Origin of the sequence: Roseobacter sinensis, assembly GCF_025755255.1 — a bacterium.
Lineage (GTDB): Bacteria > Pseudomonadota > Alphaproteobacteria > Rhodobacterales > Rhodobacteraceae > Roseobacter > Roseobacter sinensis.
The window spans coordinates 1-57,671 of record NZ_JALIEB010000018.1; the positions used below are offsets into that span (position 1 = coordinate 1).

The window sequence follows — 57,671 nt, forward strand, 5'->3', positions numbered from 1 at the left end:
AAGGCCTTTCGTTCGACACTCTGCTGGCGGACAAGGCCTTCGACAGCAATTGGATTGTCGAAGAGAGGAACGCGCGCGGCACGACCATCTGCATATCCCAGAGACCGCAGCGCAAGGAGCCGCTCGCCATTGACGAGGTGATGTACAAGTCGCGGCATCTGGTTGAGAATTTCTTTTGTGATCTGGAAGACTTCCGGCGCATCGCATTACGCACAGACAAAACGGACCTCAGCTTCGAGGCTATCGTAAACGCCTGCGCAGCCCTCCTGAACTCAAAGTGAACCTCAACAGACCCTAGTCCGCGACCTCAGTCCTTTGTCTTGACGCGACGGTGGTGTTGAAGCGCTCGACGTGGTGCATCAGCTTGTCACTGCGAACGGCGAAGAAGTGCGCGCATTCAAACCGCATCACCGGTCCCGAGCCCCGATCGACCGTAAGTTATTGCACCTGACCCTCTACTTGGTGCCTGACAGCAGCCCTAATCGGCAGCTATATTGACCTCACGGCCAGTACAAAGTCGAAAAGGCTTGGCGCCTTCGGCCATTAGGGTCGCGGACTGCGGACGGATCGTCTCCGGAGCGGGTGTTTTGCGACGTACAACAAACCCATTTTGTGCCTTCACGCCACCGGATGGACACGCTGTCTGTGGTGCTTCTCTCCCAAAAGACCGAAACTATGTAACGGTATACAATCGCGCACAAAATTGCGCAGCGGCGGGTCAGACGGGCCGCTGCGTTTTCGTCAGGCCCTTAGCCTTTCATAAAGGTCTTTTGTGCATGTTCGCGACGCGCAATACAGAGCAAGGAGGCGCGATCAATGGACAAGAGCGAGACAGGATCGAAGAAGAAGGTCATCAAGCGGTGGCGTATGCCCGATTCGATCTACCTCAAATGTCTGATCGCCCTTGCGGTGTCCACGGCTTTGACCATTGGCCTCGTGACCTACAAGTCCATCAAGGCGACCGAAACCATCGCGGCGGGTTCGATCCTGAAACTTGGCGGCGAGGTCGTTTCGCAATTGGGCGAGCGCGCGGCACCCGCCCTTCGGTTCCGGAAAACAGAAGACATCGACGCCGTCTTGCGCGCCACCCTTGATGGACTCGAAGGCAGCGTGTCTGGCGCTCTGGTACTCGCCGCAGATGGCGAAGTCGTCGCTGAACAAATGCTTGAGGGGTTCAGCAGCGCGGATCTGCGCCAGACGGCCGAACGCGCCTTGCAGGAGGGCGTATTGCTTCAGAACCCGGAACGTCTGATTGTAGCTGCGCCAGTCAAATTTGGTCAGAATGCCGAGATCATCGGTGTGATTGCGCTCGATTGGCGCACGGATGTGCTTGGTGCTTTGGTGATCGAGCAGAAAAAGACATCTGTCCTGCTCGCAGCGGGCGTCGGTCTGTTGATGTTGCTCATTGTCGGCTTCATGATCAAGCGGATGGTGGCCCGTCCCCTTCTCGCCATTGCCGGTTCGATGCGAGAGGTTGCGGATGGCAACTACCAGGTAGAGATCCCGAAGTATCGGCGCGGCAATGAGATCGGTATCGTCGCGCGTGCGCTTGAGCAGTTTCGGGATCAGCTGCATGGATCTGAGCAGGCCCGCAAAGACGCGGCCATGAAAAGCACTGCACTCGATGCAGGGTCGGCGGCCATCATGATCGCCGATCAGGATTTCAACATTGTCTATGCCTCGCGTGCTGTGCTCAATCTGCTGCGTGAACACTCCGATGTGATTTCGTCCCGCATTTCGGGTTTCGATCCCGACGCAATCGTCGGCCAATCCATCGACATATTCCATAAGCGCGCAGAGATGCAGCGCCGGATGCTGGAAGCACTTGGTCCCGAAGGGCACAATGCGAACCTCGAAATGGACGACATCACGCTCGAGCTCAAGATTTCGAGGATTGATGGCGAAGACGGCGAACGGATTGGCTATGTGGTCGAGTGGGCCGATGTGAGTCAGCAGCGTCTGAATTCTGCTGTGCTGAAATCGCTTGACAGCAACCAGGCGCGCGCTGAGTTCGGTCACGATGGCGGTCTTGTCGACGCCAATGCGGCCTTCCGCACCTTGGCAGGTCTCAGCGACGAGACCGAGACCTGCAACTTCGCCGATGTGGTCTTTGTTGGTAACATGCCAGCGGACCCGAAGGAGCCGATGTTCAGCGAGTTTGAAATCCGCACAAAGGCGGGGACGTCCTCTTATGCTCTGGGTGGGCTTAGCCCTGTTTTCTACAGCAATGGTGACCTGAAACGCACCGTCTTGATCGCCGCTGACGTGACAGAGGAGCGGCGCCAGAAAGCCGCGGCGACGGAAGAACGCGAGCGGCTCCAGATGGAACAGGACGCGATGATCGATGCGCTGAGCGGCGCCCTTTCGGTCCTTGCCGAGGGAGATCTTGCAGTGCGGATCACCACCGCCTTCGCGGGTGCGAACGACAAGATCCGCCAAGACTTCAATGTGGCTGTCGAGCGACTGGAAGAGGCGATTACCTCCGTGATATCGAGCGCGACAACGATGCGCTCCGAAGTCGAGGGTGTCGCCAGTGCAGCGGCCGAACTCAGCAAGCGGACCGAAAGCCAGGCGGCCACGCTTGAAGAGACGGCGGCGGCGATTTCTGAGATCAGCGCTTCGGTCACGAGCTCTGCTGAAGGTGCGCGGGATGCACATTCGGTCGTGGGTGCGGCGCAAGACAATGCGCAGACGTCGGGAGGTGTTGTCCGAGACGCCGTATCCGCAATGGGCAAGATCGCCAGCAGTTCGTCCGAGATTACATCGATTGTGAAGGTCATCGATGACATTGCTTTCCAGACGAATCTTCTGGCTCTCAACGCGGGCGTCGAAGCGGCACGCGCGGGCGATGCCGGTCGTGGTTTCGCGGTGGTTGCGTCCGAAGTGCGCGCACTTGCCCAGCGGTCTTCTGACGCGGCGAATGAGATCAGCTCGTTGATTGCGACGTCGTCGGAGAATGTGGACCTGGGCGTGAAACTCGTTGGGGATGCCGGGGATGCGCTTGAGCAGATCATCGCCTCGATCTCGGATATCTCCGGCTATGTGTCGCAGATTGCGGGTGCCTCGGAAGAACAGTCGCACAGCATTGCAGAGATCAACTCGGCCATGAGCCAGTTGGACCAGGTCACGCAGGAAAATGCAGCGATGTTCGAAGAAACGACAGCGGCCAGCCAAAGCCTGTCTCAGATCGCAAACGAGTTGACTGACCGCGTACAGAGATTCTCGTCAAAAAAGAGCGAGAGTGGACCGGTCCAGGCCGGACAAATGCTTCAAGCGGACACGCGGTCCATCGCCTAGGGGAGATCGCGACGCCAGCGCCGATCGAGGTGGCTTCACTTAGGCCCAAACGTCTTCGAGTGTTTGCAATGATGTCTACTCCGGCCGCCGAGGATATCGGAGAGTTTACAATCGAATGGGCGCGCCGATGTCACTGGACGCGGGCTCAACAGCGCTCTTCGACCGGTTCTATTGTAGTGGTCGTACATTCTTGACCGTGTTTCCATCGGGATGATTTTCTCCGCAGCCGCAGCCGCAGCCGCAGCCGCAGCCGCAGCCGCAGCCGGTGCGCGCTCGCGCTGTGCGTCGGCTGGTCTCTTGGTGGCGCAGCGTTTCGACGTCGTTCGGCTAAAACTTGAGCCCAATGCAGGCTGGAGATGATCTCGCGGTTGAGCGGTTCATCTCTCATTGTTCGTTGGCGGTCTCGCGATATCCGTTTTCCCAAGGTGACTGCTGCACGACATAGGTTGTCTGTGCGCCGACCGGAGCAATCCAGGCCCGGACAGAATCTGCAGCCAACTCGGGGGCCTTTCGCTAACCGGACAGACGCGGGAACGCCAAGCAGGACTAACAGGTCCGTCGGAACACAATGCATGTCTATCGAGTTCAGCCTGCGCTTCACCCTCGCCGCCGGAAATTCGTGGCTGTGCTCATCTATGATGTTCCGCGTATGGAAGGTCTTGCCATAATGTGTGAGTTAGTGAACATGGCGTCATATTAGTTCGGAAAAACCACTGCGCTCGCAACTAGATGTCCTCTGGCGCCAGTCGCTCAGCGGCGCCCTCATACGCACATAGCGACCGTCGAAGCGGAAGCCCGATGATCACCACATCGACGATCTGTGGATTGCGCTGTTTACCGGTTTTCGAACGAGTTAGGATTTGTCCCATACCGGAGGACTGATTGAACAACGGCCCGAGCTGGTCCAGAGGCAAACCATCACTGTTCTCAATACCTCGGGCCCTGTGTGATCGTCCAAAAACCGGAAGACCAAGACGAGACCTGTTGCCGGCGAGATGCCCAACCTGGAAGAGACACACGGCATGAGAATTGCTATTCGCGCGGCGAAGGTCGCAGATGTTGACAAGATGGTACCGCTTCTCGTCGACGACGGCCGGCTACGGGAGCAACAGAATCCCATCCTGTGGAAACTGGCAGAGGACGCTCCAGCGAAGGTCTCTGCGACACTCACCGCGGCGATGGAACAGGAGAGGCCGGCGGTCCGGCAAAAGTGGTTGCTGGCGGAATGTGAAGGCAGAGTTGTCGGGCTGACACATTCAATCCTGCTGCCGGTGCCGCCGATCTACGCAGGTGTATTCGGACCTCCCGGTCTCATCATGGAGGATTGCGCCCTGCCGCGGGATGCGCCTTCCGGAACCGCAACTGCATTGCTGGAGGCAGCGGAGACTGATCTGCAGCAAGCAGGCGCGCAAATCCTGCTTGCGTCTTCGGTCCCTCTGGGAGCTTGGGAAGATGTCTACATAGGACAGGGCTATGCGCCACTGACACTTTATTATGCAAAGAGCGGCCTGGAGATGACAGAGGCTCAACCCGGGACGCGCCCGGCGACGGATGCCGATGTTCCGGGCATGGTCACCCTGAGCGCAGAGAACCGACAACTCTTGTTCGATCTCGATGCGTTCTGGGCGCCGCACGCAGAGGCCGACGCACGGTTCGGGACCTGGATGAAGAAGAGCCTGACGCTGCCGGATCGTGATATGTTTGTCGCTGACGCCGAGCAGGGGGTAGCTGGCTATGTCATCTCTCAACCGGCCACGCCGCTGCATTTCCCGGCACCGCATGACATTTCCTGCATCGGTGTGATCGACGACTTTTATCATGCCGGTTTTTCAGACCGGACCGCCTTGGACGCGCACGGGATTGGTGCGCGGGCTCTTTTGACCCGAGCGGAAGCGGCGTTGCGGACCCGGGGCAACGCTGCCGCCATGGTCGTCTGCCCTGCCGCATGGTCCTCGAAGATCGCCCTTCTCGAAGATGCGGGATATCGCACCGCGATCACCTGGTTCAAGAAGCGGTAGGCGCTCAGCCAAGAGAGCACGCTTATCTCCGACCAAAGCCCGTCGCTGTCGTGGCCCGAGTAAAAAAGGCCCCGCCGAAACGGGGCCTTTCAATCACAAGACAAGACATCTACTGCGGAATTTCGCCAGTGATCCCCTCGACATAGAAGTTCATGCCGGCCAGAGTGCCATCGTCCGCCACTTCGCCATCAGCGAGCCAATCGCTGCCATCCTGCTTTTTTAGCGGGCCGGTAAACGGATGATACGATCCGTCGGCAATGGCGGCTTTCATGGCCAGCGCCTCTTCCTTCACGTCCGCCGGCACTGCGTCCGAGATCTCGCCGATGGCGACCATCCCCGGACCGATACCATCCCAGGTATCCATGCTCTCCCATGTTCCGTCTATCACGGCCTGCGTGCGGGCGATGTAGTAGGGCGCCCAGTCATCGATGATCGAGGAAACCCGTGGGAAAGGTGCATATTGCGCCATGTCGGAGGCCTGACCAAAGGTCATGACGTTACCCGCTTCCTGCGCCGCGGCCTGCGGAGCGGTGGAATCGGTATGTTGCAGCACCACATCCGCACCCTGTTCGATCAGCGCCTTGGCGGCGTCCGCCTCCTTGGCGGGGTCAAACCAGGTGTAGACCCAGATGATCTTGAACTCGACATCGGGGTTCACTTTGGCCGCGTGAATGTAGGCCGAGTTGATGCCCCGGATCACTTCGGGGATCGGATAAGAGGCGATATAGCCGATGATGTTCGACTCGGTCATCTTACCCGCGATATGGCCCTGGATCGCGCGGCCCTCGTAGAAGCGCGCCGAATAGGTCGAGACATTTTCGGCCCGCTTGTAGCCGGTTGCGTGTTCGAACTTCACGTTCGGAAACTTCTGCGCCACATTGATCGTGGCATCCATGTAGCCGAAGGAGGTGGTGAAGATCAGATCCGCACCGTCGAGCGCCATCTGCGTCATCACACGCTCCGCGTCCGGGCCCTCCGCCACGTTCTCGACATAGACGGTTTCGACCTTGTCGCCCAAGGCCTCCTCGACAGCGAGCCGGCCCTTGTTATGCTCGTAGGTCCAGCCGCCGTCTCCGATCGGGCCGACGTAGACAAAGCCGACTTTGGTTTTCTCATGGCCATCGGCAACTGCGCCCGTGGCCAGGCCAAGTGCCACCGCGGCGCCAGCCAGAAAGGTTGTGAGTTTCATATTCAGGTCTTCCCCATGTTGAACCGCCTCTTTTGCCGAGGCGTTGGTTTGCCCCTAGTTCGAGGCGTGGAATGTCCGGCCGAGCGAGCCGGGCGCAGCGCTTCTGTCCGCAGACAGGATCACCAGCACCACGATGGTGATAATGTAAGGCGACATTGCCAGATATTCGACGGGAATCGCAACGCCCGCCCCCTGAAGATTCAGCTGTAACTGAGTGATCCCGCCGAAAAGATAAGCACCCAGCAGCACCCGCCACGGCTTCCAACTTGCGAAGACCACAAGTGCAAGGGCGATCCATCCGACCCCGGCGGTCATGCCCTCGGTCCACTGCGGAACGCGGATCAGGCTGATATAGGCGCCGCCCATGCCCGCAAGCGCGCCGCCGAACATGATCGCCAGCGTGCGGATGCGGACCACCTTGTAACCGAGCGCATGCGCTGCGTCGTGGTTCTCGCCAACCGCCCGCAGGATCAGCCCCAGGCGGGTCAGTTTCAATGTGGCCCAGACCGCGGCGACCAGCAGCACACCGATGTAGAGGACCGGATCGTGCGAAAAGAGGATTGGCCCCAGCACCGGGATGTCCGCCAGCAGTCCGAAATCCACGTCGCCCATACGCGGGGGCTTCACGCCGACATAGCTCTGGCCCAGCAGCGCCGACAGCCCCAAACCGAAGAGTGTCAGCGCCAGTCCGGATGCGACCTGATTGGCCAGGGCGACCTGTGTGAGCAGAGCAAAGAGCAGGCTGAGCGCGGCCCCGCCAACGGCGGCCGCCACAAAGCCGATCATCGGTGAGCCGGTCTCCACCGCGATGGCAAAGCCGCAGATCGCGCCGACGATCATCATGCCTTCGACCCCGAGATTCAGTACGCCCGAACGTTCGACCACAAGCTCTCCGGTGGCAGCCAGCAGGATTGGCGTTGCAGCACTCATCAGCGCTGCGATCAGCAGGATGGGGTTGATCGCGCCGAGGTCCATCAGGCCGTCTCCACCCGGCCGATCCGCAGCCGGTAGTTGGTGAAAAGATCGAGCGCCAGCAGGAAGAAAAGCAACATGCCCTGAAAGACCTGGATCGCGGCGGCGGGCAGGCCCAACTGGCTCTGCGCGATGTCCCCGCCGATGTAGGTCAGCGCCATCAGAAGCCCCGCCAAAACGATCCCGACCGGATGCAGGCGGCCGAGAAAGGCGACGATAATGGCGGTGAACCCGTATCCGACGTTAAAATCAATGCTGACCTGCCCCGCGGGCCCCGCCACCTCGAAGAGCCCGGCAAGGCCCGCCAGAAGACCGGATGTGCCAAGGCAGAAGAGAATGAGGCGGCTGGGATTTACCCCGGCGAACCGTGCGGCCCTTGGAGCATCGCCGGTCACCCGCACCGCAAACCCCAGCCGGTGGCGCGCCAGCAGAACATAGGCAAAGATCACAGCGATCAGCGCCGCGACGACACCCCAATGCATGCCGCTGCCCGCTATGAGCTCCGCATTATGTGCGCTTTGATACTGCTGGAGGTTGCGGCTGCCCGGGAAGCCGAACCCTTCGGGATTCTTCAGCAGCCCCAGCGACATGGATGCCAGAAATTGCTCGGCCACATAGACGAGCATGAGCGAGACGAGGATTTCATTGGTGCCGAATCGCACCTTCAGCAGCGCGGGGATCATCGCCCAGAGCCAGCCGCCGAAGGCGCCCGCCAGCACCATGCCAGGGAAGATGAGCGCGCTCTCGGCCGGGTAGAAGGCAAGCCCAAAGCCCGCACCGCACAGCGCCCCCATGATGTACTGTCCCTCGGCCCCGATGTTCCAGATACCTGCCTTGAACCCAAGGCTCAGCCCGATCGCGATGAGCACCAGCGGCGCCCCCTTGATGAGCAGCTGCGGACGATAGAAAAAGGCGAACTCGCCAAAGAGCGGCTCCCAGAAGATCGTGAGGATCGACTGCACCGGATCCTTGCCGAGTGCTGCAAAGAGAATCCCTCCAAAGACAAAGGTGGCCAGCACTGCGAGCACGGGCGTCAGATACGCGAAGGCCCTGCTTGGCTGCGGCCTTTTCTCAAGTCGGATCAATGCGGCGCGCCTCGTTTCTTCTGGCCAAAAATATCCTCGCCGAAGGCAAGAGACCGTTTTGCGCAACTGGTTCAAACATGCGCAACCTCCATGCCGTGCGCGCCGCCCATCATCAACCCGATCTGTTCCACGCTCAGCCCTTTCGTGGGCTGCGGCGCCGACAACCGCCCCTCGTTCAGTGCGGCAAAGCGGTCGGCGATCTCCATCAGTTCGTCCAGGTCTTGGCTGATCACGATCACCGCAGCGCCACCCGTGGCCAGATCGAGAAGGGCCTGCCGGATGGCCGCCGCCGCCGAAGCATCCACGCCCCAGGTCGGCTGGTTCACCACCAGGACCTCGGGCCGCTGCAAGACTTCGCGCCCGATCACGAACTTCTGCAAATTTCCGCCCGACAGCGACCGCGCGGCATTTGCCGGCCCTGGCGTGCGCACATCGAAGGCGGAGATAATCCGCTCGGCGAAACCGCGAGCCGCGGGCCAGTTCAGAAACCCACCCCGGTCCAGCCGTTCGCGCACCGCTCCGGTCAGCATCGCATTCTCGGTGAGCGACATATCCGGGGCTGCGGCATGGCCCAAGCGCTCCTCGGGTGCTGCGAGCAAGCCCTGTTTCCGCCGCGCGTTGGGGCCCAGCGTGGCGATGTCTGCTCCCTGAAACTGGACCATGCCAACCGGCGCCGGTGTCTCACCGGAGAGGGCGGCCAGCAGTTCATCCTGACCGTTCCCCGCGACCCCACCGATCCCGAGGATCTCGCCCCGCCGCAACTCAAGCGAAATCTCCCGCAGCGGCATGCCGAAAGCCGAAGGTGAAGGCAGCGACAATTTGTTAAGCGCCAGAACGATTTCACCCGGCTCCACGCCCGCGCGGGTTGGCGTGGCCAAAACCTTGCCAACCATCATTTCCGCCATGTCCCGTGCCGTGGTGTCACGCGGCACACATGTCCCGACAACTCTTCCAAGGCGTAGGATTGTGGCCGTGTCACAAAGCGCGCGGATTTCCTCGAGCTTGTGGGAAATGTAAAGAATGGCCGTGCCGTCCGCGCTCAACTTGCGCAGGGTTTCAAAGAGGATCTGAACCTCCTGCGGCGTGAGAACCGAGGTCGGCTCATCCATGATCAGCAGTTTCGGATCCTGCAGCAAGCAGCGAATGATTTCGACGCGCTGTCGTTCACCGGCGGAGAGGTCACCCACGACACGGTTCGGTGCGAGCGGCAGACCGTAGGTGTCGGAGACTTGCCGGATCTGCTCTGACAGGTCCCGCAGTTTCGGCGCATTCTCCATGCCCAGTGCGATATTCTCGGCGACCGTCAATGCGTCGAACAGCGAGAAATGCTGGAATACCATACCGACGCCGGCGGCCCTGGCGGCACGCGGCTCTGCCGGAGCAAAGGGCGCCCCGTGCATCTGCATCTCGCCCTGGTCCGGCTTTACGAGGCCGTAGATCATCTTGACCAAGGTCGACTTTCCCGCCCCGTTTTCGCCCAAAAGCGCATGCACCTCGCCCGCTGCAATCTGCAACGACACATCGTCATTGGCGATCACGCCCGGGTAGGCCTTGGTCAGACCCGACAAGGACAAGAGCGGCGTCATGCCGGCGCCTTCGCTTGCGCGAGAAGCGCGTGCACCGTGCCTTCGGCGATCGCGTCGGGGTGTTTGCCGAGGCTCTTGTCCCCGATGGGGCAGGTGATCGACGCAGGATCGAGCCCGGCCTGGCGCAGGCGCTTTTGAAACCGCGCCCATTTCGTGTCAGACCCGATCAGCCCGCAGGAGGCAAACCCGCGTCCGAGCAATGCGGCACAGAGCGCGAGGTCGATGTCATGCGAGTAGGTGAAGATCAGATGATGCGCGTCAGTGGGTGCGCGCGCGGCAAGCCGTGCCATGTCGACTGTGGGGATGACGGTGATGTCGGTATCGACATCAGTCGGGAAGCGATCCTCAGCGCTGTCGATCCATGTCAGATCAAATGCGCCGCGCGGACAAGCCCGGACGACAGCGCGGCCGACATGCCCCGCCCCCCAAAGCCAGAGATTTGGCGCGGCCCCTTCGCGCGGACGTGTGAGTGTCTCTCTTCCTTCCGCAATCCGGTCCAGCGGTTTTGGCGTGCGGGTGAACCGAAGCGTCACCGAGCCGCCACAGCATTGCCCAAGCCCCGGGCCGAGCGGCAGAGTCCGTGTCTCGTCAGGCCCAGCGGTGGACAGAAGGGTCCGTGCACGCGCGATCGCCTTATACTCCAAGGCACCGCCGCCGATGGTGCCGCTGATCGCGGTCGGTGTCACCTTCATCGCGGTCCCGGCATCGCGTGGGGCAGAGCCTTTCGTGGCGACGATTTCGACGTAGAGCGCGGTCATTGCCGTGCCCTTTCGATGGCCGCAAGCACAGCCTCCGCCGTCGCGGGCGTCTGCAGATCGGCATAAGTGGCTCCGCAGGCCTGCACCGCATTGCAAAGCGCGGAATAGGCCGAGATCCCCAGCATCAGGGGCGGCTCGCCCACCGCCTTCGAGCGATAGATCGTCTCTTCCCGGTTTTCGCCGGTCCAGAGGGCGACGTTGAACACATCGGGCCGGTCGGAACAGGCCGGGATCTTGTAGGTCGAGGGCGCGTGGGTGCGCAGCCGGCCCGCGTCGTCCCACACCAGTTCCTCGGTCGTCAGCCAGCCTGCGCCCTGTACGTAGCCGCCTTCGATCTGGCCAATGTCGAGGCTGGGGTTCAGAGAGGCACCGGCATCGTGCAGGATATCGGCGCGCAGAATCCTATTCTCCCCAGTCAAGGTGTCGACGACCACCTCCGTCACCGCAGCGCCATAGGCGAAATAGAAGAACGGCCGGCCGTGTCCCTTGATCCGGTCCCATTCCAGCTTGGGCGTCTTGTAGAAACCGGTTGAGGACAGGCCGACGCGCGAATGATAGGCCATCTGAGCGACCTCGGCGAAGCTGTATGTTGCCCCCGCAACCGCAACCTCACCATCGCGAAACACCACATCCTGAGCAGAAGACTGGTGCTTCCCGGCGAGCATGTCCGACATGCGGTAGCGTATGGTGTCGCAGGCAATCTTCACGGCCATGCCGTTCAGATCACTGCCGGAGGATGCGGCCGTGGCTGAAGTGTTGGGGACCTTGCCTGTGTCCGTCGCCGTGATCTTCACCTGCCCGATATCCACGCCGAAGCGATCTGCTGCAACCTGGGCAACCTTCTGGAACAGGCCTTGGCCCATCTCGGTTCCGCCATGGTTCAAGTGGATCGAGCCATCCTGATAGACATGCACCAGCGCGCCCGCCTGGTTCAGGTGGGTGAGTGTGAAGGATATGCCGAATTTTACGGGCGTGAGCGCGATCCCTTTCTTCAAGATCGGGTTATCCGTGTTCCAGCGCGCCACCGCATCGCGGCGCTGATCGTATGCGCTGGACGCCACAAGCGCTTCGATCAACTCGGGCAGGATGAAATCCTCCACCGGCTGACCATAGGGTGTCACGTTGCGTTTCTTCTGGCCGGAAGTATCCCCGCCGGAGGCATAAAAGTTTCTGCGACGAACGGCCGAAGGATCATCGCCGAGATGGGTCGCAATATGATCCATCACGCGCTCAATCCCCAACATGCCCTGCGGGCCGCCAAAACCGCGAAAGGCCGTCGCGCTCTGCGTGTTTGTCTTCAGCCGGTGGCTGGTGATCCGCACGTTGGGCAGGAAGTAGGCGTTGTCGGCATGCAGCATGGCGCGGTCGGCCACCGGAAGCGACAGATCCTGTGACCATCCGCAGCGGACGTAGTGTGTGAAGTCGATGCCCAGAACGCGGCCGTCGTCGTCGAAGCCAACCGTGTAATCGATCCGGAAGTCGTGACGCTTGCCAGTGATCATCATGTCGTCATCGCGGTCATAGCGCATCCGGCATGGCCGTCCGGTGGCCCGCGCGACGACGGCGCAAGCCACCGCAAGCGCATTGCCCTGGCTTTCCTTGCCGCCGAAACCGCCACCCATGCGCCGGGTCTCGACCCGGACGCTGTGCATGGGCACGCCAAGCGCGTCGGCGACCTTGTGCTGGATCTCCGTGGGATGTTGTGTGGAACTCATGATCATCATGTCTCCACCCTCTTGCGGCAGAGCGAGCGCCGCCTGCCCCTCGAGATAGAAGTGCTCCTGACCCCCGACATGAAGCTGACCGTTGAGCCGATGCGGGGCCGCTGCAATCGCGGCCTCGGCATCGCCGCGGGCATAGATCCGCGGCCCCTCTTCGAAGCGGCTGTTCTTAGCGAGCGCCGCGTCCATGCTGAGGATGGGGTGGTGCGCAGAGATGTCGACCTGACCAAGGCGCGCGGCACGCCGTGCCGCCAGATGCGAGGTCGCCGCGACCACAAAGAGCGGCTGGCCGATGTAGTGCACCCGATCCGTCGCCAAAAGCGGTTCATCATGGATCGACGGAGAGACATCGTTCGCGAATGGCAGATCGTCCGCTGTCATGACAAGGGCGACACCCGGCGCGGTGCGGACTTCGGACAGATCCATACGCTCAAGTATGCCAGCGGCTACACCCGATGTGCCGAACGCGAGATGCAGCGCATCTTTGGGCGCCGGGATGTCATCGACGTAACGGGCGGCGCCCGTGACGTGCAACTCGGCTGCATCGTGCGGGAGCGGCTTGGCGACACTCATGCAGTGATCTCCAGCGCGTTCACGGCGTTGCCCTGATCCGCGTACCAGTACCGAAGGAGCATGTTTTGGGCAGTCTGCAGCCGATAGGCCGCGCTGGCCCGCATGTCAGACAGCGGCTCAAAATCCTCGGCCAGAGCGGGCAGAGCGGCGCGGATTGTGGCCTCGGACCAGGGTCGCCCGATCAAGGCGGCCTCTGTCTGTCTCGCACGCTTCGGTGTGCCCGCCATGCCGCCGTAGGCCAGTCGCGCCTCCGTGACACGGTGGTCGTTTAAGGTGATCGAGAAACACCCGCAGACCGCCGAGATATCCTGATCGAACCGTTTCGACAGCTTGTGGCACTGCAAGCGATCCTGTTGGGCCGGTATCGTGATCGCTTCGACGAATTCGCCCGGCGCGCGGTCTTGCTTGCGGTAGTCGAGAAAGAAGTCCTCCAGGGCGATCTCGCGCCGGGTCTCACCTTGGCGCAGGTGCAGGGTGGCCCCAAGCGCGATCAGGGCGGGCGGCCCGTCGCCGATCGGCGACCCATTGGCGATGTTGCCGCCGATGGTGGCTGCGTTGCGCACCTGCACCGAGCCGTAGCGCCGGATCAGCGCAGCGAAGGAGGGGTAGAGGGGCGCGACCGCGCGCTCCAGCTCTGTCAGCGTGGTGGTCGCGCCGATCCGGAGCGTGCCGTCCGTCTGGGTGACACCCCTCAGATCGGCGCATTGGTTGAGGAATGCTATGGGCCCGAGATCGCGCAGGTCTTTCGTCACCCAGAGGCCAACATCGGTGGCACCCGCGATCAGTGTTGCGTGGGGATGCGTCATGTACCAGTCCGCCAGGGCATCCGTGGTTGTGGGTTGCACGGTCAGAGGGGGCTGCCCGCCCCCGCCGCCCTTGGCGGCTCCCCCGGGGATACTTTCAGCCAGAAGAAGCGGCTTGTCTCGCATGTGATCGGGCACCGGCTTGGCGGCCGCGGCGTCGGCGGCCCGGACAATTGGTGCGTAGCCCGTGCAGCGGCACAGATTGCCGGCCAATTGCACATCGTGATCGGTCGCACCGTTCAGATGGGCGGTCGCCATCGAGACAACGAAGCCCGGCGTGCAGAATCCGCATTGGCTGCCGTGGTGGTCGATCATGGCCTGCTGGACGGGGTGCAATGTACCGTCCGGCGCGGCGATCCCTTCCACCGTGCGCACGGCCTTGCCGTTGAGTTGTGGCAAGAAGAGAATGCAGGCGTTGAGCGCATGGGCCCCGCTGTCGTCGGTGACCATCACCGTGCAGGCACCGCAGTCGCCTTCGTTGCATCCCTCCTTGGTCCCGGTCAGGCCGCGGTCTTCCCGCAGCCAGTCGAGCAGGGTGACGGTGGGGGCCACATCGTGCAGCGCCACTGTTTCTCCGTTGAGGCGAAACGAAATATCCATGCCGTCAGATCCGCCGCGGTACCAAAAAAGCCCCAGATGCCCTGCGTTCGATGCGGCGTAGAACGCCGGGCGAGCGTTAGCCGACCTGAAGCTAAGCGTGGCCTGATGGGGTTTGCAAGGGAAAAGGCAGGCGGATGCTTCCAGGTGCACAGGCGGCGCTGAAAAAATGGTGCCCGGCTGTGTTGGCGCTGGCAGCCGCGCATGCGCTCTACTAGGGTTGGCGCATGACGACCACGCCCCGATTCATTCACCTGCGCAGCCATTCCGAATACTCACTTCTGGAGGGCGCGCTGCGGCTGAAGACGCTTCCGGGTCTGTGTCGGGCGGCGGGCATGCCGGCGCTGGCGCTGACCGATACCAACAACATGTTCGCCGCACTCGAGTTCTCGGTCTCGATGTCGGGCGCGGGCGTTCAGCCCATTCTCGGCTGTCAGGTCGATCTCGCCTATGCAGAGACACGGCCCGGCGACCGGCCAAAGCCGCCGGCTGCGCTGGTTCTGCTGGCACAGAGCGAGGCCGGGTATGAGAACCTGATGAAGCTTAACACCTGCCTTTATGTGGATAAGGGCGGGGAGGCTCCGCAGGTCAGCCTCGCTCAGCTTGAGGCGCGGTCGTCCGATGTGATTTGCCTGACGGGTGGACCGGAGGGGCCGGTCGGCAAGCTGTTGCAGACCGGTCAACGCCCAGCGGCGGAGGCCGTAATGCGCCGCCTGCACGACATCTTTGCAGACCGGCTCTATGTGGAGCTGCAGCGGCACCCGGGCGAGAGCGGCCTGCCCGAGGCGGAGCGGCTGACCGAGCGCGGCTTTGTCGAGATGGCCTATGAGATGGATCTGCCGCTGGTTGCGACCAATGACGTCTATTTCCCCGACGCCGAGATGTATGAGGCGCATGACGCTCTGATCTGCATCGCGGAAGGCGCCTATGTGGATCAGCAGGAGGCCCGCCGCCGCCTGACCGCCCAGCATTACTTCAAGTCACCGGCCGAGATGGTCACGCTCTTTGCCGATCTGCCCGAGGCCGTGGAGAATACGGTCGAGATCGCAAGGCGCTGCGCCTTCCAGGCCTATCGCCGCGATCCGATCCTGCCGAGATTCGCGGACGATGAGGTGGAGGAGCTGCGCAAGCAGGCCCATGCCGGGCTGAAAGATCGGCTCGCGGTGATCCCGCATGCCGCCCCCGTCGAAGAGTACGAGGAACGGCTCGAATTCGAGTTGGGCATCATCGAAGGCATGGGCTTTCCGGGCTACTTCCTGATCGTGGCTGACTTCATCAAATGGGCCAAGGAGCACGACATCCCGGTCGGGCCTGGGCGCGGCTCGGGTGCGGGGTCTCTGGTGGCTTACGCACTCACGATCACCGACCTCGATCCGCTGCGCTATCAACTGCTGTTCGAACGTTTTCTGAACCCCGAACGTGTGTCCATGCCCGACTTTGACATCGACTTCTGCATGGATCGGCGCGAGGAGGTCATCCGCTACGTGCAGGAGAAATACGGGCGCGACAAGGTGGGGCAGATCATCACCTTTGGTGCGCTGCTCTCCAAGGCCGCTGTGCGTGACATCGGGCGGGTCTTGCAGATGCCATACGGGCAGGTGGACCGGCTTTCAAAGATGATACCGGTCGAGGGCGTGAAGCCGGTGAGCATCGAAAAGGCGCTCGCCGACGAGCCGCGCCTGCGCGAAGAGGCGCGCAATGAGGAGGTGGTTGACCGGTTGCTCACCTACGGCCAACAGGTGGAAGGGCTGCTGCGGAACGCCTCCACCCACGCAGCGGGTGTGGTGATCGGTGACCGGCCGCTCGATGCGCTGGTGCCGCTCTATCAGGACCCGCGCTCCGACATGCCCGCGACCCAGTTCAACATGAAGTGGGTGGAACAGGCCGGGCTGGTGAAGTTCGACTTCCTCGGCCTGAAGACCCTTACCGTGATCCAGAATGCGGTGGAACAGATCCTCGCATCGGGGCGCCATCTCCATGTCGCGGCAGACGGCACCGAACTCTACACGCCAGCCGAAGGTATGGAGGACGACATCGGCGGCATCCCCCTCGATGACGAGGCCAGCTACAAGCTCTACGCTGCGGGCAAGACGGTGGCCGTGTTCCAGGTGGAAAGCTCGGGCATGATCGACGCGCTTAAGCGTATGAAGCCCACTTGTATCGAAGACATCGTGGCGCTCGTGGCGCTCTATCGACCGGGTCCGATGGAAAACATCCCCACCTATTGCGAGGTGAAGAACGGGCTGCGCAAACGCGAAAACCTGCATCCGACCATCGACCATATCCTAGACGAGACGCAAGGAATCATCGTCTATCAGGAACAGGTGATGCAGATCGCGCAGGAAATGGCGGGGTATTCGCTTGGCGGCGCCGACCTGCTGCGCCGCGCCATGGGCAAGAAGATCCAGGAGGCGATGGACGCCGAGCGCCCGAAGTTCCTTGAAGGGGCTGCCAAGAACGGCGTCGACAAGGACAAGGCGATGGAGGTCTGGAACCTCCTCGACAAATTCGCCAACTATGGCTTCAACAAGTCTCACGCGGCGGCTTACGCGGTGGTCAGCTACCAGACCGCCTGGCTCAAGGCGAACCATCCGGTGGAGTTCATGGCCGGTGTCATGAACTGCGACATCCACCTGACCGACAAGCTGGCCGTCTATTTTGAAGAGGTCCGCAAACGGCTGGAGCTTCCTTACGTGCCGCCCTGCGTCAACCGGTCGGACGCCAGTTTCAAGGTGGTCGACGGCGCGCTCGTCTACGCGCTGGGAGCGCTCAAAAACGTCGGGCTCGAGGCGATGAAGCTCATCACCGACGGGCGCGCGGGCAAACCCTTTGCAACGCTGTTCGACCTCGCCCGCCGGGTGGACCTCAAGCGCGTCGGCAAGCGCCCGCTGGAGATGTTGGCCCGTGCCGGCGCCTTCGATCAGCTTGATCCCAACCGGCGCCGGGTCTTCGATGCGCTGGATTCGCTTGTCGCCTATTCCGCCGCGATCCATGAACAAAAGGCGTCCAACCAGGTCTCGCTCTTTGGTGAGGCGGGTGAGGATCTGCCGGAACCGCGCCTGCATCCGGTGCAGGACTGGCTGCCTGCCGAGCGGCTGGCCGAGGAATTCACGGCCATCGGTTTCTACCTCTCCGGCCACCCGCTGGATGACTACATGGGGCCGCTCAGACGCAAGATGGCGACGGATCGCGGTGCGCCGTTTCTCACCCTCGATGAGCTGACCGAGAAGATCGGCACATCCGGCGCCATGAACGCGCGGCTGGTGGGCATAGTGGCCGGCCGGCAGGAGCGCAAGTCGGCGCGCGGCAACCGCTTTGCGTTCGTCCAGATGTCCGATCCCACCGGAGCCTACGAGGTGACGGTCTTTTCCGACACGCTCGAGGCGGCGCGCGATCATCTGGAAACGGGCTCCAAGGTCATCGTCACTGTCGAAGCCACGCTCGAGGCGGACCAGCTCAAACTGCTGGGCCGGTCGATCATGAGCGCCGAGACGCTGGCAGAAAATGCCGGTGGCATGGGGCTCAAGGTTTTTGTCGAGGCGGCCGAGGCCATCCCGGCCGTTGCAACGGTGCTGCGCGATGCGGCAGGCGCCGTGAAGACGGGGGGGCGCGGCCCGGTGGCGCTTTGCCTGATGGACCCGGACCTGCCGGGCGAGGTCGAGGTCGATCTGGGTGCTGATTTCGTGGTCAACCCCCAGATCAAGGGCGCGATCAAATCTCTCAATGGCGTGCTCGAGGTGCAGGATCTCTAGCGCAGCCCTCTTCACCCGTCCCCAAATACTCCCGCCGGAGGCGAACGCGGCCCCCCAATCACAGGCGACACATCTCAGTAGTGCGGCGGACGCTCGTCCCCCAAAACCACGCCGCCCGAGCCTTGCGCGTCTCGCTCGCCTTCGCGCTGCATGAGCATGAAGACCCGGCGGTTCAGCGTGGCGATCTCCGCCTCCTGCCGCGCCACCACGTCTGAGAGCTCCTCGACGGTGCGGGTCAGATGCGCAATCTGTTCTTCCAGCTTTTCCATGCCCTGCGCGTATCACGGAGGCTCCCCGCAATAAAGACCGCGCCTTGCCCCCCATGGCCCCTTGGGCTAGACCGCGCGCGAAACCGGCATGGCTTGAGGTGCATCATGGCCAAACCCAAAAAGACCCCGCGGCCCCGGGCGGAAACGCCCAAGGGCTTTCGTGACTATTTCGGCGCCGAGGTCACCCAGCGCGCCGAAATGCTGCGCAAGATCGCCGAGGTCTATCATCGCTATGGGTTCGATGCGCTGGAAAGCTCCGGGGTCGAAACAGTAGAAGCCTTGGGCAAATTCCTCCCCGACGTCGACCGCCCGAACGAAGGCGTCTTCGCCTGGCAGGAGGACGCCGAGGGCGAGAAGCCCGGCGATTGGCTGGCCCTGCGCTATGACCTGACGGCGCCTTTGGCGCGCGTCTACGCACAACACCAGAACGACCTGCCCAAACCCTACCGCCGCTATGCGATGGGCCCCGTCTGGCGCAACGAAAAACCCGGACCGGGGCGGTTCCGTCAGTTCTATCAATGTGATGCAGATACGGTCGGCGCCCCCTCGGTCGCCGCCGACGCCGAAATCTGCGCCATGCTCGCCGACTGCCTTGAAGAGGTCGGCATCCCGCGCGGCGACTACGTGATCCGCGTGAACAACCGCAAGGTTTTGAACGGCGTCCTCGAAGTTGCGGGCCTCGCGGGTGACGACAAGGAACGCGAGCGTGGCATCGTCTTGCGCGCCATCGACAAGCTGGACCGCTTGGGCCCTGAGGGCGTCCGGGCCCTGCTCGGTGAGGGGCGCAAGGATGAAAGCGGCGATTTCACCGAGGGAGCGGGGCTGAGCGATGAACAAGCATACAAAGTTATTCAGTTCTTTGATTTTGAAGCACAACGAGAACGTCGACTGGAAGCTGTTGCGAACCTAGAGAAGCACGTCAGCGACCTGCCCCCAAAAGCTTCCCAGGCGCTACTTGCAGGAGACTATTCCGACCAGAGCATTCCATTAGAGTGGCGGGCGCGTCTGAACGATTTTTCGCTCATCATTCTGAGAGGTTTGGTTGAAGGATCGAAGCAGGGTAACGACGGTGTTCGGGAGCTTGAGATCATTGTTAGTCTCCTAGGTGCTGCTGGCTACGGCCCAGACCGTATTGTGATCGACCCCTCCGTGGTGCGCGGCCTTGGCTACTACACTGGCCCGGTCTATGAAGCCGAGCTGACCTTCGACATTCAGGACGAGAAAGGCCGGACGCGCAATTTCGGCTCGGTCGCGGGCGGCGGGCGCTATGACGATCTGGTCAAGCGCTTCACCGGGCAGGAGGTCCCGGCCACGGGCGTCTCCATCGGTGTGGACCGGCTGCTCGCGGCGCTGCAGGCCAAGGGGCGGATGACCTCGACCGAGGCAGGCCCCGTGGTCGTCACCGTGATGGACCGCGACCGCATGGCGGACTACCAGGCGATGGTTGCCGAGTTGCGGCACGCGGGCCTCCGGGCGGAGGTATATCTCGGCAACCCGAAGAACTTCGGCAACCAGCTCAAGTATGCCGACAAGCGCGGCAGCCCGGTCGCGGTGATCGAAGGCGGCGACGAGAAAGAGCGCGGCGTTGTGCAGATCAAGGACCTGATCCTAGGCGCCCAGATTGCCGAGACCGCCACCCATGACGAATGGAAAGACCGCCCCAGCCAGTTCGAAGTGCCGCGCGAGCAACTGATCACCAAGATCCGCGAGATCCTCCGCCAGCACGGCCTGCCGGACCGCGACGCGCAGGCATGATCACCCGCGCTGACACGCTGGCGCGCGCGGCCACGCTGCGCGCGACCTTCGAGGCGGCGGGGGCCGTGCCTGTGGAGACGCCCATTCTGCAACCGGCGGACACCCTGCTCGACCTCTACGGCGAGGACATCCGAGCGCGGGCCTATATCACCTCGGATGCGCTGCGCGGCGAGCAGATGCTGCGGCCGGATTTCACCGTTCCCGTGGTGGAAATGCACATGTCCCATGGCGCTGAACCTGCGCGCTACACCTATTCCGGCGAGGTCTTCCGGCGGCAGGAGCATGACCCCGACCGCGCCAATGAGTACATCCAGGTGGGCTATGAGGTCTTTGACCGGGCCAACCCGGCTGCGGCGGATGCGGAGGTCTTCACGCTCTTTGCGCAGGCCGTCGCCCCCCTCAACCTGCGTGCGGCAACAGGTGATATCGGCGTGCTCATGGCCGCCGTGCGCGGGCTGCGCACCACCGATGCGCGCAAAGCGGCGCTGCTGCGCCACATCTGGCGCCCGCGGCGGTTCCGGGCGCTTCTGGAGCGCTATGCGGGCCGTCTCCCCGTCGCGGCGCAGCGGGCGCGGCTGCTCGAGGGGGCGTTGAGCGACGACGCCCCGCTGATCGGCAAGCGCAGCCAGGCGGAAATCGACGCGCGCGTGGCGTTGTTGCGCGCCGACGCGGCCGAGCCGCCACTCAACGGCGCCGAAGTGGACCTGCTGGATGCGCTGTTGAACGTGCGTGAGACCATGCCCTACGCCCTGGCGCAGCTGCGCGACATCGCGGTCGATCTGCCGTCGATCGCGGCTGCGGTGGATGGTCTGGCGGCGCGGGCCGAGGCCCTGGCGGCAAGCGATGTGGATGTGGACGGCTTGCCTTTCGAGGCGAGCTTCGGGCGCACGTCGATGGAATACTACGATGGGTTCGTCTTCGGCTTCTTCAGTGCGCAGCGGGCGGATCTGCCGGCGATTGCAACAGGGGGGCGCTATGACGCTCTGACCCGCAGGCTCGGCAATGGCGCTGAAATTCCCGCGGTGGGCGGCGTACTGCGCCCGGGCCTGATGCTCGAGTTGGAGGCACAGGCATGAGCGTGAAGCTGGGCGTGCCGTCCAAGGGTCGGCTGATGGAAAAGACCTTCGACTGGTTCCGTGCGCGGGGCGTGACGCTGACCCGCACGGGGGCAGACCGCGAATACGCCGGTGCTGTGGAGGGGGTCACGGGTGTATCCCTTGTGCTGCTCTCGGCAGCGGAGGTGCCGCGCGAGTTGGCGGCAGGGCGGTTGCATTTCGGTGTGACCGGCGCCGACCTCGTACAGGAAAAGCTGCCCCTCTGGGAGCAGCAGCTGGAGCCGCTGGCCGAACTGGGCTTCGGCCATGCCGATCTGGTCCTCGCGGTGCCGAAAGCCTGGGTCGATGTGGATACGCTGGACGATCTCGATGCGGTGGCGACGGCATTCCGGGCTGCGCATGGGATGCGGCTCCGGATTGCGACCAAATATCATCGGTTGGTACGCGAACATCTGCGTCATGCCGGTGTGGCAGACTATGCACTTGTCGACAGCCAGGGTGCGACCGAGGGCACGGTGGCCAATGAAACGGCCGAGATGATCGCCGATATCACCTCCAGCGGCGAGACTTTGCGGGCCAATCACCTCAAGGTGCTGGATGACGCGCCGATTCTGCGCTCGCAGGCCACGCTCTGGCGCAGCCGGGTGGCAGATCTCTCCGATGAGGAGCGCGGTATCGCGGCAGCGCTGATGTCGCATCTGGGCTCCGAGTAGCTCAGAGCACCCCGATTTCGGCCAGCGCGCGGTTCAGCTCAACCGGCAGGGTCTCTTCGCTTTCGCGCCCTTTCGGCAGGTCGGGTGGGGCGTCCTTGACGGGTAGGTAGCGCCAGCCTTGGAAGGGCCGCCTGAGGCTGCTCTGGGTCCGGATCACCTCCGGGTCCAGCACGATGGCGCAGCGGCGGATGCCGTCCCGCCCGATCACCTCGTCCAGCCGCAGGATGCGCTGGCGGCACTGCAGCACACCTTTCACCACCCAATAGATGGAGCCGCCGTTGAGGATCTCGGCCTCGCGTTTCGGCCACATGCGCGTGATGTGGCGGGGCAGCCCGTCTGGGCCTCGCGCGCGCCTGCTGGCCTGCCAGGCGATCAGGCTGTCGACGCTTTCGGAGCCCACGGAGAGCTTGATCAGATTCACTTGATTCTGCTTAGTCATAGCGTATATTGTAGCTCTCCTTTCTGGAGCCTCAATAGATAGTGTTTTCTCCACAGTCTTCTGTGGATAACTCAGCAGGAGACGCAGTTCGTGTCAGCATTTGCAGCCCCCATCGCCGAACAGATCTGGGATATGAAATATCGGTTCAAGGACGCTGATGGCACCCCGCGCGATGTGACGGTCGAGGACACGTGGCGGCGGATCGCGAAGGATCTGGCGAAGGTGGAGAAGGATCCGGCGGCCTGGGAAGAGCGCTTCTATGCCGCGCTGGAGGATTTCAAATATCTGCCCGCCGGGCGGATCACGGCCGGGGCGGGCACGGCGCGGCAGGTCACGCTCTTCAACTGTTTTGTCATGGGCACCGTGCCCGACAGCATGGGCGGCATTTTCGATATGCTGAAAGAGGCCGCGCTGACCATGCAGCAGGGCGGCGGGATCGGCTATGATTTCTCGACGATCCGGCCGAAGGGTGCGGATGTGAAAGGGGTGGCCGCCGATGCCTCCGGGCCGCTCAGCTTCATGGATGTCTGGGACGCCATGTGCCGGACGATCATGTCGGCGGGCTCGCGGCGCGGGGCGATGATGGCGACGATGCGCTGCGATCATCCGGATATCGAGGAGTTCATCGCCGCCAAATCCGACCCCGCGCGCCTGCGCATGTTCAACATGTCCGTACTCGTGACCGACCCCTTCATGGAGGCGGTGAAGGCGGATGGGTCCTGGGATCTGGTGTTTGGCGATGAGGTCTATCGGACCGTGCAGGCGCGCGATCTGTGGAACCGGATCATGCGGGCGACTTATGATTACGCCGAACCGGGTGTGATCTTCATCGACCGCATCAATGAAGCAAACAACCTGAATTACTGCGAGACCATCGCGGCCACGAACCCCTGCGGCGAGCAGCCCTTGCCCCCCTATGGCGCCTGCCTGTTGGGCTCGATCAACCTCGCACGGTTGGTCAGTGACCCGTTCGAGGCCGCGGCAGCGCTGGACGAGGCGGCACTCGACGATCTGGTGGCTGTGGCCGTGCGGATGATGGACAATGTGGTCGATGCCTCGAAGTTCCCGCTGGAGGCGCAGGCGCGCGAGGCGCAGGCCAAGCGGCGGATCGGGCTCGGCGTCACCGGGCTGGCGGATGCGCTCCTGATGGTCGGGCTGCGCTATGGCTCGGACGAGGCGGCGCGGCAGACCGAGCGCTGGTTGCACCGAATCGCCCGCGCCGCTTACCTCGCGTCGGTGCAATTGGCGAAGGAGAAGGGCGCCTTCCCGCTGTTTGATGCAGAAGGGTATCTTGCCTCCGGGACCATGCAGGGGATGGACGATGATGTGCGCGCGGCGGTGCGGGAACACGGCATCCGCAACGCGCTGCTGACCTCGATCGCGCCCACGGGGACGATCAGCCTTTATGCCGGCAATGTCTCCTCGGGGATCGAGCCCGTCTTCGCCTATGCCTATACCCGCAAGGTGTTGCAGAAGGATGGCTCGCGGACAGAGGAAGAGGTGGTCGACTATGCGGTGCAGCTCTGGCGCGAGAAATTCGGCGACCGGGACCTACCCGACTACTTCGTGAATGCCCAGACGTTGAGCCCCGCAGATCACGTCAAGATGCAGGCGGCGGCGCAGAAATGGGTGGACAGTTCGATCTCCAAGACGATCAACTGCCCCGAAGACATCAGCTTTGACGCCTTCAAGGATGTCTACATGCAGGCCTGGGATTCGGGCTGCAAGGGCTGCACCACGTACCGGCCCAATGCGGTCACCGGGTCGGTGCTGAGCGTGGCCGAGGACAAGCCGGCGGAGACTGCGCCGGAGGTCATCACGACCGATGCGGCCGAGCCGCAGCAGCCCCATGGCGATGTGATCTACATGTCCGAACCGCTGGACCGGCCGAACGAGCTCGAAGGCAATACCTACAAGGTGAAGTGGCCCGACAGCGAGCATGCGCTCTACATCACGATCAATGATATCGTGCTGAACGGGCATCGGCGGCCCTTCGAGGTCTTTATCAATTCCAAGAATATGGAGCATTTCGCCTGGACCGTGGCGCTGACCCGGATGATTTCCGCGGTGTTCCGGCGCGGAGGAGACGTCTCCTTTGTGGTGGAGGAGCTCAAGGCGGTCTTCGACCCCAGAGGTGGCGCCTGGATGCGGGGCAAGTACATCCCTTCCATTCTCGCGGCCATTGGCGGGGTGATCGAGCAGCATATGATTGCCACGGGCTTCATTGCCGGTGAAGGGATGGGGCTCAAATCCGACCCGCAAGCGCAGGTGGTCGGCCTAGAGGGGGCCAGAGGGCAGGCGTGCACCAGCTGCGGTCAGTACGATATGCGCATGGTCGAAGGCTGCATGACCTGCGGCAGTTGCGGTTATTCGAAGTGCGGCTGATCCTGCGCGACCCTGCAACCTGATGCCCGACTGGCCGGCAGAAACTGTTGACCCTTTAGCCTCTCAGGTCGGCAATTCTGGGCGCGTGCGGGTCGGTCGTCAGCCTTGCCCTGCTTGGCGGATGCCATCAGTCCGATCGATGTAAGGTGCTGCCCAGCCCTCGGCCTCTCAAGCCCTGATCATGCGAATGATCACCTCGATGTGGCTGTCTCTCAACTCCTCGACGGGAAAATGCTCGTCCAGGTCGTCGAAGCTTGCGAACATCTCGCGCGAGAGCGAGAGGGTGACCATCGGGCCGAAGACGATGTGAAAGAGCTGCTTGCGGTCAACGGCCCGGAAATCTCCGGATGCGATCCCGGCCTCGATAATCTGCCACAACAAGGCCTGCTGGGGTGCGATATACTCGCTGTGAAAGGATCTTGCGACCGATGGGAACGCGCGTGAGACCTCGGCAATGAGCGGAGACATGCGCCCGACGGGCGACGAAATTGTGGTCTCGTAGAGCGCGATCAGGGCACGTTTCAGCTTGTCATGCGGAGCTGCCGTCTCATCGGCGACGATGCTTTGCAAGGCCCGCAGCGCGACGCCGTAACCGTCTGTCACGCAGGCGATGAAAAGGTCCTCCTTGCCCGAGAAATGATAGTAGAGGCTGGCCTTGGTCATCTGGCAGGCCTTTGCAATCGCGCTCATTGACGTGCCGGCGAACCCATGCTCGAGGAAGAGCTCGGTGCAGGTGCTGATGATTTTCGCGCGGCTGCTGCCCGTGGAGATTTCTTCGCGTGTGGTCATTGACCTCTCGATCCTTGCCTCTATCTCACCTACCGAACGGTCGGTAACAATGATAGGGATGCCCGGTGATGAGACAAGCTTGGTCCAAAATCTTTCTGATTGCCATGGCGATTGCAGTGGCTCTGCCCACGTCGGCGCAGCAGGGCGCGGGCGAGGCCGAAGATGCGCAGGCCCTCTACGTCCAGACCATCGTGGTCCCTTCGCGACCGCAGACCGTCGTTCGGCAATTCTTCGGTGAGGTGGCAGCACGTGAAACCGTCGATCTCTCGTTCGAGGTTGCGGGGTATCTGTCGTTCCTCGAAGCGCGGGAAGGCACGGAGGTTGCAAAGGGTACGCTGCTTGCGGAACTGGATCTGGCACCGTTCGAACGCGCGGTTGAGCGCGCAGAGCTATCCCTGGCGCAGGCCGAACGTGACTTGCAGCGGGCGCAGACCCTGGCGGCGCGAAACGTCAACTCTGACGTGCAGGCCGAGAATGCCGAGACGGCCCGCGACCTCGCCGATGTCGCGCTGCAGGAAGCGCGCGAGGCGCTGGCAGACGCGCAGATCCACGCACCGTTCGACGCACTTGTGGCGGATCGGATCGGCACCGCTTTCACCACCGTCGAGCCCGGACAGCGGATTTTGCGGCTGCACAACATGTCCGAAACTCGGGTCGAGTTCGACTTGCCCGAACGGCTGCTCGCCACAATAGACGATCCCGCGAAGGTGCGCTTCGAAGGGCGTCTGGCCGGCCGGGATGAGCCGATCCCCCTTGTGTTTCGCGAATTCCGCGTCGAAACGGGTCAGGTCGGACAGAGCTACACCATGTCTCTGGCCGCAACTCCCTCAGCGGGGCTGTCGCTCCTGCCGGGCCGCACCCTCGTCGTCCGCGCGACCCTGAAGCAGCCGCCCGACGGCATTCCTTTACCGGCGACGGCCATTGTTACCCGGTCAGATGGCACCCATGCCGTCATCGCCGTCGTGCCGACCGATGCGGGGCTCCGCGCGCGGAGCATCCCGGTCGATGTGGAGTCCGCGAACGGGACGGAGTTCATTGTGAAAGACCTCGCACCGGGCACCGAAATCGTGGCCGTCGGCGCCCATCTGATCCAGGATGGCCAACCCCTGAAACGCTATGCCGGTCTGACGGTGGAAGGGTCGTAAGCCATGCAGATCGCGCGTCTCTCCATTGAACGGCCGATCTACACCTGGCTGCTCATCCTCTTTTGCCTCTTCGGCGGAGCCGCCGGGTATCTTAGCGTCGGCAAGCTGGAAGACCCGGTCTTCACCCTCAAGTCGGCGTTGATCGTCACGCCCTATCCCGGCGCGACCGCGGCGGAGGTGGCGATTGAGGTCTCGGAGATTCTCGAGGCGGAGATCCAACAGATGGACGAGGTGGACTTCATCACCTCGAACAATACGCCGGGCCTGTCGGTGATCGAGGTCACCATCAAGGACATCTATGACGGCACCGAGTTGCCGCAGGTCTGGGACGATATGCGCGACAGGGTGGCTGATGCCAGCGGCAACCTGCCCTCCGGCGCGTTGGCGCCGCAAGTGAATGACAGCTTCGGCGACGTCTACGGGTTGCTCTACGCGGTTAGCGCGCCCGGTTATGACGACGCAACCATCTGGGATATTGCCACTTTTCTCCGGCGCGAAGTGTTGACGGTCGATGGTGTGGCCAATGCCGAGGTGCTCGGCCTGCCCGAGGAAGCCATCTTTGTCGAACCCTCAAGCGAAACTCTGACAGCGCTCGGTGTGCCACCGGATGTGATTGTCGGGGCGGTCTCGTCGGCGGATCGGATCGTGGCAACCGGCACAGCCGACAATGCGCGCCAGGACGTACAGATCACGGCGCCCGCGCCGGACGACAGCCTGCGCGAGATCAGCGCGCTGACCTTCGGGTTTCAGGGGGACGTGCTCAATCTGACCGATGTGGCCGAGGTCACCCGGTCCCGTGTCGATGCACCGCGTCAGATCATCCGGCACAACGGGGTCGAGGCGTTCACCATCGGTGTGGCAGGCCTGACCTCAGAAAACATCGTGACCGTCGGTCAGCGTGTCGAAGAGCGGCTGGCAGAGATCACACCGCTGCTGCCTGTCGGTGTGACCCTTGCACCAATCTACGAGCAGCACCGCGTCGTCGATGAAGCGAGTTTGTCCTTCCTCACCAGCCTCGCCATGTCTGTCGGCGTCGTCATTGGTGTGCTTGCGCTCTTCATGGGCTGGCGCGCCGCTGTGGTGGTGGGCGGTTCGCTGCTGCTGACCGTCAGTTTCACCTTCTTCTTCATGTACCTCTTCGACATCAAGGTCGAACGCATCAGCCTCGGTGCGCTGATCATCGCCATGGGCATGCTGGTGGACAACGCCATCGTCGTCGCCGAAGGGATGCAGGTGCAGATGCGCCGCGGACGCAAGGCCGTCGAGGCTGCGGCCGAGGTGGCGCGACGCACGCAGATCCCGCTGCTCGGGGCTACGATCATCGGGATCATGGCCTTTGCGGGTATCGGTCTCAGCCCGGACAGCTCGGGCGAGTTTCTCTTCTCGCTTTTTGCGGTCATTGGAATTTCCCTCCTGCTGTCGTGGCTGCTGGCCGTCACGGCCACACCGCTGCTCGCCAGCTATTTGTTTCGGACCGAGACGGACCAAGCCAGCCGCGATCCGTATGACACCCTCTTCTTTCGTGGCTATGGCGCGGTCGTGCGCGGCGCCCTGCGGCTGCGATGGCTGGTGATCGTCGGGCTCATCGGTGCGACGGTTGCGGGTGTCGGCGCCATGGGGCTGGTCAAGCAACAGTTCTTCCCGCCCGCAACGACACCGCTCGTCTATCTCAACTACAAGGCGGCACAAGGTACGTCGATCCGCGCGGCCAGCGCCGATCTTGCCGTGCTGGAAGACTGGCTCATGAAACAGCCGTCGGTTGAAGCGGTCACGGCCACCGTCGGGGCGAGCATGACGCGGTACTTGCTCACCTACACGCCGGAAGATCCGGCACCGTCCTATGGTCAGTTGATCATTCGCGTGGGGGATCACGCGGATATCCCGGCGCTCCGCGATGCGTTGACCGCCTTTGCCAGCGCGACGGTGCCCTGGGCCGAGACCCGCGTTCAGCAGATCATCTACGGTCCTCCGGTGGGTGCCGATGTGGAGGTGCGTCTTTCCGGGCCCGACCCGGCTCAGCTGCGCGCGCTGGCCGCCGAGGCGCAGAGGATCTTCGAGACCGAAACTGACCTTCTGGTGACCGAACGGACGGACTGGCGCGAGCCGGAGCTGACCGTGCAGCCGGTCTTTGCGACGGACCGCGCGCAGGCGCTGGGGATAGACAAGGCCGATGTGGCGCAGGCAATCGCGCTGGCGACAGACGGGCTGCGGGTCGGGACCTTCCGCGAGAACGACAGGCAGGTGCCGATCATCATCCGCACCCCGCGGGCCGAGCAGGCTGGCGTGGAGTATCTGCTGGATCAGCCGATTTATGCGCCGACCCCGGGCACCTACACCCATCTGGGCCAGGTCGTCGACGGGTTTGACGTGATCGCGCGCGACACGTTGATCCAACGCCGTGACCGGGCCCCCACGATCAGTGTTCAAGCCTTCACCGTGCCCGATGTGCTGCCGCCGCAGGCCTTTGCCGACGTGCGCAGTGCCATCGAGGCGCTGCCGCTGCCGCCCGGATATCGCATGGAATGGGGCGGGGAGTTCGAGAGCGCAAGCACGGCGCAGGCCAGTCTCGGACGCCAGATGCCACTGGCCTTCGGAACGATGCTGCTGATCACCATCCTGCTCTTCGGCAGGCTGCGTCAGACCGCGGTGATCTGGACCGTCGTGCCCATGGCCGTGACGGGCGTGGGGCTTGGGTTACTGCTGACGGGTCTGCCCTTCAGCTTCACCGCGCTGCTGGGCCTGCTCAGCCTCTCGGGCATGCTGATCAAGAACGCGATCGTTCTGGTCGAGGAGATCGACGCACAAAAGCAGGAGGAAGGCCTGCCGCAGTCCCAGGCCATTGTAACGGCCTCGGTCAGCCGTCTGCGTCCCGTGGTCCTTGCGGCGGCGACAACAATTCTTGGCATGGTACCCCTGCTCGGTGATGCGTTCTTTGCCTCGATGGCGGTGTCGATCATGGCGGGCCTTGGATTTGCGTCGATCCTCACGTTGATTGGCGTTCCCGCGCTGTATCATACCTATCTGCGCAAGGAGCGCCGGGCCGAACATCCGTCGACTTCGACGGCTGGGCCTGCCGATACGGCGCCCCGGTCCAAGAAGTCCGACCTGCGCGTCGCGGCCGAGTAGGTCTCAGGCGATCCGCGCCGCGGTGTGATCAGAGATCGCGGTAGCAGATGAGCTCGATCCCGAGTTGCTCGACGGTTGCGCGCAACTCGGGGTGTGTCAGTGTCTCCAGACAGGTCAACCGATCCGCCTGCACATCTTCATACCCCGGATGCCCGACGTCCGTCATTTCGGTGCTTTCTGCCGCCGGGTGGTCGATGAAGATATAGGTTCCCGGCGTCAGCTTGCGCAGCGTCTCGATGAAGGCGGCAACGCGGCTGGCGGTGACGCGCGGTTGCGCCGGATAGCCTGCGATGCGCGGCAGACCGTAACCAAAGGCATCATCGGCAAGGCCGAACTTGGTACAGAGCGCTGCGATGATCTCGCCAAGCCTCGGGTCGAGATCGCGCAGATGCCGGATCATATGGCTACTGACATGCGAGGCCTGCGGGAACATCGTGACGCCTTGCGCGATCTGCGCATGCAGCTCGCCCACCAACTCATCGATATCCCATGCGTTCTCGGCAAGGCTGCGTCGGGTGTCACCCGCCCGCAGAGTCAGCAGCGGCTGGAAGTGGCCCGTCTCGTCGACGAGCGTCGGTGCAGGGGTGAGGGGCCGCCATTTCACTGCATCCCACTCGCTTGTCAGCGTCAGGTGCAGCCCGATGTCGATCTGCGGATGCGCGCGGAAGAGCTTGGCCGCATGGGTAATCCAAGGGCAGGGCATCATCACCTCGACGCTGCGCGCGATACCGTCGGTGCACGCCCGCAGGCAGCCGAGGTTCGAGGCCCAGGTCGAGCCTGCGTCATCGGCTCGTACGAGCAACCGGATGTCTTGGCCCATGTCAGGCGCCCCCTCATCTCACCCGCCAGACAAAGCACATCGGCGCCGCGCTGTCAGGCGCAAGGGCTGCCATGGATGGTCGCAGGGGCAAGCGCCGATCCGCGCATCGACCATGCGCATCGGCATGTTTCGGCGAATGGCAGGGCGAGTGAGTTGCCGAAGGTCGCGCGGGCGGTACCCTTGGCAGCGCCCAGTATTTTCTGGGCGCCCTGGGGATTTGGTTGATCATGGCACGCTCTGACATCGACCTGCGCGCGTTGGATCATCTGGTCGAGATTGCGCGGTATCACGGGGTGCAGATCGACCGGCAGCGGCTGATCCATGACTATTCGATCTCCGAGGCAGCGCTGAGCGAGATGCGGTTTCTGCGGATCGCGCAGGACCTGAAGCTGGATGTGGCGGCGAAGCGGCTGAGCTGGCAGAAGTTGCGCGGGCTGGGCCATGCCTATCCGGCGTTGCTGGCGCTGAAATCCGGCGAGACCTTTCTGGCCTCGGGCTTCGAGGTGGACCCGGAGACCGGGCAGGAGGCGCTGCTGGTGGTGCGTAAAGACGCGGCCACGAACCAGTATCTGCACGAGCCGGTGCTGCTGAGCGACCTCAAGGACGGGTGGAGCGGGACGGTGTACCTCTTTCGGCCGGCGCGGGCGGACCCGGACGAAGACGGCACATTTAACCTCGGCTGGTTCGTGCGCGAGGCGGCGCGGCAGAAGAGGATCTTTGCCGAGATCATCGTGATCGCCCTGATGATCCATGTGACCGCCCTGGCGGTGCCGCTGTTCTTTCAGATCACGGTGGACAAGGTGCTGGTGCACGAGAGCTTCCAGACGTTGAACGTGCTGGCCGTAGCGGTGGTGATCATCCTGCTGTTTCAGGGGGTGTTCAACTTCCTGCGCGACTATCTGCTCGCCTTTGCGACGTCCAAGATCGACATGCGCACGGCCACGCGGACCTTCGGGCATCTGGTGCGGCTGCCGCTGTCGTTCTTTCACAGGGCGACGGCGGGGGTGCTGACGAAACACATGCAGCAGACCGACGAAATCCGCCAGTTCCTGACCGGTAACGTTCTGGAAACACTGCTCGATTCCACGGCGCTCTTGGTGTTCCTGCCGCTGCTGTTTCTCTATTCCTGGCAGCTAGGGCTGGTGGTGCTGGGCTTTTCGGTGCTGATTGCGCTGGTGATCGCGGGCATGCTGCGCCCGCTCTACAGCGCGCTGACGCGGCTCTATGCGGCCGAGGGTGAGCGGCAGTCGCTGCTGGTCGAGAGCATTCACGGCATTTCCACCATCAAGAGCCTGGCGCTGGAGCCGCGGCGCAACCGGGTGTGGGACACCAGCTCGGCCCAGTCGGTGCGCACCCATTTCCGCGTCAACAAGCTCGGCACGATTGCCGAGAGCACGGTGGAGACGCTGGAGCAGCTGATGGCGGTCGCGGTGCTGTTTCTGGGCGCGCATATGGTGTTTCAGGGTGAGTTGACCGTGGGCAAGCTGATCGCCTTCAACATGCTCTCGGGCTATGTGAGCCAGCCGCTGATCAAGATCGTGCGGATGATCCACGAGTATCAGCGCGCGCGGCTGGCGGTGAAAATGCTGGGCACCATCATGAACGCGCGTCCCGAGACCGGCAGCCAGTCGCAGGCGGCGACACCGCAGATCACCGGCGAGATCCGCTTCGAGGACGTGCGATTCTTCTATGACGGCGCGGAGCGCCCGGCGCTGACGGATGTGTCGTTCCGGATCCGCGAGGGCGAGGTGATCGGGATCGTCGGTGAGAGCGGCTCGGGCAAGTCGACGCTGGCGCGGCTGGTGCAGGGGCTCTATGCGCCGAATGACGGGCGGATCGTGCTCAACGGCACGGATATCCGGGAAATTGATCTGGCACATCTGCGGCAATCGGTGGGGATCGTGCTACAGGAGAACTTCCTGTTCCGCGGCTCGGTGCGCGAGAACATAGCCCTGACCCATGCCTCGGCCTCTCTGGAGGATGTGAAGCGCGCGGCCCGACTGGCGGGCGCCGCAGGCTTTGTCGAGGAGATGCCCGCGGGCTATGACACGATGCTGGAGGAGAACGCCACGAACCTCTCGGGCGGGCAGCGTCAGCGGCTGGCGATTGCGCGGGCGCTGTTGCGCGATCCGCGGCTCCTGATCTTCGACGAGGCGACCTCGGCGCTCGACGTGGAATCGGAGACGATCATCCAAGACAACCTCGCTCAGATCGCCGATGGGCGCACCATGCTGATCATCGCGCACCGGCTGTCGACGCTGCACATGGCGGAGCGGATCATGGTCATGAACAAGGGGCGGATCGAGGCTTTTGCCTCGCGCGAAGCACTGCTGGACACGGGCGGTCCGGACTTCTCGCCCACGTTCCAGCGTATGTGCGACATCCAGATGCGCAACGCGATGGGGGTGGTGGATGCGTGACGGCTTCGGATATCGCCGCACGGCGGAGCTGGCCCGGCAAGAGGGCCGCCCGCGTGAGGCTGTGGACCGCCGCGCGCTCGACTTCCAGCCCGATGCGGTGGAGGTCGAGCTGCGCCGGGTGCCGATGGCAGCGCGGGTGGCGCTTTATGCGATCCTATCGATGATCGCGGCGGCGCTGCTCTGGGCCTGGTGGGCGGAGATTGACCGGACAGTCACGGCGCGCGGCAAGCTGGTGAGCCAGTCGCGCACCATCGTGAAGCAGCCCTACCGCCCGTCCGTGATCCGGACGCTGGATGTGCGGGCGGGCGACGTGGTGCAGAAAGGCGATATCATCGCCTCGCTCGACCCCACGCTGACGGAAGCCGATCAGGGGCAGTTGCAGGCACGGGCGGCTTTGCTGAGCGCGGAGCTGGCACGGCTGGAGGCGGAAAGTGCGGGAGAAAGGTTTGCGCCGGAGGTAGCGGGGCGCGACGCGGTGGCGCAGCAGGCGGCGCTCTTTCAGACGCGTGAGCTGGAGAAGGCGGCGGCGCTCGAGGGGTTTGCAGCGCGGCTGAAGACACTCGACTCGCAGGCGGCGGTGGCGGCGGCGCAGGAGGCGCAGATCGTCGCCTCCCTGACGCTTGCAGAGACCAAGCTGGAGACGGCCGCACGGCTGGTGGCGCGCAATGCGGGCTCGCAGATCACCCAGCAGGAGGCGGAGACGGAGGTCGAGAAGCTGCGCGCGCAGCAGCGCGAGAAGATCGTGGAAGCGGAGGGCTATCGCCGCCAGCAGCGCGTCGTGGAGAACGAGCGGCTGCAGTACCTCTCGTCCCGCGCAACGGAGATCGAAGACCGGCGGCTCGAGGTGAAAAACGATCTTGAGCAGCTGCAATTCGAGATTCGGAAGGCCAACCGCGTGGCCGAATTCGATGCGTTTTACGCAGAAACCGACGGGGTGATCATGGATGTGACCCAGAAATCCGTGGGCTCGGTGGTGGAAACGGCGGAGGTGCTGTTCACGCTGGTGCCCACGGACGAGGGGCTCGATATCGAGCTGGAGCTGAGCGCGGAGGACATCGGCTGGGTGCATCTGGGCCAGGCGGTGCGCGCCAAGCTCGACCCCTTTCCGTTTCAGCGCCACGGCACGCTGCGCGGCGAGCTGACCTCCATCAGCCCCGATGCCTTCCAGCGCGAGATGAACGGGCGCACGGAGGTCTATTACCGGGTGCGCGTGGCCATCACCGAGAACCAGCTGCGCAACCTGCCTGACGGGTTCCGGCTGGTGCCGGGCATCACAACGACGGCAGAGATCCGCATCGGGGACCGCACGGTGCTGTCCTACCTGACGGACCCGTTTCACCGCGCGCTGGATGAGAGCCTGAGGGAGCCGAACTGATGCGGCGCATACGGCCCAATCTGATCACGGGTGGTGCGCCTGCCGTACTTCAGGAGGCCGTTGCGGCGCGGGAAGCGAACCTTCTTGGCCGGCACGGGTCCGCTCATGCCGAAGACGCCTACATCGCCACCGCCCAACCCGGCGATCTGGTGGTACCGACGGAGGCTTTGTCCGAGCAGACGCGGGCCGCTCTGGCAGCGGAGCAGGGCGACGAGCCGGTGGTTGGCCTGGGTGGCGAGCTCGAGCTGGGCGCGCAGGGCTTTGCCGATGGTCTGGGGGTGGCTGAACCCGGAGATATGGCCGCTTTGCTTGCGCTCTGCCGGGCGATGCATGGCGAGACCGCGTACCGCGACATCCCCTTTTCAGAAGATGCAATGCAGACGCATATCGCGATGTATCTCGGCGCCCCGGCGACCCATCGCGTCTTTGTGCACAAGCGGAAGGGCCAGCTGCAAGGCGCGCTCTTTGGCCACGTGAGCCCTTACTTCTTCTCTGACGCCCGCATCGCCAATGACGATCTCTTCTACGTCTATCCAGCAGAGCGCAGCCTGAGCCTTGCGCGCAAGCTGATCCGGGCCTTCGAGGTCTGGGTAATGACCTGCAATGTGCATGAGATTTGCCTCTCCGTTTCCACTGGCCTGAGCGGAGATCGGGCAGAAAAACTGCTGAACAGGCAAGGTTTCGCTCGCGTTGGTGCGATCTTCAAAAAGCGACCCGTGGCATAAACCGAGAGTGCTAGACCGGAGTGGGGAATATTTAATGTGGAGTGAATGTGTGATGATGACAGCGCGTGACGCAACGGGGTTTCCGATCCATGTGAAGTTTGGCGAACGTATCCTGCGGGGCGGCAAGCTGTCGCCGCAGTTGCGCGCCGCCTTGGCCGCCGATCTGGAGCGTGATCTGGCGGAAATCACCGTGGGCAGCCCGCTGGCGCTGCGCAATCCGTCCTCGGGTCTCGACGCCTTCTGCGGGAGCGGCTCACGATCAAGTTCCTCGCCCTCCTCCTCCTCCTCGTCCTCGGGCAGCCTGTCGCGGGCTGCAGCCTCGCGCTACACGTCCTCGATGTCGACGACCCCGTCGACCACCAGCTCGGCCAGCACCGGGAGCCTGTCTCGCGCGCAGGCGTCGCGCTATACGTCCTCGATGTCGACCAGCCCGTCGTCGACACCCACACGGACCTCCTCTTCGAGCCCGAGCAGCCTGTCGCGATCCACGGCATCTCGCTATACATCCGCGGGTGCGACAACCACGACGAGCAGCCCATCGACCAGGTCCAGCCCCAGCAGCCTGTCGCGGTCGTCGGCGTCCCGATATACCTCGTCGATGGCGACCAGCCCGTCCTCGACCACCACAAGCCGCTCCAGCACGACACGCTCGTCACCGTCGACCTCGACGCGCACCACCAGTGCTTCGCGCAGCCGGTCCCACTCGTCGGGCGGGGACGACTCCTATCGATCGACACCGGCCAGCCTGACCCGATCTACCGCGTCGCGCTACACCTCGTCGATGCGCACCACCCCGAGCAGGTCGGACCGCGACAGCAGGCCAAGCCGCCCGACATCGCGGCCCACACCCGCGGCGCAGACGACAACGACACCCGCGAGCAGTCCGACGCCCTCGTCCAGCACGGTGACGCGTGCAAACGCCTCACGGTTCACATCCTCCCGGCAAACGACACCGGATCGCGCAAGCACACCATCCTCCAGCCGCCAGACACCGGTCACCCGCTCGACGGCATCGCGCTATACATCGGCGCTGAGCCCCTCGGGAACCGGATCGTCTTCGAGGACGCCGTCAGCGGTGACGCGGACCAATGCCTCGCGGTTCACCTCGTCCTTGCAAACAAGCCCGACGCAAAGCCGCGCGAGCTACCCGTCACGCGCGGCACCGTCTGAAAACTATGCGGCCCGCTATGCCGCGGACCAGCAGCGCCGGCAGGCGGCCAATCGCGCAGGTCTGGAGCTGGCCTATGAGATGACAGGGCAGCCAGGGCCGACGGTGAACGCGGCGAATGTGGCCGGCTACATGGCGTCCTACGCAGGGGCGGGGCTGACGGCGCAAGGCGTGCGCAACTACATGCAGAACCGCAGCACGCCGACCGTCGTGCGCAACAACCGCTACGGCACGGCATTTCAGAACCGCGGCTTGAGCGGCCCCTTTCCGCAGCGCAAATTCACCACCAACTACAGCAACAGCCTGCCGCGCGGGGCGACGGGGGCCACGGGCTTCTTCCCGGATCGCTTCTCCCCGACAGCCACAAACCCGAATATGCTGGACCTGTTCGACCGCAAGGCGGTGGCGAACGTCACGATGACCCCGCAGCTGCGCAACTATGCAAGCTCCTTGCAGGGCGGCGCCACGATGGTGCGAACCGGGCAGCCGTTCGGGGTTAATTCGGTAACCTTTGAGTTGGGGCGTCCGCGCTTGGGCAACACCACGGTGGTGCAGCCGCCCGCGACTCAGCAAGGGTTCAACTTCGTCGACAGCCGCGGGCGTCCGTTGAGCCCGGCGACATCCGGGCCGAACGCGGGCTCGATTGTTGTCAACCATGGGCCAAACTGGTCGGCAGTTGGCAATCAGGCACTGCGTTGGGGCGGGCGTGCTCTTGTCGTGGCGGACCCGCTGGTGCATGGCGTCGTGGCAGGCACCAACACGCCGGCCTCAGCCCCATGGCATGAGCGTTGGACCGCGGGCATCACCGCCGCTGCGCAGCGTGCGGACAACGTGGTGGTGGCGGGCGGCTCAGGCGTTGCGGCCGGAACTTTGACAGTGGGCACGGGCCCCGGTGCCTTTGCCATCGGTGCCGGCACGGCGGTGGCCGCCGGCACCGCCTATGAGGACACGGCGGTGGACCGCTGGGTGGACCGCCAGGTAGCCCGGGCCGAGCCTGTGATTGGCGCGACGCTCCGTGGTGTAGACACCGGCGCGCGGTATGTCGGGCGCACGGCCACGCAGGCTGCGGACTACGTTGCAAACTCCTACGTCGGGCAACGCGCGTCAGATGCTGCGTCCGCGGTGTCGTCGGGGTGGAACTCTCTGACCTCCTCGGTTGGCAACCTCTTCAGCCGGCCCGCGCAGCCCGCCGAGGTCTGGTCGGGATCGCGCAGCCCTTTGCGCAGCGGCTCGCTGACAGCGCCGACACCACTTGCGACGCCGAGCGAAACCCGGACGTCCTCCAGCGGCGGGCTGCGCGGGTTGCTGGGACTTTAGCGGCGATCTCATGGGCACGGGGCTCACAACGACGTCGGGGAGCACGGCCCATGAGCGTTGAGGCCCCCGAATACTACCTGATCGATTTCGACTGGGACCCTCACCTGCAGTGGTCCCTGAGCCCTGAGGCAGCGGAGGCCGTCCTTGACACGTGGGTCGCGCAGATGCCGGAGCGTGCCGGCAAGCTGATGCATTTTCTTGGCACGGAGGGTTTTATCCGCTCGCCTGAGCGATTCGATGCGGATGAATTGGACAATCTGGAAAGCTTCATCATCAATCACTGCGATCTCTATCAACACCCGAAGGATCAAGAGTATTATCTGACCGATTTCAGTTTCGAGATTTGCAAGGACACGGCAGCGCTGATCGGATCGCTGTGTCAGGACCGGGTGCCGGAGCTGAAGTGGTCGTTGAACCGAGACTGGAACAGCGGGACGATGTACCAGTCCATAGGCATGAGCTCGGTCATCGACGGGGATCACATCCCGCTTCTGCCGCTGGTCTGTGATTTCGGCCGCGAAGCGCTTCGGACCAAACGGAAATTCCTCGGTGCCTTCCGACGGCAGAGGCGTGGGTTTCTGACCAAGATGTTGCTGTTGATCAGCTATGAGCAGGAGGCGCAAGCGTGATGCCGGACGCGCGCACATCGGCAGGCAAGGTGCCCGAATACTACCTGATCGATTTCGACTGGGACGGCTATACGCAATGGACTTTGCGGCCTGATGAAGCTGATGCCCTGCTGGAGACCTGGGTCGCGCAGATTCAGGAGCGTGCGGGTAAGCTGATGCATTTTCTCGGCGCCGAGGGGTTCACCCGCACCCGCGAGCGCTTCGATTCCGATGAATTGGACAATCTGGAGCGATTCATCGTCAACCATTGCGACCTCTATCAGCACCCGAAAGATCAGGAATACTATCTGACGGACTTCAGCTTTGAGATCTGCAAGGATACGGCTGCGCTGATCGGATCGCTCTGTCAGGACAGGGTGCCCGAGCTGAAGTGGTCTTTGAACACGGATCGTAACAGCGGGATGATGTACCAGTCGATTGGAATGCAGTCGGTGATCGATGGGGATCACATTCCGCTTCTGCATCTGGTCTGCGAGTTTGCAGAGGAAGCCTTGCGGAAGCGGCAGAAATTCCTCGGCGCCTTCCGCAAGCAGCGGCGGGGATTTCTGGTAAAGCTGCTGCTGCTGGTCGGCTATGAGCAGGAGGTGCAGGCGTGATGTTCGACCGTTTCGTTCGGTGGATCTTGCGGCCTCTCCCCAGACTCGTCATGGGGACCCTCCTCAGCATCATGTGGGTCGTCAACATCTGGCTGACCGGTCCGGAACTGGACATGATCCTGGTGCTGATCATCATGATCCTGGGGACGATCTATGCGGGCCTGGAGTGGCGCGGGCACCCGGGCATTCCTCCACGCGAGCAAAGAGAAATCTCGCCCTGGCTTTTGGCTTTCATCGGGGGCGCTTTGGGTCTCGCCGCGCTGTTCGCCGTTTTGGGAGGCTAATGCGCCTTCTGACGGGCCAGCACTGCGCTTGCGGAATCGAGATCGAAGCGGCGCAGGATCTCGTTGTAACCGCGCAGCCCGTCTCCTCCACCCTCGAAGGCGAGGCGGTGATCCAATAAGTCGCCGCCACGCATATCGCGCAGGCACATCACATCGGGGCTGAGCTCGGAGACCAGCATGATCATCGGCAAAGGACTGTCCGAGGCGTAATGTACGCCGAACTCCATCCTGATGTTTTCGACCTGGACACCGATGCCGAAGAAGGCGCCGGTCAGCAAGTCGTTGATCCGAAGGGCGAGATCGACGACCCCGCCGATGTCTTCCGGATCGATCAGGTTGAAGGCAAGCAGATGGCTTTCCGAGACCCGTGTGGGCCGTTTGCCGGCGCTGTCGGGACGCACGAAGAACTCCACCAGCGGCGGCATCAGCTGGTGACCTTGGTTGAGCCCGAACTCCGAAACAAGATCGCCCGTCGCGCAGTTGCACGCCCGCAGATCGAAGGGCAGTTGCACCGTTTCGAAGACCGCCTGTGTCGCCGGACCACCACGCCCTGCGAAATGTGTGTTGATACCGTTCTGGCGGAGAAACTGGTGCAGGTGCACGGATATAGCGGTTGCGATCGGCGCTTTGCCCGGCAGCGTCCTGCGTTCGAGCGCTGGGTAGCTGACAACCTGATCTGAGGTTTCTACAACCGGACCATCAGCCTGTGCCGAAAAGACCCGGATGTCATCCAGCTCGATTTGGTCGTCGGGCATAACTGCTTGTCCCCTACCGTCCCTCGTATCTCGAGGGTTAGGGGCCCGGCCCTCACCCGACAAGCCTTGCGCTCGAACGCCCTCGCATACGGCGGATTGCAGCGCAAAGGCGTGTGTGCCCTCGCTGTGCTGAACGTCTCGCATCAAGTTATCCGGCGGCGGGTTTCTCCGCCTCGAACTCGATTGCGGCCTGGGTGTCTCCGGCAATCGCGCGCTCGAAGGCGGAGAGCCGTTTGTAGATCGACATCAGCTCGACGATGGTGGTCCAGGACATCACGAGGAACTGGAAGGAGTTCTCCACCCGCTGGAAGGCCCGAAGGATCTGCTGCATCACGCCAAGGGTCACGCCCGCGCTGATGATCGTGGGCCCAAGCGCGATATAGGGCAGGATCACCCCGGCCTGCAGGTAGGAATACCGCACAACGTTGAAATAGAGATAGTTGAGGTACAGCCGGAAGTAGTTCTTTCGGACATTCGAGAAGAGCTCGGTCAGCGTCGGCGGGCGCGCACGCTCTTCGTTGTCCTCACCCAGCACCAACTCCTTGCGGAAGGCCGCCTCGACCCGCTGGTTGCGGAATTCGAGCCCGGGCAGGCGCCAGCCCGCCAGCCCCAGGAGCGTGGTCCCGACGACCGACCACAGGATGGCGACGAAAACCAGCGCCTGCGGAACCTCACCCACGACCGGCAGTTCGGTCACATAAGAGGATAGTCCCCAGAGGATCGGCAGGAAGGCCAGCAGGGTCATGACCGCATCGATAAAGCGTGATCCCAGCGACTCCATGATCCGTGCAAAGAGCATCGTGTCTTCCTGGATGCGCTGCGAGGCGCCCTCGATATGGCGGATCTTGGGCCACATGGCGACGTAGTAGTCATTCATCGCCGTGCGCCACCGGAAGACGTAGTGCGAGGTGAAGAAGGCCACCACCACGGCAGTGATGATGAAGACCATCGCGATCTTCAGGAAGGTGGCCAGTTGACCGTAGTAGTCGGCCGCGCTCACCGCCTCTGGGTCGGCCAGCGCCTGCTGCACGGTGTCGTAGAAGGTGCCGAACCAGGCGTTGATCATCACGTCCAGTTGCACCTGGAACCAGGTGGCAAAGACGATCAACGCCGACCCCGCAACGGACCATTTGGCCCAGCGGTGATTGGACTGGCGCAGCCAGTAGAGCACGAAAGCGCCATAGGACAGAGCGGTGTACTCATAGAGCCAGACCCGGTTCGGATCCCATCCGAAAAGCCCGGCAATCCCCAACGGGTCCTCCCAGTCGCTGAACTCGATATGCCATAGGGCGATACAGATCATCGACCAGATCACCGCCGTGAGGAGGAACTTCTTGGGGTTCGGGAAGAAGGAGTGAAACATGATGCGATGCTCTATCTGGATGTGGAGGCGCGGGCGGCTTTCGCCATATCGACCAGGCGGGGGCGCAGGTCGTCGGCAGAGGTCAGGGGCGGATCGAACCAGACCCGCGCGACGCTGTCGGAGGAAATCAGGTCGAGACCTTCGAGGTCGATGCAGGCAAGCTGCCATTTGCTGCCGGCCTGCCCGGCGTGCTCCCGCGCGTAGAGCGCGATGGCGTCCGCATGGTCTTCGTTCATATGAGCCACGGCGCCCTGCTCCATGGCGTCGAGCGCGGGATCTGTCGGCGCGCAGAGATCTTCGGGGGTGAGCTGGTAGGCCTTGCCGAAGCCGCCATTGAACGACGCGCCTTCGATCTGAAGCCGCCAGAAGGCGAAGTCACCAAAATCAGCATAGAGCGCGGCTTTCGGGTGCCGAGCCAGGAACCGGGCGCGCAGCAAAGCTCGGCTTTCGTCGGCGATGCGCTGGGCGCGGCCGAAAACGGTGATCCGCGGATGCGCAAGCGGGTCGCCCTTGCCAGGTTCGCCCAGCAGCACCGAGGCGCGCGGGTCGGCTTCGAGCGCGCCGAAATGGCCGGACAGCTGCGAGATCAGAAACAGGGGCTGCCCTGCACTGTCCGTGGCCACCGAGATCCGGCTGGCCATGGGGATGCCGGAGGCCGGGTCGAGTGTCGCAAGTGCTGCGTGCCGCGCGCTGCGCAGGAAGGTCTTGGCGGTGCGCCTGACCGCCGCATCAACCGGCTGAAGCACGTTCTTTTCCGTCACGCGACCTCCGGCAACGACCCTCTGACATCGGGACTGTCGCAGGTCTGCCCGAACTCGTAAAGCGGCGAGGTCGCACGTGATGGTGATTGGGGGCCAATCGAAGGCGAACGCCGGATCGGGCGGCAGAGCTGCGGCCCTCGCGACGCATACTGGTTTCGTTGGGAACCAACAAAGGTTCCGCGTTGCGACCGACATCCGAGCATATGCCACCGGCCGGTTCGTGCCGGGCGCTTGGCTTGGGCCGGTGCCGCGCTGGTTTTGCGGGGCTTGATCTGCTAAGGTCTGAACATTCAAAACGCGATCTGGGTGCTGCGCGCATTCGGAGTTGGGTCTGCTTATTCTTCGCGGACCTTGTCTCTCGACAACCGATCCATTGCAGCCCTCCGCGGTCGCCAAGTCATTTTTCCAAAGGAGTTTTTCCATGAAGCCCATTCTGTCTGCAACAGCTCTTCTTCTTGTATTGACGGCCTGCGCGCCATTGTCCTCGCCCGGCGCCACGACCGAGCGTGCGCTTGCGCGCACCTCGGCGCAGGTCGCGGCCACGGCGACCGATGCAGGTATCGCCACCGATCAGACCGCAACAGTGAGCGCGAGTCGCGCGGACGGCGGTGCGGCGGTGTTCGTGCCCGAGGCCGTGGGCGGCGGTGGGTTCGTCGGTTGGCTCGATCTGCCGCCGGCCCATGCCTGCCGCGGCACTCTGCCGCCGGCAAACTATGCCGTTTCGGCCGAAATCGGCGCCCGAAGCGCTGCGCTCTCGCTGCGCCAGATCGATGGGCCTTCGGGTCTTGCGCCTGTCACTGTGCCTGTCCGCCGGATCAGCAGTGACGCGCCGGTGACGCCGATGGCACGGGTGGCGCTCGGCCCCGACAGCTTTCTGTTGGGCCGGTGGTTCACCTGTTCGGACGGTGTCGGTCATTGCGGCTATGCGCTGACGCTTGATGCGTCGACACCCGGCTGCGGCGGCTGATCAGCGGGAAGGCCGGCCTCACGCCTCCAAGGCGCAGCGGAGGACGTCGTCCACATGCCGGCTGCAGGCGAGCTGCCCGGCCAGTACCGAGGTGACCGGATGCCACTGCGCCGCATCCGCGTCGTCCCGTGCCTGAGCCTCGCCGCGATCATAGGCGCAGAGTACCGCGGCAAGCAGGAAGTGGAACTGCAGCACGCCGTCATGGTCGTGCCGGATCACGTCGATGTTGGTCAGGTAGCGCAGCGGCTGCGCGGTGACGCCGGTTTCCTCCAGAAGCTCGCGCGACGCTGCCGCCAGCGCGGTCTCTCCCGGTTCGACATGGCCGCCCGGAAAACCCCAGAGTCCGGCATCCGGCGGGTTGCGGCGCTGCACGAGAAGCACATGCTCCTCGCGGAGCAGGACGGCGAGGGCGGCAAGTTTGGGCGCAATGGTCATGACGTAGCCTTCTCAGCGGTGCTGGGCCAAAGAGCATCCGATCAGTTCCCCGCATGCAACCTGTTTCTGGCGCGCGCTTGGCGGTATGTCAGGGCACTCCGGCCGAAAAAAGCGGCGTCGAGGCGGCAATCGACCACGCGAGGATGATCCCGGATGCGATGGTAGAGCCGAGCGTCCCGGTCTGCCTCTCGATCCAGCGCGCCATGGTTCCATAGACGGCGATGAACAGAACGAACACAGGCAGCACTGTGAAAAGCAGGCCGATGTCGGCCACGTTCAGCACCATCGCCGCGAGCAGCGTGGCCAGAAAGGGAAGGCGCAGCAGCGTCCGCATCACGCTGTGCCGGCCCTGGACCATGGCCCGGTCGGCGGCGGCGAAGAGCAGCATTGCCGGCAGAAGCGCCAGCATCAGCGCACCGCGTGGACCGCTGGGCCAGAAGGCAGCGGCATAGCGGTCCATGGCCAGACCGAAGACCCCCAGGCCCCAGACAACCAGGACCAGGCCGCCAAGAAGGGCCGGGCCGGACAGGGGGGGCGGACGCCAGCGAAGCGCGGCCAGCGCAACCGCCCCCCAGACGGCAAAGACGGCAAAAAGCGCTGCAAAGCCGCTCAGCCCAAGCATCGGCAAATCGATGAAGGAGGCGAGAGCGGCAAAGGGGGCGGGCAGGGTGGCGGCGAGAATGGCCCGTCGGCGGGTCGGTGGCTCTGGTGCTTGAGGCGCTTTCGGCAGGCTCCGCGCAAGCGGCCAAGTCAGCGCAAAGAGCGCCGCGAGCAGTGCGGCGATCCAGGGGCCGGTAAAGACCGGGCCGCCGGCCCCACCGATCCATCGGGCGGCCTCCTCCATCGTCGTTTTCGACCAAAGAACGCCGACATGGCCCACGACCGGGGCCACGGCGGCGCGCCGTTCGACCGCACCGCGCTGCTGCGTCTGGTTTTCCTCTGCCGCGCCCACCTGCCCCACGACGTCCAGCGCCACCGACCGCAGGCGGTTCTCCTGCGCGCCAGAGATGATCAGCAGCCGCTCGGGCTGCGTGGGCGTGACCGCTTCGGAGTACATCGAGATGGCAACAACGCTGTCCACATCCTGAAGCCGAGCCGCGGCACGGACCACAACGTCGGTCGCCATCGAGTGACCCAGCAGGGCGACCCGGTTCAGCCCCGTCACTGCGCGGGCTTCAGCTACCACATCGAGGGTCTGGAGGACGAGGTCCTCGGTCGTCCCGGTGAGCGAGGTGATGTCCGGCGACAGGAGGCCCGTGTGCCGACCATGCCCGAAAAAGTCGAAGGCCACCACGTTGTGCCCGGACTTCGCCAGCGTGATCGACAGCGCCTCCATCATCTGTCGCGAGCCGGCGAAGCCATGGGCAACGACCACCAGCAGATCGTCGCTCTGCTCGGATTGATAGAGCGTTGCCGGCGTCTCCCCGAGCAGATGCGGGGTGATGTCGAGCCCGGTCCGCGCATGCTCCAGCCGCATGAGCGACAGCACCGCAAGGCTGACGGCGACAAGGGCGACGAGAACGCGAAGGCGGGAGGCGGACATATCGCCTTATATGGGGCGGTGATCGAGCCCGGCGAGCCGGGCGGCGGCGACCTGCCTTGCGCCCATCGGCGCTGCGCCGTGTCAGAGGCGATCGCGACGGACTGCGGCCCCGCAGCAGATTGCAGGGCCGCCTGGCCTCGCGTCAGTCGTTGGCCTCGGGCGGCAGAAAATCGACGTCATGCTCGGCCGAGATCTTCACGACGGCCTCCACATCGGTCATCTCGTGCAGCTCGTCGAAGAGCTCCTTCAGCTTGCCGGCCGGCGACACCCAGAACAGGGCTCGGGCCGGTTTGTCGGACTTGTTGAAATACCCATGCGGCACACCTTTCGGCATCCGCACCAGATCGCCCGCCTTTGCCTTCGACCAGACACCGTCGAGCTTGAGATCGAGCTCGCCCTCCTGCACCAGGATGAATTCATCCTGTGTGGGGTGAATATGCACAGGCACGTGCTGCCCCGGTTCGGAGTTCGTCTCGAAAGCGAAGGTGCTCTCGCACCACGCCTTGATGTAATAGATCTGCCCGAGGATGTTGAGCTCGGTGCCTTCGCCGTTGCGGGTGATCCCGCCGTCAAGTTCTGGCATTTTTGGTGTCCTTCCCTTCGTGTGGTTGCGCTGGCTGCGCCTGATATCATCTCATGTCCGTCGATGGGCGCGCGGGGCCCCGTTACTCTGCCCGATACTGGGGACATGAGGCGAGGAACGCGCCGTAGGCCCGGTAGTCGGGATAGCTGAATTGTTCGGCAAGCGGGTTGGACCGCTTGCGTTTGCGGGCGCCCATGTCGGCGAGCAGCTCATCGAAATGCTTGAAATGGAAAGGGGCCGAGCACAGCCCGCCGTAGACCTGCGCGGCCGGGCGTTCCCTGCGCCGCCAATCCAGCATCATCTCGATGTTCGCCTCCATCTCGGCCGCGCTTGGCTGCCGGGCCAGCTGGCCGTCAGCATAGCGGACCAGCCAGTTTGCGATCATCTCGGCAGAGAGCACCGTGCAAAAGGAGGAGTTGAACCCGACAAACCCCATATCGGGCAGATCCGGGTTCACTGCCAGCCGGTAGGTCCGGTACTGGCCGTCAGGTTCGATCAGCTTGTCCTGGAACTCTTGCGGCAGGTAGGGCACGCCCAGCTTCCAGCCGACGGCGAGGATGGCCACATCCACCTCCAGCCGCGCGCCACCGGTCAGGTGGACGGTCATTCCGTCATAGTGCGCGAAGGTGCCCTGATGGTTCCTGATCGTGCCAGCCTTAAGAGCCTCGAAGAGCCCCGGTGTGACGATGGGAACGGAGCAGGAGACTTCCTTCTCGATTGGGACCTTGGGCACCAGCCCGAACTTCTTCAGACCGAGCTGGGCCTTCAGAAGCGCTTCAAGACCGCGGAAGTTGACCCAGACCAGAGGTTTCAAGAGCGCTGCAATCGCGCGCTGGAGCGCGGTCTTGCCCCAGGCGTTGAACTGCTGCTCCTGGGCGCGCATGTAGAGCAGCCGCTTGAAGTTGATGCCCGCGACGAAATAGGGCACCCGCCAGACCGGCTCCAGATAGACCCAGTCGACCGAGGCTGCGCCGCCGCTGGCCGCGTTCACCGCGATGTCGGTCGCCGATTTCGACCCGCCGAGCACAACGACGCGTTTGCCCTCGATCATCGCGGGGTCGGTGTACTCCGACGAATGCAGGACCCGCCCGCCCGCGGCCTCGAAGCTCTCCTGCCCGGGGTGCGTGATGACGTTCTTGTCTGAAAACTGCCCGGTGGCAACGACAACGAAATCGAACGCCTCGGTCCACTCCCGGCCTTCAGCCTCAAGCGTGAGGGTCCAACCCGGCCTGCGCGGCTGCATCGATTTAACGGTGGTGTTGAGCCGGAAGAGCTGGTGCAGCCCGTGTTTCTCCGCGTAGGACGCAAGATAGGCGTGGACCTGCGGTCCTTTCGGCCATTCGGGGTAGTCATCCGGCATCGGATGGTCGGTGAAGCAGTAAAGGTCCTTGGGCGATTGTGTCTGCACGTCGGGGTAAGAGCGGCTCGGCTCCCAGACACCGCCGAAATCATGGGTGCGCTCGAACCCCGTGACGTGATGCCCGCGTTCGCTGAAGGCCTTGGCCGCGGCGAGGCCCGAGACCCCGCCGCCGATGATTGCGACGGTCTTCCGTTTGACCATCGGGGTCTAAGCCCCGGTCCGAGGCAGCAAGAAGGGCAAAGCCCGGCCCGCGCCGACCGCTCTCAAATTCCTGTTCAAGATCGCCATGGCGCACCCCCCGATTGCATCGCTGCGCTCGACCATGCCGCAGGGTGCCGTTGCGCTCAATCCGGATTGCGAGTCGAAAACATCGCGCTTGAACCACCGTGCGGGTTGACTAAGCTTGGCCTCCATGGGAGCGAACGACGCTTTTTTGCAGTCCTACCGGGTTCTGCGAACACAGGATCTGGACGAGGCCCGCCATGCGGTGGCAGCGCGCTATTGCGATCACAGGCTCGATCTGCAGCGCGGGCGGCAGCTGGATGTCCGTTACAATCATGCGCGCGGAGAACATATCTCGCTCAACCTTCTGGGCTATGGCGGCGATGTGGAGATCGACCCGGGCGCGTTGCAGAGCTTCTACCTTGTGCAGCTGCCGCTGGCGGGTTTTGCGCGGGTTGTCCACCGCTCCGAAGAGATCGACGCCTCCCCCCTGTGCGGCACGATCCTGAACCCGGACCGGCCCACGCAGATGGCATGGGGCGCAGATTGCACCAAGCTGATGCTGCAGATCGACAGCGCGTTTCTGCGCTCGGTGGCGCGGGACAGCCTTGGGGTTCCGCTGCCGGGGCCTGTGCGCTTTGCACCTCGGATCGACATGGCGCGGCCCGGTGGCCGGTTGCTGAAACGCCATGCGATGGCTGTTGCGGCAGCGATCGAGGCCGGGACGCTGTCCCTCTGCCGCAAGAATCTTCAACTGCTCGCCACCGAACGGGAGCTCGTCCAGACCCTTCTGGAGCATCAGCCAAGCAATATCTCGCATTTCCTGGCGGCCTTTCCCCGGTCGGTCGCGCGCCATCAGGTGCGCCGGGCGCAGGCGTTCATCCATGCTCATTTCGCAGAGGACATCCGGCTCGAAGACATCGCGCGTGCGGCGGGGCTGCATCCGCGCAGCTTGCAAATCGGGTTTCGCGACGCGATTGGCGTCTCTCCCACCACCTATCTTCGAAATCTGCGGCTCGATACGGCCCTGTTTCACCTGTCGCGCCGCGCAAACCGGCCGCGGGTGACGGAGGTCGCCCATGACTGCGGCTTCGGCCATTTGGGTCGTTTTGCCCGGGACTTCCGGGCCCGCTTCGGGCAGTCTCCGCGCGACTGGCGCGACAGTTGATGTGTGTCAGGCCGCGACGTCTGCGTCGACGGCCTCCGCAAAGGACTTGAAGAACTTGGCCGCAAGCTTCTTCGCCGTGCTTTGAATGAGCCGGCTGCCCAGCTGTGCCAGTTTTCCGCCGATCACGGCCTTCGCCTCATAGCGCAGCTGCGTCGTCGTCTCATCGAGCGCGGTCAGCGTGACATCCGCCCCGCCCCTGGCGTGGCCCGCCGCGCCGCCATTGCCCTGACCGGTCAGGGAAAACGCATCGGGCGCCCCGGTCTTGTCGAGCACCACGTTGCCGCTGAAGCGGGCCTTGACCGGCCCGACCTTGAGCACGACCTTGGCTTCCAGTTCGGTGTCGGAGTGCTGGATGAGCTCCTCGCACCCCGGAATGCAGCGTTGCAAAACCTCCGGATCGTTCAGCGCGGCATAGACCTGATCCTTGGGGGCCTGGATGATGATGTCGTCGGTGAGTTCCATGGGGTGTCCTTTCAGAAACAGGCGGATTTGGGTATGCGCAAGCCGGGGCGTCAGCCATCCTGCGCGCTCACGTGGTGCCGCCGCAGCTGCACGAGTTCTGCGAGGATCGAGAGCGCGATTTCCTCCGGGGTCACGGCGCCCAGATCGAGCCCGGCCGGGGCCTTGACCGCATCGATGGCTGTGCGCTCTACCCCGGTCTCCTCCAACCGCCGCGCAAGCGTGGCGAACTTTCGTGCGCTGCCGACGAAGGCCACATGCTCGAAAGCTTCGGCCAGCACGCAGCGCAGCGCATCGAGGTCGCCTTGCCCCTGGGTCGCAACGACCGCGACACGCCGGTGGCCCGGGCTCTGAGCATCCGGCACCGTCGCCGTGACCGACCAGTGGAACTGCGGCGCAAGCGCGCTGAGCGCCTGGGCAACGGGCGAGGTGCCGAGCACCACAAGCGCGGGCATCGGCAGGCAGGGTTCGATGAAGATGTCAACCGTCCCGCGCGAAGGGCAACCGTTCCGGGCGAAGCGCATCCCGTCGATCTCGTCGCCCGCGGCGACGCCCTTCTCGGCCAGCAGCTCCTCCGGCGCAACGGAGACGAGCTGCGGCGTGCCATCCTGCAGGGCTTGCAGGGCCGCCCGTTTCACCGCCCCGCGCGTGCAGCCGCCGCCGAGCCAGCCATGCAAGATCGTGCCGTCCGCGCTGAGCAGCGCCTTGGCCCCCGGTTTGGCGGCCGTCGCACCAGCGGTGCGCACAATCGTGGCGAAAGCAAAGGGTTCCTCGCGGGCGCGCATCGCGCGGGCGGCCTCTGCCAGGTCGGTATCCAGTATCTCTGCCGGGCTCATAGCGTCACCAGATCGCGTTCAAGCGCTGCAAGCTCGTCGAGCGTATTGGCGGCCTTGAACAGATCCACATGCGGCAAGGCCGCAGCCATGCCCTCGGCCACCGGGGCGTAGTCGCGCCATCCTTTCAGCGGGTTCAACCAGATGATCGTGCAACCGCGTTTGCGCAGCTTGGCGAGGGCGGCGGCGAGCGTTTCGGGCGGGCTGGTGTCGTAGCCGTCCGAGAGGATCAGCACCACGCTGCGCCCATCAACGAACCGCCGGGCATAGGTGTCGGCGAACCGGGCCAGCGACGGCCCGATCCGCGAGCCGCCGCCAAAGCCGTCCGCCATCAGCGACATGCGGCCAATCGCACGCAGGGCGTCCTTGTCGCGCAGCGCCTCGGTGATCCGGACCAGCCGCGTGTGGAAGAGATAGGCATCGGCCGCGCTGTCAGCGCGCATCAGCCCGGCAAGAAAGGCGAGGAAAACCTGCGCGTAGACGCTCATCGAGCCGGAGACATCGCACAGTGCCACGATCTTGCGCGCGCGATCCGGGCGGCGCTTGCGCAACAGGCGGATCGGCTCTCCGCCGGTGGCAAGGCTGTGGCGGATGGTCTTGCGAAAGTGCAACCGGTCACCTTTGCGCGCGGCGATACGGCGCCGCGACCGCCGATCGCGCAGGGCGGCGCCCAGACGGCGGGCAATGTCTTCGGTCGCGGAGATCTCATCCGGACGGACCAGATCGCGCAGATCCCGGCGCGAGAGCGTGCGCCGCTCGGTGGCGATCAGCTTGCCGGTGCCATCGCTGTCGCTGGCCCCACCGGTGTCATCGGGCGCGGTGGCCGACCCGGTTGTGTCCTCCGCCACGCCGGAGCCGTCCCGCGAGGAGCGGACGCCGTCCTGCCGGCTCTCGGTGCGGTTTGGCACGATCTTCTGTTTCACCCGGCCCGCATCCAGCCAGAAGCTGTCGAAGAGCGTGTCGAAGCGCTCCGCCTCCTCCTTGCAGCCGGTGCAGACCGCACGCAGGGCGCGGCGGCAGTCTTCGGGCTGTGCCGCGGTGACCTCGGCCAGGGCGGCGAGGGCTGTCTCCGTTTCGGCCACACCAAGCCGCAGGCCATTTTCCCGCAGGTGCGCCATGAAGCCTGCAACCCGCGCCGCCGGTCCGGGATCGCGCGCGGCGAAGCGGGTGACCCGGCTCATGCGGCCCGCCCGGCGATGCGGCTCGCCACCTCGGGGGTGATCTGTGCCTGATCGCTCTGTGTCTTGAGCAGGGTGGTCAGCGTGGTGTGCAGAATCGCCGGGTCAGAAGTCAGATCTGCAATGCCCAGCCCCATGAGTGCCGCCGCGAAGTCGAGCGTCTCGGCAATGCCGGGCGTCTTTTCCAGCGGCTCTTCGCGGAGTTTCTGCACAAAACCCACGATCTGGGCGGCGAGCCGCGCCTCGACCTCCGGGCAGCGCGCCTTGAGGATCGCAAGCTCGGTCGCGCGGTCGGGGTAATTCACCCAAGTGTAGAGGCAGCGCCGCCGCAGCGCATCCGACAGATCGCGGGTGCCGTTCGACGTCAGGATGACAATGGGCCTGCTGGTGGCTGCGATTGTGCCCAGTTCGGGCACCGAGACCTGATAGTCGGATAGGATTTCGAGCAGGTAGGCCTCGAATTCCTCGTCGGCGCGGTCGATCTCGTCGATCAGGAGGACCGGCGGCACCTCCTGCGAGATCGCAGCGAGCAAAGGGCGCTCGAGCAGGAAGTCCCGCGAGAAGATGCGTGCTTCGACCGATGCACCTGTCTCGCCGTCCTCGGCAGCCGCTCGGATGCTGAGAAGTTGGCGCTGGTAGTTCCACTCATAGATCGACTGCGCCGCGTCGAGCCCCTCGTAGCACTGCAAGCGGATCAGCCGAGTGTCCTTCACCGCCGCCAACGTTCGTGCGATGTCGGTCTTGCCGACGCCTGCAGCCCCTTCCAGCAGCAGCGGGCGTCCGAGCGACAAGGCGAGATGCAGGGCCACGGCCAGATCGTCGGAGGCGATGTAGCCCTGCGTTCCGAGGGCGGCTTTGAGGTCGGTCCAGCTCATGACGGTCTCCGCAGGGCAGGCGAGGCCCGCCCCGCCATGGCGCTACGCATGCAGGCCCAGCTCATGCGCCGTTCTCCAGATCCGCCAGTGATCGTGCGGCATATTGGTGTGGCGCAGGCCGAAGGCGCGGAAGGCGTCGTGCACGGCGTTCGAAAAGGCCGGCACACCGCCCACATGGGGGCTTTCGCCCACACCCTTCGCGCCGATCGGATGATGCGGGCTGGGCGTGACGGTGTAATCGGTCTCGTAGTTCGGCACTTCCCATGCGGTGGGCAGGAAGAAGTCCATCAGCGTGCCCGTTTTCACGTTGCCCATATCGTCGTAGGCGATCTCCTGACCCATCGCCACGGCAAGCGCTTCGGTAAGGCCGCCGTGCACCTGGCCTTCGATGATCATCGGGTTGATCCGCGTGCCGCAATCGTCGAGCGCGTAGAAGCGGCGAATATCGGTGACGCCGGTATCCACGTCGATGTCCATGACGCAGACATAAGCGCCGAACGGGTAGGTCATATTGGGCGGATCGTAGTAGCTGACCGCTTCGAGGCCAGGTTCGATACCTGGAATGGCCTGGTTGTAGGCGGCGAAGGCGATCTCCTTCATGGTCTTGAACCGCTCGGGCGCGCCTTTCACCACGAAGCGGTCCACGTCGAATTCCACGTCGTTGTCGTGGACTTCGAGCAGGTAGGCCGCAATCATCTGCGCCTTGGCGCGAATCTTGCGGCCCGCCATGGCCGTGGCGGCACCCGCCACCGGCGTGGAGCGCGACCCGTAAGTCCCGAGCCCGTACGGCGCCGTATCCGTATCGCCCTCCTCGATGGTGATGCTGTCGGCGGGCAGGCCGATTTCCGAGGCGAGGATCTGTGCGAAGGTCGTCGCATGCCCCTGACCCTGGCTGATCGTGCCAAGCCGCGCGATCGCCGACCCCGTGGGATGGATCCGAATTTCGCAGCTGTCGAACATGCCGAGGCCCAGGATGTCGCAGTTCTTGACCGGCCCGGCGCCGACGATTTCGGTGAAGAAGCTGAGACCGATGCCCATCAGCGAGCGTGTCTTGCCGGCCTTGAAATCTGCGATCCGCTGCGCCTGTTCGGCGCGCAGACCCTCGTAATCGACCGCCTTCAGCGCCTTCTCCCAGGCGGTGTGATAGTCGCCGCTGTCGTATTCCCAGCCCAAAGCGGCCGTGTAGGGGAACTGCTCCTTGCGAATGAAATTGACCCGCCGCAACTCGGCCGCATCCATGTTGAGCTCGATGGCCAGCACCTCGATCATCCGCTCGATGAAATAGACCGCCTCGGTCACCCGGAAGGAACAGCGATAGCTGACGCCGCCCGGCGCCTTGTTGGTGTAGACCCCGTCTACTGCCAGATAGGCGGTGGGGATGTCATAGGACCCGGTGCAGATGTTCATGAAGCCCGCCGGGAACTTCGTGGGATCGGCGCAGGCATCGAACCCGCCGTGATCGGCCGTCACGTGGCAGTGCAGCCCGGTGATCTTGCCCTCCTTGGTGGCCGAGATCTTACCGGTCATCCAGTAGTCCCGCGCAAAGGCAGTGGTCATCAGGTTGTCCATCCGATCCTCGATCCACTTCACCGGTTTGCCCGTCACGATCGAGGCCACGACCGAGCAGACGTACCCCGGATAGGCGCCCACCTTGTTGCCGAAGCCGCCGCCGATGTCGGGCGAGATCACGCGGATGTTGTGCTCCTCGATCCCGGAGATCAGGCTGACGACCGTGCGGATCGCATGCGGGGCCTGGAACGTGCCCCAGAGCGTCAGCTTGCCGTTGACCTTGTCCATCGAGGCCACACAGCCGCAGGTCTCCAGCGGACAGGGGTGTGTGCGGTGGTAGTACATGCTCTCCTCGGCCACGACCTCGGCATTGGCGATCACCTCCTCGGTCGGATCCTTGTCGCCCGCCTCCCAGGTGAAAATGTGATTGGCATGCTTGCGCGGACCATGCGCCCCATCCGGCAAAGACCCGTCTTCGGCCACCAGATCTTCGCGCAAAACCACGTCGGATTTCAGCGCCTCGAACGGGTCGACGATCACGGGCAGCTCCTCATAATCCACCTCGACCAGTTCGATGCCGTCAGCTGCGGCATAGCGGTCTTCGGCGACCACGAAGGCCACTTCCTGACCTTGGAACAGGACTTTGCCATCGGCCAGCACCATCTGCTTGTCACCGGCGAGCGTCGGCATCCAGTGCAGGCCCAGAGGCTCGAGATCTTTCGCCGTCAGCACGGCAAGTACGCCCGGGACCTCCAGAGCGGCACTGGCGTCGATGCTCTTGATCCGGGCGTGGGCATAGGGTGAGCGCACGAAATCGCCGAAGATCATGCCATCGAGCTTGATGTCATCGACATAGTTGCCCTTGCCCTGGGTGAAGCGCGCATCCTCGACCCGCTTGCGCGAGCAGCCAAGGCCCTTGAGGTTCGCGACCCGATCTTCGCGGTTCTCTACGTCGTCCTTCATTCTGCGGCCTCCACTTCTTTTTTGGATCCTGCCGCTTCGCGACCTGAGGACCCTGCTGCATTCATCTCGGACGCGGCGGCCTTGATGGATTTCACGATGTTCTGATAGCCGGTGCAGCGGCAGAGGTTGCCCGCCATCCCAAACCGGATCTCTTCTTCCGTAGGGTCCGGGTTTTCTTCGAGCAGCTTCATCGCCCGCGTGATCATGCCGGGCGTGCAATAGCCGCATTGCAGCCCATGGTGTTCCTTGAAGGCCGTTTGCAGCGGATGCAGCGTGTCCGGTCCGCCTATGCCCTCGATGGTGGTCACGTCGGCACCGTCGGCCTGGGCCACGAACATCGTGCAGGCCTTTACCGATTTGCCGTTCAACGTGACCGTGCAGGCCCCGCAATGCGAGGTTTCGCAGCCGATATGCGGGCCGGTGATATTGAGCCGCTCACGCAGTGTGTAGATGAGAAGCTCGCGCGGCTCAGCCAGGAATTCCTCCGGCTTGCCGTTCACGGTCAGCTTGATGTGCATTTTCTTCGACATGTGGATTTCCTTCATTGCCCTTGCGCTCGGCGGTTCGACTGTCCTTGCCGCCGTGCCGCCAGCGGGGCTTTGGATTATGCGCGCGCCCAGGCGCGTTCGATGGCGCGGTTCAGGATGACGCCGGCAACATGGATCTTGAATGCGACCGGCCCACGGTTGTCTTCGGTGGGATCGATGTCGCCCAGCATCGCGGCGACGGCCGCGGCGCGCGCTGCATCGTCGAGGGATGTCCCGATGAGCGCCGCGCCCGCTGCGTCTGAGTAGACGGGCGTGTCGCTGAGGTTGGTCATCGCAATGCTCGCAGCGGTACAGGTGCCGCCGTCCTTCACGATCTGTACAGCCGCCGCAGCGGTCGCATAATCGCCGATCTTGCGTTTCTGTTTTTCGTAAGCGTACCCGCCGCGGGGCACGGGGATGGTGACCGCGGTGAGCACTTCATCGTCCTCGCGCGCCGTCATATATGCGGCTTCGTAAAAGTCGCGCGCAGGCACGTCCCGTGTGCCCTCTGGCCCGACCAAGGTGAAGACGGCATCGAGACACTGCATGAGCCCGGGCATGTCGTTGCCGGGATCGCCATTGGCGACATTGCCGCCCACGGTGCCCATGTAGCGCACCTGAGGATCGGCGATCTGAAGCGCTGCCTCGCGCAGGATCGGCGCGCGTTCCGCAAGCTTCGCATCGCCGATGATGTCATGCTGCGTCACCATCGCGCCGAGGCGAATGGTGTTGTCGCTGTGGGAAATGCCGGTCAACCCCGCGACGTCCTGAAGATCGATAAGATGTGGCACGTCGGCCATGCGCAGCTTCATCATGGGGATCAGGCTGTGACCACCCGCCATTACCCGCGCCTCGTCGCCATGTTCGGTCAGAAGTGACAGCACCCCGTCCAAATCCTTGGGGCGATGATACTCGAATGCCGCTGGAATCATCGGCTCTCCTCCCTTCAAGCAAATGTTCTGGCTGACATCAGGAGGACACAGGCGCCCGGGGCCGGCGCCAGGAAATCAATGAAGCACGGCTCTTTTGCACGAAATGCGCCCTAGCTTGCACGAATTGCGCCCACCTGCGCGCCAAGCGCATCCTGGATTGTCTTCAGCTTCGAGCGACTCACCGGTGCCGGTGGCAGATCCTCGCCCTGGAAGATGCAGCGTCCCTTGTCCTTGCTGCGCTCGAAGCGGGCGACATGGTTGGGGTTCACCAGGTAGCTGCGATGGGTTTGCAGGAAGCCCACGGGCCGCAGACGCTTGGACGCCTCTGTCACCGGCCAGACGCAAAAGAGCTTCTCCTGTCGGGTGTAGACCTGCGTGTAATGGCCGTCCGCCCGCACGAACAGGACGTCCCGCGGGGCGACAAAGATGCGGTTGCCTTCGCGCTCGCAAGGGATCTGTGGCCCTGATCCGCTTTCGGGCCGCGCGGCTTGCGCCGCCGCTGGTTCACCTTGCGCAGGGTCTTTCGGTGCGGCGACCAGATAGGTGACGCTGACCCAGAGGCAGGCACCGAAGATCACGAAGCTGAAGAAGATCACGCCAAGGGCGAGGGTTTCGTTGCTCATTGCCGGCCCGAACTCCGACACGCCGGGCAGGGCGACAAAGCGCGTGCCGGCCATCGCCAGAAAGTGCACCGAGCAGACCGCGACCGCGAAGCAGAGAGTGCCGAGCAGGATGTTGCGGTTGGTCCGCCGCCCGTACGCCACGCCGATTGCAAGGATGCAGAGCCCGATCGCCACAACGGACGAGCCGATCACGCCGAGCGGGGTATAGACCGCCCGGCAGAGTTCCAGCCCCGCCATGCCGATGTAGTGCATGACCAGAACGCCGACCCCCATCACGGCGCCGGCCAGTATCAGGATCGAGCGCCGGCGCTCGGCGAAATGCAGCAGGATCAGGGCCGCGCCGACGATCAGGATCGCGGTGAGCGCCGAAATCAGCGTGATCGCCGCATCGTAATAAAAGAGGATCGGCATCTGCAGCCCAAGCATGGCCACGAAGTGCATCGCCCAGATGCCACCGCCCAGGGCGACGGAGGCCAGCGCAATCGACAGCTTTTTCTGGAACACCGGTTTTGTCGACAGATCTCGCGTCAGCGACAGCCCGGTGAACCCCGCAGCAAGCGCGACAATGCAGGACATGACGACCAGGAATGCGCTATGCGTAAAGGGCAGGTGATCCATGACGACAGGATGCCCAAGGAACAGGCGCTTTGCAAATGAGCAAACCGTGTCCACCCTCTTTGCTCAGCTCCGAGTGTCCTATGGTGGGGTGTTGGTCCAGAGGTCGATCAGCGCTTCGGCCATTCCGACTTTCCGGTCGGCATAGATGGCGACCTGAAGCGCTTCTCTGCCATAGCGGTTGGCCAGCGAAATCAGCGCGCCGCTTTCAATCTCCCCATGCGCCATGCCGAAGGGAAGCCAGCCGACCCCGAGACCCTTGAGCACCAGCTCGCGCGTCCCGCTGGAGAAGGCCGAGACGCTGAACGGCGCAGTGCTGTAGCCGGGTGTTCCGAAGGCGCGCTCCTTCTTTCGAAGGACCTCGCCGAAATAGCTGGTGTCCGGGTAGACGATCGCCGGTGTCTCCGGGGGCACCTCGCCGTTGTCCCGGACCGTGTAGCGCAGCGCCCCTCCGATCACGGGGATCAGATAGTCGTTTCCCCACAGTCCGCGGCGCACCTCGGGGCCGAATTGGAGCGGCCGCACGCTCTCGGCCTCGTAGCAGAGCAACATGCTCGTATCGCCGCGCAGGAACATCGACACACAGTCGCTGAGGTTGCCCGCGCGCAACCGGAACTGCACGCCGGGAAAGCCGTGTTT

The 57,671-nt window shown here is 63.8% G+C and carries 47 protein-coding genes and 1 pseudogene (1 of these 48 running past the window's edge); 19 read left to right on the forward strand and 29 right to left on the reverse strand.

What is annotated here, in order from left to right:
* The 3 genes and pseudogenes from MUB52_RS19645 to MUB52_RS19655 form a co-directional block, all read left to right on the forward strand.
* Window positions 1–281: pseudogene (locus MUB52_RS19645) on the forward strand (IS5/IS1182 family transposase); the annotation flags it as partial.
* A 535-nt stretch (window positions 282–816) separates the two neighbouring features.
* Entirely contained in the window at window positions 817–3,297 is a 2,481-nt protein-coding gene (locus MUB52_RS19650; protein ID WP_263845851.1) for a methyl-accepting chemotaxis protein, read from the forward strand.
* A gap of 1,022 nt (window positions 3,298–4,319) precedes the next feature.
* Window positions 4,320–5,315: a GNAT family N-acetyltransferase gene (locus MUB52_RS19655; RefSeq protein ID WP_263845852.1), complete on the forward strand. Its 996-nt coding sequence runs from the start codon at window positions 4,320–4,322 to the stop codon at window positions 5,313–5,315.
* A gap of 109 nt (window positions 5,316–5,424) precedes the next feature.
* Here MUB52_RS19655 and MUB52_RS19660 read toward each other — a convergent pair whose 3' ends face one another.
* The 7 genes from MUB52_RS19660 to xdhA form a co-directional block, all read right to left on the reverse strand.
* The gene (locus MUB52_RS19660) at window positions 5,425–6,504 is read right to left on the reverse strand and encodes a BMP family ABC transporter substrate-binding protein (protein ID WP_263845853.1); all 1,080 of its coding nucleotides are present in this window, start codon (window positions 6,502–6,504) and stop codon (window positions 5,425–5,427) included.
* A gap of 54 nt (window positions 6,505–6,558) precedes the next feature.
* Window positions 6,559–7,479 carry an ABC transporter permease gene (locus MUB52_RS19665; protein ID WP_263845854.1) on the reverse strand — a complete coding sequence of 307 codons (921 nt, stop codon included), beginning with the start codon at window positions 7,477–7,479 and terminating at the stop codon, window positions 6,559–6,561.
* Entirely contained in the window at window positions 7,479–8,561 is a 1,083-nt protein-coding gene (locus MUB52_RS19670; protein WP_263845855.1) for an ABC transporter permease, read from the reverse strand. Before MUB52_RS19670 ends, MUB52_RS19665 begins: the two co-directional genes overlap by 1 nt.
* A 71-nt stretch (window positions 8,562–8,632) precedes the next feature.
* On the reverse strand, window positions 8,633–10,147 hold the full coding sequence (locus MUB52_RS19675; protein WP_263845856.1) for an ABC transporter ATP-binding protein: 1,515 nt from the start codon (window positions 10,145–10,147) through the stop codon (window positions 8,633–8,635).
* A complete protein-coding gene (gene xdhC, locus MUB52_RS19680; protein ID WP_263845857.1) occupies window positions 10,144–10,905 on the reverse strand; it encodes a xanthine dehydrogenase accessory protein XdhC in 762 nt (253 codons plus the stop codon). The genes MUB52_RS19675 and xdhC overlap by 4 nt, the downstream gene beginning before the upstream one ends.
* Complete coding sequence (xdhB, locus tag MUB52_RS19685) at window positions 10,902–13,199, reverse strand: xanthine dehydrogenase molybdopterin binding subunit (RefSeq protein ID WP_263845858.1); 2,298 nt, start codon at window positions 13,197–13,199, stop codon at window positions 10,902–10,904. Before xdhB ends, xdhC begins: the two co-directional genes overlap by 4 nt.
* Window positions 13,196–14,602 (reverse strand): xanthine dehydrogenase small subunit, encoded by a 1,407-nt coding sequence (gene xdhA / locus MUB52_RS19690; protein ID WP_263845859.1) that lies wholly within the window; start codon window positions 14,600–14,602, stop codon window positions 13,196–13,198. Before xdhA ends, xdhB begins: the two co-directional genes overlap by 4 nt.
* 224 nt (window positions 14,603–14,826) lie before the next feature.
* Between xdhA and dnaE the strand changes: the two genes are divergently transcribed.
* Window positions 14,827–18,351, forward strand: a complete 3,525-nt coding sequence (gene dnaE, locus MUB52_RS19695) for a DNA polymerase III subunit alpha (RefSeq protein WP_263845860.1) — start codon at window positions 14,827–14,829, stop codon at window positions 18,349–18,351.
* A gap of 74 nt (window positions 18,352–18,425) precedes the next feature.
* Here dnaE and MUB52_RS19700 read toward each other — a convergent pair whose 3' ends face one another.
* The gene (locus MUB52_RS19700; protein WP_263845861.1) at window positions 18,426–18,620 is read right to left on the reverse strand and encodes a SlyX family protein; all 195 of its coding nucleotides are present in this window, start codon (window positions 18,618–18,620) and stop codon (window positions 18,426–18,428) included.
* Window positions 18,621–18,725: 105 nt separating this feature from the next.
* Here MUB52_RS19700 and hisS point away from each other — a divergent pair, with 105 nt between their 5' ends.
* The 3 genes from hisS to hisG are packed head-to-tail and all read left to right on the forward strand — an operon-like array spanning window position 18,726 to window position 22,143.
* Window positions 18,726–20,375 (forward strand): histidine--tRNA ligase, encoded by a 1,650-nt coding sequence (gene hisS, locus MUB52_RS19705; protein WP_263845862.1) that lies wholly within the window; start codon window positions 18,726–18,728, stop codon window positions 20,373–20,375.
* Complete coding sequence (locus tag MUB52_RS19710) at window positions 20,372–21,451, forward strand: ATP phosphoribosyltransferase regulatory subunit (protein WP_263845863.1); 1,080 nt, start codon at window positions 20,372–20,374, stop codon at window positions 21,449–21,451. Before hisS ends, MUB52_RS19710 begins: the two co-directional genes overlap by 4 nt.
* Entirely contained in the window at window positions 21,448–22,143 is a 696-nt protein-coding gene (hisG, locus tag MUB52_RS19715; protein WP_263845864.1) for an ATP phosphoribosyltransferase, read from the forward strand. The genes MUB52_RS19710 and hisG overlap by 4 nt, the downstream gene beginning before the upstream one ends.
* A gap of 1 nt (window position 22,144) precedes the next feature.
* Here hisG and MUB52_RS19720 read toward each other — a convergent pair whose 3' ends face one another.
* Window positions 22,145–22,582 carry a DUF1489 family protein gene (locus tag MUB52_RS19720; RefSeq protein ID WP_263845865.1) on the reverse strand — a complete coding sequence of 146 codons (438 nt, stop codon included), beginning with the start codon at window positions 22,580–22,582 and terminating at the stop codon, window positions 22,145–22,147.
* 90 nt (window positions 22,583–22,672) lie between these two features.
* Here MUB52_RS19720 and MUB52_RS19725 point away from each other — a divergent pair, with 90 nt between their 5' ends.
* Window positions 22,673–24,967: an adenosylcobalamin-dependent ribonucleoside-diphosphate reductase gene (locus tag MUB52_RS19725; RefSeq protein ID WP_263845866.1), complete on the forward strand. Its 2,295-nt coding sequence runs from the start codon at window positions 22,673–22,675 to the stop codon at window positions 24,965–24,967.
* Window positions 24,968–25,135: 168 nt separating this feature from the next.
* On the opposite strand, the gene MUB52_RS19730 is transcribed toward MUB52_RS19725, so the two are convergent.
* Entirely contained in the window at window positions 25,136–25,756 is a 621-nt protein-coding gene (locus tag MUB52_RS19730) for a TetR/AcrR family transcriptional regulator (protein ID WP_263845867.1), read from the reverse strand.
* Window positions 25,757–25,824: 68 nt separating this feature from the next.
* Here MUB52_RS19730 and MUB52_RS19735 point away from each other — a divergent pair, with 68 nt between their 5' ends.
* Complete coding sequence (locus MUB52_RS19735) at window positions 25,825–26,901, forward strand: efflux RND transporter periplasmic adaptor subunit (RefSeq protein ID WP_263845868.1); 1,077 nt, start codon at window positions 25,825–25,827, stop codon at window positions 26,899–26,901.
* A gap of 3 nt (window positions 26,902–26,904) precedes the next feature.
* Window positions 26,905–30,027, forward strand: a complete 3,123-nt coding sequence (locus tag MUB52_RS19740; protein ID WP_263845869.1) for an efflux RND transporter permease subunit — start codon at window positions 26,905–26,907, stop codon at window positions 30,025–30,027.
* Between the two features lie 28 nt (window positions 30,028–30,055).
* On the opposite strand, the gene MUB52_RS19745 is transcribed toward MUB52_RS19740, so the two are convergent.
* Complete coding sequence (locus MUB52_RS19745; RefSeq protein ID WP_263845870.1) at window positions 30,056–30,847, reverse strand: ChbG/HpnK family deacetylase; 792 nt, start codon at window positions 30,845–30,847, stop codon at window positions 30,056–30,058.
* Window positions 30,848–31,074: 227 nt separating this feature from the next.
* Here MUB52_RS19745 and MUB52_RS19750 point away from each other — a divergent pair, with 227 nt between their 5' ends.
* The 3 genes from MUB52_RS19750 to MUB52_RS19760 are packed head-to-tail and all read left to right on the forward strand — an operon-like array spanning window position 31,075 to window position 35,367.
* Entirely contained in the window at window positions 31,075–33,267 is a 2,193-nt protein-coding gene (locus tag MUB52_RS19750) for a peptidase domain-containing ABC transporter (protein WP_263845871.1), read from the forward strand.
* Window positions 33,260–34,642: an HlyD family type I secretion periplasmic adaptor subunit gene (locus tag MUB52_RS19755; RefSeq protein ID WP_263845872.1), complete on the forward strand. Its 1,383-nt coding sequence runs from the start codon at window positions 33,260–33,262 to the stop codon at window positions 34,640–34,642. Before MUB52_RS19750 ends, MUB52_RS19755 begins: the two co-directional genes overlap by 8 nt.
* On the forward strand, window positions 34,642–35,367 hold the full coding sequence (locus MUB52_RS19760) for a GNAT family N-acetyltransferase (protein ID WP_263845873.1): 726 nt from the start codon (window positions 34,642–34,644) through the stop codon (window positions 35,365–35,367). The genes MUB52_RS19755 and MUB52_RS19760 overlap by 1 nt, the downstream gene beginning before the upstream one ends.
* Before the next feature lie 498 nt (window positions 35,368–35,865).
* On the opposite strand, the gene MUB52_RS19765 is transcribed toward MUB52_RS19760, so the two are convergent.
* Together MUB52_RS19765 and MUB52_RS19770 are read right to left on the reverse strand one after the other, a co-directional pair.
* Window positions 35,866–36,045: a hypothetical protein gene (locus MUB52_RS19765; protein ID WP_263845874.1), complete on the reverse strand. Its 180-nt coding sequence runs from the start codon at window positions 36,043–36,045 to the stop codon at window positions 35,866–35,868.
* A gap of 90 nt (window positions 36,046–36,135) precedes the next feature.
* The gene (locus MUB52_RS19770) at window positions 36,136–36,336 is read right to left on the reverse strand and encodes a hypothetical protein (RefSeq protein WP_263845875.1); all 201 of its coding nucleotides are present in this window, start codon (window positions 36,334–36,336) and stop codon (window positions 36,136–36,138) included.
* Between the two features lie 106 nt (window positions 36,337–36,442).
* On the opposite strand from MUB52_RS19770, the gene MUB52_RS19775 reads away from it, so the two are divergent.
* From MUB52_RS19775 to MUB52_RS19790, 4 genes are read left to right on the forward strand one after another with little or no spacing between them, the layout of a single operon-like run.
* Window positions 36,443–37,852, forward strand: a complete 1,410-nt coding sequence (locus tag MUB52_RS19775; RefSeq protein ID WP_263845876.1) for a hypothetical protein — start codon at window positions 36,443–36,445, stop codon at window positions 37,850–37,852.
* A 50-nt stretch (window positions 37,853–37,902) separates the two neighbouring features.
* Window positions 37,903–38,481, forward strand: a complete 579-nt coding sequence (locus tag MUB52_RS19780) for a hypothetical protein (protein ID WP_263845877.1) — start codon at window positions 37,903–37,905, stop codon at window positions 38,479–38,481.
* Window positions 38,481–39,077 (forward strand): hypothetical protein, encoded by a 597-nt coding sequence (locus MUB52_RS19785; RefSeq protein ID WP_263845878.1) that lies wholly within the window; start codon window positions 38,481–38,483, stop codon window positions 39,075–39,077. Before MUB52_RS19780 ends, MUB52_RS19785 begins: the two co-directional genes overlap by 1 nt.
* Window positions 39,077–39,361 carry a hypothetical protein gene (locus tag MUB52_RS19790; protein ID WP_263845879.1) on the forward strand — a complete coding sequence of 95 codons (285 nt, stop codon included), beginning with the start codon at window positions 39,077–39,079 and terminating at the stop codon, window positions 39,359–39,361. The genes MUB52_RS19785 and MUB52_RS19790 overlap by 1 nt, the downstream gene beginning before the upstream one ends.
* Here MUB52_RS19790 and MUB52_RS19795 read toward each other — a convergent pair.
* From MUB52_RS19795 to MUB52_RS19805, 3 genes are all read right to left on the reverse strand, one after another.
* Window positions 39,358–40,116, reverse strand: a complete 759-nt coding sequence (locus MUB52_RS19795; protein WP_263845880.1) for a phosphoribosylaminoimidazolesuccinocarboxamide synthase — start codon at window positions 40,114–40,116, stop codon at window positions 39,358–39,360. The genes MUB52_RS19790 and MUB52_RS19795 overlap by 4 nt on opposite strands.
* A gap of 148 nt (window positions 40,117–40,264) precedes the next feature.
* Complete coding sequence (sbmA, locus tag MUB52_RS19800; RefSeq protein ID WP_263845881.1) at window positions 40,265–41,479, reverse strand: peptide antibiotic transporter SbmA; 1,215 nt, start codon at window positions 41,477–41,479, stop codon at window positions 40,265–40,267.
* Window positions 41,480–41,490: 11 nt separating this feature from the next.
* Window positions 41,491–42,240, reverse strand: coding sequence for a HugZ family pyridoxamine 5'-phosphate oxidase (locus tag MUB52_RS19805; protein WP_263845882.1), 750 nt, complete (start codon window positions 42,238–42,240; stop codon window positions 41,491–41,493).
* A 421-nt stretch (window positions 42,241–42,661) separates the two neighbouring features.
* Between MUB52_RS19805 and MUB52_RS19810 the strand changes: the two genes are divergently transcribed.
* On the forward strand, window positions 42,662–43,207 hold the full coding sequence (locus MUB52_RS19810) for a hypothetical protein (protein ID WP_263845883.1): 546 nt from the start codon (window positions 42,662–42,664) through the stop codon (window positions 43,205–43,207).
* Window positions 43,208–43,225: 18 nt separating this feature from the next.
* On the opposite strand, the gene MUB52_RS19815 is transcribed toward MUB52_RS19810, so the two are convergent.
* The 4 genes from MUB52_RS19815 to MUB52_RS19830 all read right to left on the reverse strand — a co-directional run bounded on the left by MUB52_RS19815 (window position 43,226) and on the right by MUB52_RS19830 (window position 47,329).
* Window positions 43,226–43,642 (reverse strand): NUDIX hydrolase, encoded by a 417-nt coding sequence (locus MUB52_RS19815; protein ID WP_263845884.1) that lies wholly within the window; start codon window positions 43,640–43,642, stop codon window positions 43,226–43,228.
* An 88-nt stretch (window positions 43,643–43,730) separates the two neighbouring features.
* Window positions 43,731–45,185, reverse strand: coding sequence for an alpha/beta hydrolase (locus tag MUB52_RS19820; protein ID WP_263845885.1), 1,455 nt, complete (start codon window positions 45,183–45,185; stop codon window positions 43,731–43,733).
* 142 nt (window positions 45,186–45,327) lie between these two features.
* On the reverse strand, window positions 45,328–45,768 hold the full coding sequence (locus MUB52_RS19825; RefSeq protein ID WP_263845886.1) for a cupin domain-containing protein: 441 nt from the start codon (window positions 45,766–45,768) through the stop codon (window positions 45,328–45,330).
* Window positions 45,769–45,850: 82 nt separating this feature from the next.
* Window positions 45,851–47,329 (reverse strand): flavin-containing monooxygenase, encoded by a 1,479-nt coding sequence (locus tag MUB52_RS19830; protein ID WP_263845887.1) that lies wholly within the window; start codon window positions 47,327–47,329, stop codon window positions 45,851–45,853.
* A gap of 211 nt (window positions 47,330–47,540) precedes the next feature.
* Between MUB52_RS19830 and MUB52_RS19835 the strand changes: the two genes are divergently transcribed.
* On the forward strand, window positions 47,541–48,518 hold the full coding sequence (locus MUB52_RS19835; RefSeq protein ID WP_263845888.1) for an AraC family transcriptional regulator: 978 nt from the start codon (window positions 47,541–47,543) through the stop codon (window positions 48,516–48,518).
* Window positions 48,519–48,524: 6 nt separating this feature from the next.
* On the opposite strand, the gene MUB52_RS19840 is transcribed toward MUB52_RS19835, so the two are convergent.
* From MUB52_RS19840 to MUB52_RS19880, 9 genes are all read right to left on the reverse strand, one after another.
* Window positions 48,525–48,980 carry a CoxG family protein gene (locus MUB52_RS19840; protein ID WP_263845889.1) on the reverse strand — a complete coding sequence of 152 codons (456 nt, stop codon included), beginning with the start codon at window positions 48,978–48,980 and terminating at the stop codon, window positions 48,525–48,527.
* Window positions 48,981–49,030: 50 nt separating this feature from the next.
* Window positions 49,031–49,813 (reverse strand): XdhC family protein, encoded by a 783-nt coding sequence (locus tag MUB52_RS19845; protein ID WP_263845890.1) that lies wholly within the window; start codon window positions 49,811–49,813, stop codon window positions 49,031–49,033.
* The gene (locus MUB52_RS19850) at window positions 49,810–50,991 is read right to left on the reverse strand and encodes a vWA domain-containing protein (protein WP_263845891.1); all 1,182 of its coding nucleotides are present in this window, start codon (window positions 50,989–50,991) and stop codon (window positions 49,810–49,812) included. Before MUB52_RS19850 ends, MUB52_RS19845 begins: the two co-directional genes overlap by 4 nt.
* The gene (locus tag MUB52_RS19855) at window positions 50,988–51,863 is read right to left on the reverse strand and encodes an AAA family ATPase (protein WP_263845892.1); all 876 of its coding nucleotides are present in this window, start codon (window positions 51,861–51,863) and stop codon (window positions 50,988–50,990) included. The genes MUB52_RS19850 and MUB52_RS19855 overlap by 4 nt, the downstream gene beginning before the upstream one ends.
* A gap of 42 nt (window positions 51,864–51,905) precedes the next feature.
* Window positions 51,906–54,335: an aerobic carbon-monoxide dehydrogenase large subunit gene (locus MUB52_RS19860; RefSeq protein ID WP_263845893.1), complete on the reverse strand. Its 2,430-nt coding sequence runs from the start codon at window positions 54,333–54,335 to the stop codon at window positions 51,906–51,908.
* Window positions 54,332–54,865 (reverse strand): (2Fe-2S)-binding protein, encoded by a 534-nt coding sequence (locus tag MUB52_RS19865; protein ID WP_263845894.1) that lies wholly within the window; start codon window positions 54,863–54,865, stop codon window positions 54,332–54,334. Before MUB52_RS19865 ends, MUB52_RS19860 begins: the two co-directional genes overlap by 4 nt.
* 74 nt (window positions 54,866–54,939) lie before the next feature.
* Window positions 54,940–55,794 (reverse strand): FAD binding domain-containing protein, encoded by an 855-nt coding sequence (locus MUB52_RS19870; protein ID WP_263845895.1) that lies wholly within the window; start codon window positions 55,792–55,794, stop codon window positions 54,940–54,942.
* Window positions 55,795–55,904: 110 nt separating this feature from the next.
* Window positions 55,905–57,035 carry an MHYT domain-containing protein gene (locus tag MUB52_RS19875; RefSeq protein ID WP_263845896.1) on the reverse strand — a complete coding sequence of 377 codons (1,131 nt, stop codon included), beginning with the start codon at window positions 57,033–57,035 and terminating at the stop codon, window positions 55,905–55,907.
* A gap of 78 nt (window positions 57,036–57,113) precedes the next feature.
* A protein-coding gene (locus MUB52_RS19880; protein WP_263845897.1) for a LysR family transcriptional regulator crosses the window boundary here: on the reverse strand, window positions 57,114–57,671 show its 3' portion. The gene runs 336 nt beyond the window's last position; only the last 558 of its 894 coding nucleotides appear in the window; its start codon lies beyond the right edge, outside the window; its stop codon occupies window positions 57,114–57,116.

Coding starts and splice junctions, on each gene's coding strand:
- MUB52_RS19820 (WP_263845885.1), bottom strand. CDS start 45,185: ATGTCCGCCTCCCGCCTTCGCGTTCTCGTCGCCCTTGTCGCCGTCAGC.
- MUB52_RS19840 (WP_263845889.1), bottom strand. CDS start 48,980: ATGGAACTCACCGACGACATCATCATCCAGGCCCCCAAGGATCAGGTC.
- MUB52_RS19830 (WP_263845887.1), bottom strand. CDS start 47,329: ATGGTCAAACGGAAGACCGTCGCAATCATCGGCGGCGGGGTCTCGGGC.
- MUB52_RS19870 (WP_263845895.1), bottom strand. CDS start 55,794: ATGATTCCAGCGGCATTCGAGTATCATCGCCCCAAGGATTTGGACGGG.
- MUB52_RS19850 (WP_263845891.1), bottom strand. CDS start 50,991: ATGAGCCGGGTCACCCGCTTCGCCGCGCGCGATCCCGGACCGGCGGCG.
- MUB52_RS19650 (WP_263845851.1), top strand. CDS start 817: ATGGACAAGAGCGAGACAGGATCGAAGAAGAAGGTCATCAAGCGGTGG.
- MUB52_RS19755 (WP_263845872.1), top strand. CDS start 33,260: ATGCGTGACGGCTTCGGATATCGCCGCACGGCGGAGCTGGCCCGGCAA.
- MUB52_RS19855 (WP_263845892.1), bottom strand. CDS start 51,863: ATGAGCTGGACCGACCTCAAAGCCGCCCTCGGAACGCAGGGCTACATC.
- sbmA (WP_263845881.1), bottom strand. CDS start 41,479: ATGTTTCACTCCTTCTTCCCGAACCCCAAGAAGTTCCTCCTCACGGCG.
- MUB52_RS19795 (WP_263845880.1), bottom strand. CDS start 40,116: ATGCCCGACGACCAAATCGAGCTGGATGACATCCGGGTCTTTTCGGCA.
- MUB52_RS19710 (WP_263845863.1), top strand. CDS start 20,372: ATGATCACCCGCGCTGACACGCTGGCGCGCGCGGCCACGCTGCGCGCG.
- MUB52_RS19785 (WP_263845878.1), top strand. CDS start 38,481: ATGCCGGACGCGCGCACATCGGCAGGCAAGGTGCCCGAATACTACCTG.
- hisG (WP_263845864.1), top strand. CDS start 21,448: ATGAGCGTGAAGCTGGGCGTGCCGTCCAAGGGTCGGCTGATGGAAAAG.
- MUB52_RS19815 (WP_263845884.1), bottom strand. CDS start 43,642: ATGACCATTGCGCCCAAACTTGCCGCCCTCGCCGTCCTGCTCCGCGAG.
- hisS (WP_263845862.1), top strand. CDS start 18,726: ATGGCCAAACCCAAAAAGACCCCGCGGCCCCGGGCGGAAACGCCCAAG.
- MUB52_RS19825 (WP_263845886.1), bottom strand. CDS start 45,768: ATGCCAGAACTTGACGGCGGGATCACCCGCAACGGCGAAGGCACCGAG.
- MUB52_RS19875 (WP_263845896.1), bottom strand. CDS start 57,035: ATGGATCACCTGCCCTTTACGCATAGCGCATTCCTGGTCGTCATGTCC.
- MUB52_RS19845 (WP_263845890.1), bottom strand. CDS start 49,813: ATGAGCCCGGCAGAGATACTGGATACCGACCTGGCAGAGGCCGCCCGC.
- MUB52_RS19750 (WP_263845871.1), top strand. CDS start 31,075: ATGGCACGCTCTGACATCGACCTGCGCGCGTTGGATCATCTGGTCGAG.
- MUB52_RS19720 (WP_263845865.1), bottom strand. CDS start 22,582: ATGACTAAGCAGAATCAAGTGAATCTGATCAAGCTCTCCGTGGGCTCC.
- MUB52_RS19675 (WP_263845856.1), bottom strand. CDS start 10,147: ATGACGCCGCTCTTGTCCTTGTCGGGTCTGACCAAGGCCTACCCGGGC.
- xdhA (WP_263845859.1), bottom strand. CDS start 14,602: ATGGATATTTCGTTTCGCCTCAACGGAGAAACAGTGGCGCTGCACGAT.
- MUB52_RS19835 (WP_263845888.1), top strand. CDS start 47,541: ATGGGAGCGAACGACGCTTTTTTGCAGTCCTACCGGGTTCTGCGAACA.
- MUB52_RS19665 (WP_263845854.1), bottom strand. CDS start 7,479: ATGGACCTCGGCGCGATCAACCCCATCCTGCTGATCGCAGCGCTGATG.
- MUB52_RS19660 (WP_263845853.1), bottom strand. CDS start 6,504: ATGAAACTCACAACCTTTCTGGCTGGCGCCGCGGTGGCACTTGGCCTG.
- MUB52_RS19810 (WP_263845883.1), top strand. CDS start 42,662: ATGAAGCCCATTCTGTCTGCAACAGCTCTTCTTCTTGTATTGACGGCC.
- MUB52_RS19780 (WP_263845877.1), top strand. CDS start 37,903: ATGAGCGTTGAGGCCCCCGAATACTACCTGATCGATTTCGACTGGGAC.
- MUB52_RS19745 (WP_263845870.1), bottom strand. CDS start 30,847: ATGGGCCAAGACATCCGGTTGCTCGTACGAGCCGATGACGCAGGCTCG.
- xdhB (WP_263845858.1), bottom strand. CDS start 13,199: ATGAGTGTCGCCAAGCCGCTCCCGCACGATGCAGCCGAGTTGCACGTC.
- MUB52_RS19655 (WP_263845852.1), top strand. CDS start 4,320: ATGAGAATTGCTATTCGCGCGGCGAAGGTCGCAGATGTTGACAAGATG.
- MUB52_RS19730 (WP_263845867.1), bottom strand. CDS start 25,756: ATGACCACACGCGAAGAAATCTCCACGGGCAGCAGCCGCGCGAAAATC.
- MUB52_RS19760 (WP_263845873.1), top strand. CDS start 34,642: ATGCGGCGCATACGGCCCAATCTGATCACGGGTGGTGCGCCTGCCGTA.
- MUB52_RS19865 (WP_263845894.1), bottom strand. CDS start 54,865: ATGTCGAAGAAAATGCACATCAAGCTGACCGTGAACGGCAAGCCGGAG.
- MUB52_RS19700 (WP_263845861.1), bottom strand. CDS start 18,620: ATGGAAAAGCTGGAAGAACAGATTGCGCATCTGACCCGCACCGTCGAG.
- MUB52_RS19735 (WP_263845868.1), top strand. CDS start 25,825: ATGAGACAAGCTTGGTCCAAAATCTTTCTGATTGCCATGGCGATTGCA.
- MUB52_RS19790 (WP_263845879.1), top strand. CDS start 39,077: ATGTTCGACCGTTTCGTTCGGTGGATCTTGCGGCCTCTCCCCAGACTC.
- dnaE (WP_263845860.1), top strand. CDS start 14,827: ATGACGACCACGCCCCGATTCATTCACCTGCGCAGCCATTCCGAATAC.
- xdhC (WP_263845857.1), bottom strand. CDS start 10,905: ATGACCGCGCTCTACGTCGAAATCGTCGCCACGAAAGGCTCTGCCCCA.
- MUB52_RS19860 (WP_263845893.1), bottom strand. CDS start 54,335: ATGAAGGACGACGTAGAGAACCGCGAAGATCGGGTCGCGAACCTCAAG.
- MUB52_RS19740 (WP_263845869.1), top strand. CDS start 26,905: ATGCAGATCGCGCGTCTCTCCATTGAACGGCCGATCTACACCTGGCTG.